44 protein-coding genes and 10 pseudogenes (1 of these 54 cut by a window edge) are annotated in these 56,539 nt (G+C 73.9%); 27 read left to right on the forward strand and 27 right to left on the reverse strand.

What is annotated here, in order from left to right:
- On the forward strand, positions 1–742 hold a 742-nt coding region (locus FHX32_RS00005; protein ID WP_486480848.1), incomplete at its 5' end, for a DNA polymerase.
- 114 nt (positions 743–856) lie between these two features.
- Here the strand turns inward: FHX32_RS00005 and FHX32_RS00010 are convergent.
- From FHX32_RS00010 to FHX32_RS00020, 3 genes and pseudogenes are all read right to left on the reverse strand, one after another.
- On the reverse strand, positions 857–1,285 hold the full coding sequence (locus FHX32_RS00010; RefSeq protein ID WP_167178327.1) for a DUF3140 domain-containing protein: 429 nt from the start codon (positions 1,283–1,285) through the stop codon (positions 857–859).
- Complete coding sequence (locus tag FHX32_RS00015; protein WP_167178329.1) at positions 1,275–1,493, reverse strand: hypervirulence associated TUDOR domain-containing protein; 219 nt, start codon at positions 1,491–1,493, stop codon at positions 1,275–1,277. Before FHX32_RS00015 ends, FHX32_RS00010 begins: the two co-directional genes overlap by 11 nt.
- Before the next feature lie 40 nt (positions 1,494–1,533).
- Positions 1,534–2,326 (reverse strand): annotated as a pseudogene (locus FHX32_RS00020) (class I SAM-dependent methyltransferase); the annotation flags it as partial.
- A gap of 528 nt (positions 2,327–2,854) precedes the next feature.
- Between FHX32_RS00020 and rpsA (FHX32_RS00025) the strand changes: the two are divergent.
- Both rpsA (FHX32_RS00025) and coaE (FHX32_RS00030) read left to right on the forward strand, forming a co-directional pair.
- Positions 2,855–4,347: pseudogene (gene rpsA, locus FHX32_RS00025) on the forward strand (30S ribosomal protein S1).
- Positions 4,348–4,666: 319 nt separating this feature from the next.
- Complete coding sequence (gene coaE, locus FHX32_RS00030; protein ID WP_167178331.1) at positions 4,667–5,848, forward strand: dephospho-CoA kinase; 1,182 nt, start codon at positions 4,667–4,669, stop codon at positions 5,846–5,848.
- A gap of 56 nt (positions 5,849–5,904) precedes the next feature.
- Here coaE (FHX32_RS00030) and FHX32_RS00035 read toward each other — a convergent pair whose 3' ends face one another.
- Positions 5,905–7,437: a hypothetical protein gene (locus FHX32_RS00035; RefSeq protein WP_167178333.1), complete on the reverse strand. Its 1,533-nt coding sequence runs from the start codon at positions 7,435–7,437 to the stop codon at positions 5,905–5,907.
- A 594-nt stretch (positions 7,438–8,031) separates the two neighbouring features.
- On the opposite strand from FHX32_RS00035, the gene uvrB (FHX32_RS00040) reads away from it, so the two are divergent.
- From uvrB (FHX32_RS00040) to FHX32_RS00055, 4 genes are all read left to right on the forward strand, one after another.
- Positions 8,032–10,143 carry an excinuclease ABC subunit UvrB gene (gene uvrB / locus FHX32_RS00040; RefSeq protein ID WP_167178335.1) on the forward strand — a complete coding sequence of 704 codons (2,112 nt, stop codon included), beginning with the start codon at positions 8,032–8,034 and terminating at the stop codon, positions 10,141–10,143.
- Positions 10,144–10,178: 35 nt separating this feature from the next.
- Positions 10,179–11,162, forward strand: a complete 984-nt coding sequence (locus FHX32_RS34755) for a helix-turn-helix domain-containing protein (RefSeq protein ID WP_486480849.1) — start codon at positions 10,179–10,181, stop codon at positions 11,160–11,162.
- Positions 11,163–11,186: 24 nt separating this feature from the next.
- A complete protein-coding gene (locus tag FHX32_RS00050; RefSeq protein WP_167178337.1) occupies positions 11,187–11,555 on the forward strand; it encodes a VOC family protein in 369 nt (122 codons plus the stop codon).
- Between the two features lie 141 nt (positions 11,556–11,696).
- Positions 11,697–12,554 (forward strand): Scr1 family TA system antitoxin-like transcriptional regulator, encoded by an 858-nt coding sequence (locus FHX32_RS00055; RefSeq protein WP_167178339.1) that lies wholly within the window; start codon positions 11,697–11,699, stop codon positions 12,552–12,554.
- A gap of 34 nt (positions 12,555–12,588) precedes the next feature.
- On the opposite strand, the gene FHX32_RS00060 is transcribed toward FHX32_RS00055, so the two are convergent.
- Both FHX32_RS00060 and FHX32_RS00065 read right to left on the reverse strand, forming a co-directional pair.
- Positions 12,589–13,350 (reverse strand): SDR family oxidoreductase, encoded by a 762-nt coding sequence (locus tag FHX32_RS00060; RefSeq protein ID WP_167178341.1) that lies wholly within the window; start codon positions 13,348–13,350, stop codon positions 12,589–12,591.
- Positions 13,351–13,487: 137 nt separating this feature from the next.
- Positions 13,488–13,781 carry an antibiotic biosynthesis monooxygenase family protein gene (locus FHX32_RS00065; protein ID WP_167178342.1) on the reverse strand — a complete coding sequence of 98 codons (294 nt, stop codon included), beginning with the start codon at positions 13,779–13,781 and terminating at the stop codon, positions 13,488–13,490.
- A 102-nt stretch (positions 13,782–13,883) separates the two neighbouring features.
- Here FHX32_RS00065 and FHX32_RS34335 point away from each other — a divergent pair, with 102 nt between their 5' ends.
- Both FHX32_RS34335 and FHX32_RS00075 read left to right on the forward strand, forming a co-directional pair.
- A complete protein-coding gene (locus FHX32_RS34335) occupies positions 13,884–14,033 on the forward strand; it encodes a hypothetical protein (protein ID WP_208417880.1) in 150 nt (49 codons plus the stop codon).
- Between the two features lie 488 nt (positions 14,034–14,521).
- Complete coding sequence (locus tag FHX32_RS00075) at positions 14,522–15,520, forward strand: TerC family protein (RefSeq protein ID WP_167178344.1); 999 nt, start codon at positions 14,522–14,524, stop codon at positions 15,518–15,520.
- A gap of 81 nt (positions 15,521–15,601) precedes the next feature.
- On the opposite strand, the gene FHX32_RS00080 is transcribed toward FHX32_RS00075, so the two are convergent.
- Both FHX32_RS00080 and FHX32_RS00085 read right to left on the reverse strand, forming a co-directional pair.
- Entirely contained in the window at positions 15,602–16,519 is a 918-nt protein-coding gene (locus tag FHX32_RS00080) for an NlpC/P60 family protein (RefSeq protein ID WP_167178346.1), read from the reverse strand.
- A gap of 59 nt (positions 16,520–16,578) precedes the next feature.
- The gene (locus tag FHX32_RS00085; protein WP_167178348.1) at positions 16,579–17,676 is read right to left on the reverse strand and encodes a dipeptide epimerase; all 1,098 of its coding nucleotides are present in this window, start codon (positions 17,674–17,676) and stop codon (positions 16,579–16,581) included.
- Between the two features lie 121 nt (positions 17,677–17,797).
- Here FHX32_RS00085 and FHX32_RS00090 point away from each other — a divergent pair, with 121 nt between their 5' ends.
- Entirely contained in the window at positions 17,798–18,595 is a 798-nt protein-coding gene (locus FHX32_RS00090) for a tyrosine-protein phosphatase (RefSeq protein WP_167178350.1), read from the forward strand.
- On the opposite strand, the gene FHX32_RS00095 is transcribed toward FHX32_RS00090, so the two are convergent.
- The 3 genes from FHX32_RS00095 to FHX32_RS00105 form a co-directional block, all read right to left on the reverse strand.
- On the reverse strand, positions 18,561–19,262 hold the full coding sequence (locus FHX32_RS00095) for a lysoplasmalogenase (protein ID WP_167178362.1): 702 nt from the start codon (positions 19,260–19,262) through the stop codon (positions 18,561–18,563). The genes FHX32_RS00090 and FHX32_RS00095 overlap by 35 nt on opposite strands.
- A 164-nt stretch (positions 19,263–19,426) precedes the next feature.
- On the reverse strand, positions 19,427–20,299 hold the full coding sequence (locus FHX32_RS00100; RefSeq protein WP_167178354.1) for a serine hydrolase: 873 nt from the start codon (positions 20,297–20,299) through the stop codon (positions 19,427–19,429).
- Between the two features lie 109 nt (positions 20,300–20,408).
- Positions 20,409–21,377, reverse strand: coding sequence for a winged helix-turn-helix domain-containing protein (locus tag FHX32_RS00105; RefSeq protein ID WP_167178356.1), 969 nt, complete (start codon positions 21,375–21,377; stop codon positions 20,409–20,411).
- Between the two features lie 111 nt (positions 21,378–21,488).
- On the opposite strand from FHX32_RS00105, the gene FHX32_RS00110 reads away from it, so the two are divergent.
- Positions 21,489–21,995 carry a tetratricopeptide repeat protein gene (locus FHX32_RS00110; RefSeq protein WP_167178358.1) on the forward strand — a complete coding sequence of 169 codons (507 nt, stop codon included), beginning with the start codon at positions 21,489–21,491 and terminating at the stop codon, positions 21,993–21,995.
- 146 nt (positions 21,996–22,141) lie between these two features.
- Here FHX32_RS00110 and typA (FHX32_RS00115) read toward each other — a convergent pair whose 3' ends face one another.
- A complete protein-coding gene (gene typA, locus FHX32_RS00115) occupies positions 22,142–24,010 on the reverse strand; it encodes a translational GTPase TypA (RefSeq protein WP_088992874.1) in 1,869 nt (622 codons plus the stop codon).
- A 137-nt stretch (positions 24,011–24,147) separates the two neighbouring features.
- Between typA (FHX32_RS00115) and FHX32_RS00120 the strand changes: the two genes are divergently transcribed.
- Both FHX32_RS00120 and FHX32_RS00125 read left to right on the forward strand, forming a co-directional pair.
- Positions 24,148–25,539 carry a DedA family protein gene (locus FHX32_RS00120; protein WP_167178360.1) on the forward strand — a complete coding sequence of 464 codons (1,392 nt, stop codon included), beginning with the start codon at positions 24,148–24,150 and terminating at the stop codon, positions 25,537–25,539.
- Positions 25,540–25,968: 429 nt separating this feature from the next.
- Positions 25,969–26,446 (forward strand): annotated as a pseudogene (locus FHX32_RS00125) (transglycosylase SLT domain-containing protein).
- Between the two features lie 135 nt (positions 26,447–26,581).
- On the opposite strand, the pseudogene FHX32_RS34760 reads toward FHX32_RS00125, so the two are convergent.
- Positions 26,582–26,790, reverse strand: a pseudogene (locus FHX32_RS34760) (MMPL family transporter); the annotation flags it as partial.
- Positions 26,791–26,907: 117 nt separating this feature from the next.
- On the opposite strand from FHX32_RS34760, the pseudogene FHX32_RS34765 reads away from it, so the two are divergent.
- Positions 26,908–27,243: pseudogene (locus FHX32_RS34765) on the forward strand (MMPL family transporter); the annotation flags it as partial.
- 97 nt (positions 27,244–27,340) lie between these two features.
- Here FHX32_RS34765 and FHX32_RS34770 read toward each other — a convergent pair.
- Both FHX32_RS34770 and FHX32_RS00140 read right to left on the reverse strand, forming a co-directional pair.
- Positions 27,341–28,218 (reverse strand): annotated as a pseudogene (locus tag FHX32_RS34770) (transglycosylase SLT domain-containing protein).
- 86 nt (positions 28,219–28,304) lie between these two features.
- A pseudogene (locus tag FHX32_RS00140) lies at positions 28,305–29,631 on the reverse strand (DedA family protein); the annotation flags it as partial.
- Between the two features lie 148 nt (positions 29,632–29,779).
- On the opposite strand from FHX32_RS00140, the pseudogene typA (FHX32_RS00145) reads away from it, so the two are divergent.
- A pseudogene (typA, locus tag FHX32_RS00145) lies at positions 29,780–31,648 on the forward strand (translational GTPase TypA).
- A gap of 145 nt (positions 31,649–31,793) precedes the next feature.
- Here typA (FHX32_RS00145) and FHX32_RS00150 read toward each other — a convergent pair.
- A complete protein-coding gene (locus FHX32_RS00150) occupies positions 31,794–32,300 on the reverse strand; it encodes a tetratricopeptide repeat protein (RefSeq protein ID WP_167178358.1) in 507 nt (168 codons plus the stop codon).
- Between the two features lie 380 nt (positions 32,301–32,680).
- Here FHX32_RS00150 and FHX32_RS34340 point away from each other — a divergent pair, with 380 nt between their 5' ends.
- From FHX32_RS34340 to FHX32_RS00165, 4 genes are all read left to right on the forward strand, one after another.
- Positions 32,681–33,103, forward strand: a complete 423-nt coding sequence (locus FHX32_RS34340; protein ID WP_208417883.1) for a DUF5937 family protein — start codon at positions 32,681–32,683, stop codon at positions 33,101–33,103.
- Positions 33,087–33,380: a winged helix-turn-helix domain-containing protein gene (locus FHX32_RS34345; protein ID WP_208417884.1), complete on the forward strand. Its 294-nt coding sequence runs from the start codon at positions 33,087–33,089 to the stop codon at positions 33,378–33,380. Before FHX32_RS34340 ends, FHX32_RS34345 begins: the two co-directional genes overlap by 17 nt.
- 109 nt (positions 33,381–33,489) lie before the next feature.
- Positions 33,490–34,362 carry a serine hydrolase gene (locus FHX32_RS00160; protein WP_167178354.1) on the forward strand — a complete coding sequence of 291 codons (873 nt, stop codon included), beginning with the start codon at positions 33,490–33,492 and terminating at the stop codon, positions 34,360–34,362.
- Between the two features lie 163 nt (positions 34,363–34,525).
- The gene (locus tag FHX32_RS00165) at positions 34,526–35,227 is read left to right on the forward strand and encodes a lysoplasmalogenase (RefSeq protein WP_167178362.1); all 702 of its coding nucleotides are present in this window, start codon (positions 34,526–34,528) and stop codon (positions 35,225–35,227) included.
- On the opposite strand, the pseudogene FHX32_RS00170 reads toward FHX32_RS00165, so the two are convergent.
- Positions 35,193–35,989: pseudogene (locus FHX32_RS00170) on the reverse strand (tyrosine-protein phosphatase). The gene FHX32_RS00165 and the pseudogene FHX32_RS00170 sit on opposite strands and share 35 nt — an antisense overlap.
- Positions 35,990–36,110: 121 nt before the next feature.
- Between FHX32_RS00170 and FHX32_RS00175 the strand changes: the two are divergent.
- The gene (locus FHX32_RS00175) at positions 36,111–37,208 is read left to right on the forward strand and encodes a dipeptide epimerase (RefSeq protein ID WP_167178348.1); all 1,098 of its coding nucleotides are present in this window, start codon (positions 36,111–36,113) and stop codon (positions 37,206–37,208) included.
- Between the two features lie 194 nt (positions 37,209–37,402).
- Positions 37,403–38,047: pseudogene (locus FHX32_RS00180) on the forward strand (C40 family peptidase); the annotation flags it as partial.
- Between the two features lie 218 nt (positions 38,048–38,265).
- On the opposite strand, the gene FHX32_RS00185 reads toward FHX32_RS00180, so the two are convergent.
- Both FHX32_RS00185 and FHX32_RS34350 read right to left on the reverse strand, forming a co-directional pair.
- Entirely contained in the window at positions 38,266–39,264 is a 999-nt protein-coding gene (locus FHX32_RS00185) for a TerC family protein (protein ID WP_167178344.1), read from the reverse strand.
- Between the two features lie 488 nt (positions 39,265–39,752).
- Positions 39,753–39,902, reverse strand: a complete 150-nt coding sequence (locus tag FHX32_RS34350; RefSeq protein ID WP_208417885.1) for a hypothetical protein — start codon at positions 39,900–39,902, stop codon at positions 39,753–39,755.
- 102 nt (positions 39,903–40,004) lie between these two features.
- On the opposite strand from FHX32_RS34350, the gene FHX32_RS00195 reads away from it, so the two are divergent.
- Positions 40,005–40,298 (forward strand): antibiotic biosynthesis monooxygenase family protein, encoded by a 294-nt coding sequence (locus FHX32_RS00195; protein ID WP_167178342.1) that lies wholly within the window; start codon positions 40,005–40,007, stop codon positions 40,296–40,298.
- A 137-nt stretch (positions 40,299–40,435) separates the two neighbouring features.
- Entirely contained in the window at positions 40,436–41,197 is a 762-nt protein-coding gene (locus FHX32_RS00200; RefSeq protein WP_167178341.1) for an SDR family oxidoreductase, read from the forward strand.
- A 34-nt stretch (positions 41,198–41,231) separates the two neighbouring features.
- Here the strand turns inward: FHX32_RS00200 and FHX32_RS00205 are convergent, their stop codons facing one another.
- The 4 genes from FHX32_RS00205 to uvrB (FHX32_RS00220) all read right to left on the reverse strand — a co-directional run bounded on the left by FHX32_RS00205 (position 41,232) and on the right by uvrB (FHX32_RS00220) (position 45,754).
- Entirely contained in the window at positions 41,232–42,089 is an 858-nt protein-coding gene (locus FHX32_RS00205; RefSeq protein ID WP_167178339.1) for a Scr1 family TA system antitoxin-like transcriptional regulator, read from the reverse strand.
- A gap of 141 nt (positions 42,090–42,230) precedes the next feature.
- Positions 42,231–42,599: a VOC family protein gene (locus tag FHX32_RS00210; protein WP_167178337.1), complete on the reverse strand. Its 369-nt coding sequence runs from the start codon at positions 42,597–42,599 to the stop codon at positions 42,231–42,233.
- A 24-nt stretch (positions 42,600–42,623) separates the two neighbouring features.
- Positions 42,624–43,607 (reverse strand): helix-turn-helix domain-containing protein, encoded by a 984-nt coding sequence (locus FHX32_RS34775; protein WP_486480849.1) that lies wholly within the window; start codon positions 43,605–43,607, stop codon positions 42,624–42,626.
- A gap of 35 nt (positions 43,608–43,642) precedes the next feature.
- Entirely contained in the window at positions 43,643–45,754 is a 2,112-nt protein-coding gene (gene uvrB, locus FHX32_RS00220) for an excinuclease ABC subunit UvrB (protein ID WP_167178335.1), read from the reverse strand.
- Positions 45,755–46,348: 594 nt separating this feature from the next.
- Here uvrB (FHX32_RS00220) and FHX32_RS00225 point away from each other — a divergent pair.
- Positions 46,349–47,881 carry a hypothetical protein gene (locus FHX32_RS00225; RefSeq protein ID WP_167178333.1) on the forward strand — a complete coding sequence of 511 codons (1,533 nt, stop codon included), beginning with the start codon at positions 46,349–46,351 and terminating at the stop codon, positions 47,879–47,881.
- Between the two features lie 56 nt (positions 47,882–47,937).
- On the opposite strand, the gene coaE (FHX32_RS00230) is transcribed toward FHX32_RS00225, so the two are convergent.
- Positions 47,938–49,119: a dephospho-CoA kinase gene (gene coaE / locus FHX32_RS00230; protein ID WP_167178331.1), complete on the reverse strand. Its 1,182-nt coding sequence runs from the start codon at positions 49,117–49,119 to the stop codon at positions 47,938–47,940.
- 319 nt (positions 49,120–49,438) lie between these two features.
- Positions 49,439–50,929: a 30S ribosomal protein S1 gene (gene rpsA, locus FHX32_RS00235; protein WP_167178364.1), complete on the reverse strand. Its 1,491-nt coding sequence runs from the start codon at positions 50,927–50,929 to the stop codon at positions 49,439–49,441.
- A gap of 502 nt (positions 50,930–51,431) precedes the next feature.
- Between rpsA (FHX32_RS00235) and FHX32_RS00240 the strand changes: the two genes are divergently transcribed.
- The 3 genes from FHX32_RS00240 to FHX32_RS00250 are packed head-to-tail and all read left to right on the forward strand — an operon-like array spanning position 51,432 to position 52,918.
- Positions 51,432–52,241, forward strand: coding sequence for a methyltransferase domain-containing protein (locus FHX32_RS00240; RefSeq protein WP_167178366.1), 810 nt, complete (start codon positions 51,432–51,434; stop codon positions 52,239–52,241).
- A 40-nt stretch (positions 52,242–52,281) separates the two neighbouring features.
- Complete coding sequence (locus tag FHX32_RS00245; RefSeq protein WP_167178329.1) at positions 52,282–52,500, forward strand: hypervirulence associated TUDOR domain-containing protein; 219 nt, start codon at positions 52,282–52,284, stop codon at positions 52,498–52,500.
- Positions 52,490–52,918, forward strand: a complete 429-nt coding sequence (locus tag FHX32_RS00250) for a DUF3140 domain-containing protein (protein ID WP_167178327.1) — start codon at positions 52,490–52,492, stop codon at positions 52,916–52,918. The genes FHX32_RS00245 and FHX32_RS00250 overlap by 11 nt, the downstream gene beginning before the upstream one ends.
- Before the next feature lie 114 nt (positions 52,919–53,032).
- Here the strand turns inward: FHX32_RS00250 and polA are convergent, their stop codons facing one another.
- Together polA and FHX32_RS00260 are read right to left on the reverse strand one after the other, a co-directional pair.
- Entirely contained in the window at positions 53,033–55,732 is a 2,700-nt protein-coding gene (polA, locus tag FHX32_RS00255) for a DNA polymerase I (RefSeq protein WP_167178368.1), read from the reverse strand.
- Between the two features lie 119 nt (positions 55,733–55,851).
- Positions 55,852–56,539, reverse strand: partial view of an ABC transporter ATP-binding protein gene (locus tag FHX32_RS00260; RefSeq protein WP_088992853.1) — the 3' portion only. Its footprint extends 26 nt past the window's final position; 688 of the gene's 714 nt are visible here — the last part of the coding sequence; its start codon lies off the right edge, out of view — the gene reads right to left on this strand; its stop codon occupies positions 55,852–55,854.

Raw genomic sequence — 56,539 nt, forward strand, 5'->3', positions numbered from 1 at the left:
GGAGGGGCGGCGGATCCGCCGCGCCTTCGTGGTGGGCGAGGGATACGAGTGCCTGCTCACCGCCGACTACAGCCAGATCGAGATGCGGATCATGGCGCACCTGTCGTCGGACGAGGCGTTGATCGACGCGTTCAACTCCGGCGCCGACTTCCACGCCGCCACCGCCTCGTCGGTGTTCGGGGTGCCGGTCGCCGAGGTCACCGCCGACCAGCGGCGCAAGATCAAGGCGATGAACTACGGCCTGGCGTACGGGCTGAGCGCGTTCGGCCTCTCCCAGCAGCTCGGGATCAGCACCGAGGAGGCGCGCGGGCTGATGGAGAACTACTTCGCCGGGTTCGGCGGGGTACGCGACTACCTGCACGAGGTGGTGGCCCGGGCCCGGCACGACGGCTACACCTCCACCATCCTGGGCCGCCGGCGCTACCTGCCCGACCTGGTCAGCGACAACCGGCAGCGCCGGGAGATCGCCGAGCGGATGGCGCTCAACGCCCCGATCCAGGGCTCCGCGGCCGACATCATCAAGGTCGCCATGCTGCACGTCGAGACCGCGCTGCGCGAGGCGGGGCTGCGCTCCCGGATGCTGCTGCAGGTGCACGACGAGCTGGTCTTCGAGGTCGCCCCGGGCGAGCGGGCGGCGCTGGAGGCGCTGGTGCGGCGCGAGATGGGCGGGGCGTACCCGCTGTCGGTGCCGCTGGAGGTGTCGGTCGGCGAGGGCCGCGACTGGAACAGCGCCGACCACTGACCCGCCGCGCGTCCGCCGGGCACCCCACCCGGCGGACGCCCTGCCGGTGACCGAGCCGGCCGCGACGGGCGCTGGAAGCGTCGACGCCTCCCGGGCGCCGGCGCGACGGGTGGGTCAGCGGCCCGGTCCGCGGCGCGCCTTCGGTGGCTTGCCGTGCCGCTCCAGGGCCTGCCGGGACCGGCCACCCGGTGCCGGAAGCGACGCCTTGAGCGGGTCGTGCCCCCAGTTCATCAGCGAGTAGCGCCACCGGGTGTCGCGCACGTCGCCGCTCGGCCGCTGCGCCATGTGCCGCCGCACGTACCCGACGACCTTGCGCATGTGCCGGAAGTCGGTCTCGGAGAGTTCGCCGCGCTTGCGGCGCAGCAGGTCGATGATCCGGCGGCCCGACTCGTGGCCCACCGACTCGCCGCCCTTGGTGCCCTTGCGCCAACCGACGTGCTTCGACTCGTCGGTCTCCAGCCAGGACTTCAGCTCACCGGGCTTCATGTTCACCGCCTCGGTGAACTCCTGGTACGTCTGCTGCGGGTCCTCTCTACGGCTCATGGCGAAGCACCTCCGGTCGGTGGGCGACGTCCCGGCCCGAGTCGTCGTTGCGGATCCGGTACTGCGGGTGCTCCGGGGACGCGTTCACGGCGTGCCCGCGCACGTGCGTCCGGTCGATGAGTTTCTCCCTCACCACTCCGTACGCCCGGCCGCTGTGACTGGCCCAGGAGACGTGGTCGCCCTCGCGGAATTCCCTCTTCTCGGCCATACGCCCTGGCTACCCGGCGCCGGTGGCCGGAAACGGGCGGCTACCGGCGCGCGGGCTTCTCGGCGACGAAGATCGCGGTGCCGGGGAAGAGGCGGCCGCGCAGCGGGCTCCACTGCCCCCAGATCCCCTCGTGTCCCTCCGGCCACTCCGGTTCCACCAGGTCGACCAGGCGGAACCCGGCGCCGACCAGCTCGCGGATCCGGTCGCCGAGGGTGCGGTGCTGCTCGACGTAGGTGGCCGTGCCGGTCTCGTCCTTTGCGCCACGTACGGCGAGCGGTCGAAGTACGACGTGCACGGCGGTCAGCCCCGCCCTCGCACGGATCGTCGACGGAAGATCCACCCGCATCGGGTGGGTGACCGAGAACACCAGCGGCCGCCGGGCGCAGCACCCGGAACACCTCGCGCATCACCGCCGCGATGTCGGCCACGAACGGGCGATCGCGCCGAAGGCCGTGCAGCGGTGTCGAAAGCCTGGTCGGGCGAAGGGCAGGGCCAGCGCGTCGGCCTGCACCAGCGGCACCCTTACGCCGGTGCGGGCGGCGGCGAGGCGGCGTGCCGCAACATGCCGGCGGAGAGGTCCAGGGCGACCGGCGGGCGCCCCGGGTGGCCAGCCAGCGGGGCCGCGGCGGCCGCCCCGCAGCCCAGCTCCAGCACCCGCCGGCCGGGACAGCTCGCCGAGCAGCTCGACGTCGGCCTCGCGCACCCCCCTCCGGGCACCAGACGAAGTCGACGTCGCCGAGGAAGGCACCGTGCTCGGCCTGGTAGTCGTCGGCGTCCGTGTCCCACCAGCGGCGGTTGGCCCGGCGGGCCTCGGCGTCGCCGACCCGGCGGCGGGGTCACCCGGCTGTCGTCATCCACCCGCTCACGCTAGGCCCCGGCGGCAGCGCCCCGGCGCCCGGGCTCGTACCACCGACGCCCGCCGAGCACTGACCGCGACCGGGCCGCCGGACGGGTCGCGCGACCCGGCGGCCGGCGGGTGGCCGGAGGGTCGGGTCGGCCGGTCGGGGAGGATGAGGGGCAGGCTCCGGGCGGACGAGCCCCGATCGACCCGGAGGCCGATGGGGCTGCTGTGACGGACGAGACAGTCGTGGTGCTTTCCGGGCGATTTCTCGGCTTTCGCAGGGTCACCAGGCGGCGAGGAGACGGGAGGGCTTGCACGCTGTGGTAATGCGCACGGTAGGCTAGACGATGCGCTCGCGGATCGTGTGCCTCGGCAGGGAGCAGGTGCGCGGTCTCCGAAACCACATCAGGATCTCACTTGGCGATCGTTCGGTGTGCCCGGCGACGGATCCGCTGGCGCGAACAGGTCACCGCGACGCAAGCCTGCGATGACACACCATCCGACCGGAGCAACCGCCCACATGACGAGCAGCATCGAGGCCCCCTCGAGCGCCACCAAGGTCACCGTCGACGACCTCGGCTCCGAGGAAGCTTTCCTCGCCGCGATCGACGAGACCATCAAGTACTTCAACGACGGCGACATTGTCGAAGGCACCGTCGTCAAGGTCGATCGGGACGAGGTCCTGCTCGACATCGGCTACAAGACCGAGGGCGTCATCCCCTCTCGGGAGCTGTCGATCAAGCACGACGTGGACCCGGCCGAGGTGGTTTCGGTCGGCGACCACATCGAGGCCCTTGTCCTCCAGAAGGAGGACAAGGAGGGGCGTCTGATCCTCTCGAAGAAGCGGCGCGCAGTACGAGCGGGCGTGGGGCACCATCGAGAAGATCAAGGACGAGGACGGTGTCGTCCGCGGCTCGGTCATCGAGGTGGTCAAGGGTGGCCTCATCCTCGACATCGGCCTGCGCGGCTTCCTGCCCGCCTCCCTGGTCGAGATGCGGCGCGTGCGCGACCTGCAGCCGTACGTCGGCCGCGAGCTCGAGGCCAAGATCATCGAGCTGGACAAGAACCGCAACAACGTGGTCCTGTCCCGCCGGGCGTGGCTGGAGCAGACGCAGTCCGAGGTGCGCACCGAGTTCCTCAACAAGCTGCAGAAGGGCCAGGTCCGCAAGGGCGTCGTGTCCTCGATCGTCAACTTCGGCGCGTTCGTCGACCTCGGCGGCGTGGACGGTCTGGTGCACGTCTCCGAGCTCTCCTGGAAGCACATCGACCACCCGTCCGAGGTCGTCGAGGTGGGCCAGGAGGTCGAGGTCGAGGTCCTGGACGTCGACCTGGACCGCGAGCGGGTCTCGCTGTCGCTGAAGGCGACCCAGGAGGACCCGTGGCGGCAGTTCGCCCGCACCCACGCGATCCAGCAGATCGTGCCGGGTAAGGTCACCAAGCTGGTGCCGTTCGGCGCCTTCGTCCGGGTGGACGACGGCATCGAGGGCCTGGTCCACATCTCCGAGCTGGCCGAGCGTCACGTGGAGATCCCGGAGCAGGTCGTCCAGGTCGGCTCCGAGGTCATGGTCAAGGTCATCGACATCGACCTGGAGCGCCGCCGGATCTCGCTGTCGCTCAAGCAGGCCAACGAGGGCTTCGTCGAGGGCGAGGAGCACTTCGACCCGACCCTCTACGGCATGGCCGCTACCTACGACGCCGAGGGCAACTACATCTACCCGGAGGGCTTCGACCCGGAGACCGGCGAGTGGCTCGAGGGGTACGAGAAGCAGCGCGAGACCTGGGAGCAGCAGTACGCCGAGGCGCGTCAGCGCTGGGAGGCCCACACCAAGCAGGTGCAGACCTCCCGGGCCGCCGACGCCGAGGCCGCTGCCAACCCGGCCCCCGGCGGTCAGCGGTGGCGGCGCCACCTCGACCACCCCGGCCCCGAGCCGGCAGGCCGAGGAGCCGGCCGGCACCCTGGCCACCGACGAGGCGCTCGCCGCGCTGCGGGAGAAGCTCGCCGGCGGTAAGTGACCCGCTGAACGACGACGGGCCCCGTCCCCGCGATCCGTGAGATCGCCGGGGGCGGGGCCCTCGCCGTTCCCGCCCGGCTCGCCGGTCGCGGGCACGTCGGGTCGGCCTGTCGCTCGACGCCCTGGGTGATCGTGCTCGATCCCGGACGCAGTGGCATCCGGGACACTCCGAAGCCACTGCATCCAGGATGGTGCGCGACCCTGCGGGAGCCCCCAGGAGGCACGCCGCCCGGCCCTGAGCGTCGGCGTGGCCCGGCCCGGCCCCGGGCGGGCAGCTACCCGGACTTGGCGGCCTGATCGTGACCAGGTTGACTGGTGCCGTGCTGAGGGTGGGACTGACCGGAGGAATCGGCTCCGGCAAGAGCGCGGTGTCGGCCCGGCTGGCCGAGCGTGGCGCGGTGGTCATCGACTCCGACCGGATCGCCCGGGAGGTGGTCGCACCGGGCACCGAAGGGCTGGCCGAGATCGTCGCCGCGTTCTCCGAGCGGGTGCTCGGCGCCGACGGAGCGCTGGACCGGGCGGCCCTCGGGGCGGTGGTCTTCGCCGACGAGGCGGCCCGCCGCCGGCTGGAGGCGATCACCCACCCCCGGGTCCGGGCCCGGACCGTCGAACTGGCCGCCGCGGCGGGACCCGACGCGATCGTGGTCAACGACGTACCGCTGCTGGTCGAGGTGGGGCTCGCACCCACGTACCACCTGGTGGTCGTGGTGGAGACGGCGGTGGCGCTGCGGTTGGAGCGACTGGCCCGCGACCGGGGGATGGAGCGGGCGGAGGCGGAGCGGCGGATCGCCGCGCAGGCCGACGACGACCGCCGCCGGGCGGCGGCGGACGTGCTGCTGAGCAACGACGGCAGCCTGGCCGACCTGCACGCGGCGGTCGACGCGCTCTGGTACGACCGGCTGCTGCCGTTCGCGGCCAACCTGCGGGACCGGCGGGTGGTCCGGCCGGCGCGGGTCGAGCTGACCGAGGCCGATCCCACCTGGCCGCGGCAGTACGCCCGGCTGGCCGCCCGGATCCGGCACGCGCTCTCGCCCGCCGAGCCGCGGATCGACCACATCGGGTCCACGGCGGTGCCCGGACTCGCCGCCAAGGACGTGATCGACATCCAGCTCACCGTGCCGACCCTCGCCGACGCGGACGGCGCGTTCGCCGAGCGGCTGGCCGAGGCCGGCTTTCCGCGGCTGCCCGGCGAGTGGTGGGACAATCCGCGCCCGACCGGCAGCGGCCGGTGGCCCAAGCGGCTGCACGGCAGCGCCGATCCGGCCCGCCCGGTCTACCTGCACATCCGCGAGGTGGACTCGCCGGGCTGGCGGTACGCCCTGCTGATGCGTGATCACCTGCGTGCCGACCCCGACCAGCGGGCGGCGTACCTGCAGCTCAAGCGGGACCTGGCCACCGCCGCCCCGGACAGCGCCACCTACAGCACCGCCAAGGACCCCTGGTTCGACGAGGAGCACCTGCGGGCCGAGGCATGGGCCGCGCAGACCGGGTGGCGCCCCTGACGAGGGGCGCCGTCCCGGCCGGAGACCACCGCGCGTGCTTCAGCCGTCGGCCGTGCTCAGCCGTCGGCCGGGCGGGCACGGCCCGGTGCGGGAGCGGTCCACCGGGGCACCGAGCCGGGCGTCAGGTCGAGCTGGGCCCAGGCGCCCGGCCGGGTCCGCAGCTCCAGCCGGCGCAGCAGCCCGGACCGGTCGACCCAGTAGCGCAGCAGTGCCCGCGAGGTGCGCAGCTCGACGACGTCCACGGTCCGGCCGTCCAGGCTGTCGCCCCGGACCCGTACCGCGTCGCCGCGCTGACCGGCCGAGCCGCCGGCCCGCAGCGCCGCGCCGACCAACAGGTCGAGGTCGTCGGCCCGGGCCGGGCCGGCCCGCCAACCGTCACCCGGCCGGGGCAGCGGCGGCCGGCCGGGTGCCTCGGCGGGGCCGGGCACCGCGGTGGCCGGCAGGTCCGCCCGGGTGGTGCCGTCGGGACCGTGGTGCAGCAACGTACGGCGGTTCGGCCGGCCGAGGTCGGCGACCGTCAGGTACGCGGTGCGCCGGGTCCAGCTCAACCAGCCGGCGCCGCGCAGGTTCGTCTCGGTGCCCACCGGCGCGGTCAGGGTGACGGTGGCGCCACCGCGGGCGCGCAGCCGGCCCGGCAGGCGGTCCAGCCGGTCCTGCTCGGCGGCGGTGAGGGCCCGGGGCAGACCGGGCCGCCCGCCCAACGCGTCGACCGGGCGCAGGGTGGGCCGGTTGGTGCGGTTCAGTTGCACCGTCACCGGGCCCACCTCGGTCAGCCGGGTCTCCAGCCGGTGCAACCGGGCGGACCGGTCGAGCCAGTAGCGCGGGTGCTCGGCGGTGGTCAGGCCGCTCGGCGGCGGGGCCTGGAGGATGTCCACCGGCTCGGCTCCGACGGTGTCCCGTCCCAGCCAGCGGGCGGCGTCGGGGGCCGCGCCGGCCGGTTCGGGCCGGTCGGCGGCGAGGCGGAAGAGCAGGTCGAGCAGCCGGGCGAGGCCGTGTCCGGCGGGCAGGTCGTGCAGCCGCCAGCGGTCCGCCGGGGGCACCAGCGGCGGCGGGGCGGGCGTCGGCACGGCGGTGGGGTCGGGCCGCAGCAGCACCACCGTCGGCGTGGCCTGGAGCAGGCCCCGCTCCGCGCCGGCGCCCGGCCCGCCCACGTCCAGGTAGACCAGCGGCCGGGACCAGTCCACCCAGCCGATCAGTTCGGTGCGGGCCGCGCCGTCGCCGGTGGTCACGTGCAGGCCGGACCGCAGGTCCCGGTAGTTGGTGACCCGCATGGCGGCGAGCCGCTCGTGTTCCGTCGCGGTCAGCGTCCGGGGCTGTTCCGGCGGGTCGGGCGCCCAGCTCAGCAGCCCGGCGACCAGTGCGGCGGCGGAGACCGTGGCGACCACGGCGAGCGCCAGGAGGGTGGTCCGGCGGCGCCGGGCGAGCCCTCGGCGCAGGCCGCCCGGGCCGCGCCGGACCAGGTCCGGCCCGCCGTCCAGCACCCGGCGGATCGCCTCCTGGTCCCGGGTCAGGATCCGGCGGGCGGCGCCCGGCGTCACGGCCGCGGTGGGTTCGACCGAATGGCGGCGGCGGGCCCTGCGTCCGGTCACGGCCGTGGCGGGCTCGGTGGGGGCGGGGTCGTGCGGTTGGGTCGCGTCCGAGGTCACGGCCCCGGTGGCGGTGGTTGCCGAATGGCGGCGGCGGGCCACGGCACGGCGCAGGAGCCCGGTCCACCGGCTGGCCGGTGCGGCGTTCGCGGGGCGTTGACCGGGAGGCGGATGCTGGTGGCTGTCGTCGGGCCTGCCGTCGGCGTCGCGGCTGCGCGCCGGTCGTGAGGTCTCCACAGGTAGTTGAACGGGTCGGAGCGGGCCGGGGTGACGAGCATGGCGGGGCCGACATCCGGGTTCGGGCTGTGCCGCCGATCAGGGGCCGGGAGGTGGGGCAGGGGCGCTCGCGGCGGCCGGTCTGCGCGTCACGCGCGACCACACGGGTGCGCACGCCGGACGGACCGGGTGCTGCGACCCCGGTGCCGGGGGCGGGCCCGGCCGTTGACGGCCTGGCCACCGGCCCGGTCGGCCGCCGCGAGCGGCCTACACGGAGAGCGTAGCCGGGTGAGATGGGCCACACAATGGGAATATCGAAGCCGATCAGGGACCGACCGTAGTCGCCGCGGAGTGTCGGACCCCCGGCGTACCGTTGGGGTCATGGCGCTCGACATTCCCCGTCTCGACGGCCGGTTCCAGGTCGTCAGCGAGTTCCAGCCCGCCGGCGACCAGCCGGCCGCGATCGACGATCTGGAGCGTCGGGTCCGCGGCGGCGACCGCGCCACGGTGCTGCTCGGCGCGACCGGCACCGGCAAGAGCGCCACCACCGCGTGGCTGATCGAGCGGTTGCAGCGGCCGACGCTGGTGCTCGCGCCGAACAAGACGCTCTGCGCGCAGCTGGCCAAGGAGTTCAGCGAGCTGCTGCCGCACAACGCGGTCGAATACTTCGTCTCGTACTACGACTACTACCAGCCCGAGGCGTACATCCCGCAGACCGACACCTACATCGAGAAGGACTCCTCGATCAACGAGGAGGTCGAGCGGCTGCGGCACTCGGCGACCATGTCGCTGCTCACCCGGCGCGACGTGATCGTGGTGGCCACCGTCTCGGCGATCTACGGCCTGGGCACCCCGGAGGAGTACCTCGACCGGGCCGTGCGGGTCGCCGTCGGCCAGGAGCTCGACCGCGACCAGCTGCTGCGCCGCCTGGTCGACATCCAGTACACCCGCAACGACATGGCCTTCAACCGCGGCACCTTCCGGGTCCGCGGCGACACCCTGGAGATCATCCCGGCGTACGAGGAGCTCGCCGTCCGGATCGAGCTGTTCGGCGACGAGGTGGAGAAGCTCTACTACCTCAACCCGCTCACCGGCGACGTGGTCCGCGAGGTCGATCACCTGCTGATCTTCCCCGCCACGCACTACGCGGCCGGGCCGGAGCGGATGGAGCGGGCGATCCGCGACATCGAGACCGAGCTGGGTGAACGGCTGGCCGAGCTGGAGCGGCAGGGCAAGCTGCTGGAGGCGCAGCGGCTGCGGATGCGCACCACGTACGACATCGAGATGATGCGGCAGGTCGGCTTCTGCTCCGGCATCGAGAACTACTCGATGCACATCGACGGCCGGCTGCCCGGCAGCCCGCCGCACTGCCTGCTCGACTACTTCCCCGACGACTTCCTCACAGTGGTCGACGAGTCGCACGTGACCATCCCGCAGATCGGCGGCATGTACGAGGGCGACGCGTCCCGCAAGCGGATGCTCATCGACCACGGCTTCCGGCTGCCCAGCGCGGCCGACAACCGCCCGCTGCGCTTCGACGAGTTCCTGGAGCGGGTCGGCCAGATGGTCTTCCTCTCCGCCACCCCGGGCCCGTGGGAGCTGGAGCAGTCCCAGGGCGAGTTCGTGGAGCAGGTGATCCGCCCGACCGGCCTGATCGACCCGGAGGTCATCGTCAAGCCGACCAAGGGGCAGATCGACGACCTCATGCACGAGATCAAGCTGCGTACCGAGCGGGACGAGCGGGTGCTGGTCACCACGCTCACCAAGAAGATGGCCGAGGATCTCTCCGACTACCTGCTCGAGAACGGCATCCGGGTGCGCTACCTGCACTCCGAGGTGGACACCCTGCGCCGGGTCGAGCTGCTGCGCGAGTTGCGCAAGGGCGACTACGACGTGCTGGTCGGCATCAACCTGCTCCGGGAGGGCCTCGACCTGCCCGAGGTGTCGCTGGTGGCGATCCTGGACGCCGACAAGGAGGGCTTCCTGCGCAGCGGCCGGTCGCTGATCCAGACCATCGGCCGGGCGGCCCGGAACGTCTCCGGCCAGGTGCACATGTACGCCGACAAGATCACCCCGTCGATGGCGGACGCGATCGAGGAGACCAACCGCCGGCGGGCCAAGCAGATCGCGCACAACGAGGCGCACGGGATCAGCCCGGAGCCGCTGCGCAAGAAGATCCACGACATCCTCGACGACATCTACCGCGAGGCGGAGGACACCGAGCAGAACACCCGCGTCGGCGGCGCGGTGCGGCAGCTCTCCCGGGGCAAGGCCCCGGTCAAGGAAACCCGCAGCCGGGGCCGGGCCGGCGCCACCGCGCCCGCTCGCGAGGGCATGGCCCGGGCCGAGCTGGCCCAGCTCATCCAGGAGTTGAACGACCAGATGCTGGCCGCCGCCCGGGAGCTGCAGTTCGAACTGGCCGCCCGGATCCGTGACGAGGTGGCCGACCTGAAGAAGGAACTGCGGGGGATGGACGCCGCCGGCGTGAAGTGACACCGGCGGTCGACGGGACGGACGGTCGGTCGGGGATGAGCGCGGTCGAGGCAGCGGTCGACGAGGTCGTCCTCGGGGCGCCCGCCACCCGGCTGCGGCCCTTCGTCGACCGCTACATCGGCTATCGGGAGCGGGCGGCGCTGCCGCTGGTCCGCCGCGAGGTGGCCGGGGCCTTCGTGGTGGTGATCCTCGGCTGGGGCGCCCCCCTCGACGTGGTCGACCCGCGGGACGCCGCCCGGGGCGCACACCGGGTGGACTCCTTCGTCGCCGGCATGTTCGACGGCCCCTGCACCACCCGCCTGGTCGGCGTCGGCGAGGGGGTGCAGCTGCTGCTGGCCCCGCTGGCCGCCCGCCGGATCCTCGGCCTGCCGCTGGTCGAGCTGACCAACCGGGCGGTGGGGGTGGCGGCGCTGCCGGGCGGCTGGCTCGACCGGCTCCGGGTCCGGCTGGCCACCGCCGCCGACTGGTCGGCCCGGTTCGCGCTGCTCGACGCCGCGTTGACGGCCCGGCTGGCGGACACCGAGCCGGTCGACGCGCGGCTGGCGTGGGCGTGGCGGCGGCTCGCCGAAACCGGGGGCCAGGTCGCCGTCGGCGCCCTCGCCGGCGAGCTGGGTTGGAGCCGCCGGCATCTGGCCGCCCGGTTCCGCGACGAGGTCGGGCTGACGCCGAAGACCACCGCCCGGTTGCTCCGCTTCCAGCGGGCGTACGCGACCCTGACGGCCGGGCCGGCCCTCGCCGTCGACCCGGCGCCGCCCACCGCGGGCGGCGGAAGCGGCGCGACCGGCCGGCGCGGCTCAGGCGACCCGGGCGGCGCGACCGGCCAGAGCGGCCCAGGGGGTCCGGCCGGACAGCGCGGCCCGGCGGGTCCGGGCGGGTCCGGCGGCCCGCTGGCGGGCGGTTGGGCTCAGATCGCCGCCCGGTGCGGCTACTACGACCAGTCCCACCTGATCCGCGACTTCCGGGAGTTCGCCGGCGAAACCCCGACCGCGCTCGGGTCACATTCGTCCAATCCGGGGTGACCGGGCCGGCGGCAGACTCGGGGCATGCGAACCATCTATCCGATCTTCCGCTACCCGGACGCCCGAGCGGCCATCGACTGGCTCTGCACCGCCTTCGGCTTCACCGTGCACGCCCGGCACGACGCGCCCGACGGTTCGGTGGCGCACGCCGAACTCAGCCTGGACACCGGCATGATCATGGTGGGCGAGCTGCCCCACCCGCGACCCCGGCCGGGCGACGAGGACTGGACGGTCTACGTGGCGGTCGACGACGTCGACGCACACTGCGCCCAGGCCCGGTCGGCCGGCGCCGAGATCGTCCGGGAGCCGTTCGACACCGACTACGGCTCCCGCGACTACGCCGCCCGTGACCTGGCCGGCAACGTCTGGTCCTTCGGCACGTACCGGCCCTGACCCGGTGGCGGCCGGCCGCCACACGATGTGCGGCGTGGCGGGCCGCGAGATCGGTTACGCGCGAGCGACGATTGCGGTGAGCGAGCGTGGTATTGCGCTGGGTGATCGTCCTGCGTACTCTCCCTCGGTGGGGAGGCGGGGATGCCGTTGCCAACGAGTCCGGTCATTCGACGTGCGCGGCTCGGAGCCGAGTTGCGCCAACTGCGCCGGCGGGAGGCGCTCACTCTGGAACAGGTCTGCGACCGGCTGGGCTGGGCCTCGACCTCCAAGCTGTCCCGCATCGAGCTGGGGCAGAGCCGGCCGGACCTCGCCGACGTGCTCGACCTGCTGGACGTCTACCAGGTGCCGGCGCCGCAGCGGGACGCGCTGATCGTCATCGCCCGGGACGCGGCCACCAGCCGGGGCTGGTGGAAGGCGCTCGGCGAGATGAGCGAGCGGCAGCGCACGTACGCGGAGCTGGAGGCGGGCGCAGCGAGCATCGTGGACTACCAACCCGCGGTGGTGCCCGGGCTGTTGCAGACCCCGGCGTACGCGCGGTTGCGCATCGCCGCCGGCCGGTTGCTGGACAGCGGCCTGGACGTCGAGGCCGATGTACGGGCCCGGGTCGCCCGGCACGACGTGCTCCGCCGGCCCGAACCACCCCGGTACACAGCGCTGCTCGCCGAGGCCGCCTGTGACCCCGCCGACGCCCCGCCGGAGGTGTGGCGGGAGCAGCTGCGGCACCTGGTGGACCTGGCCGAGCTGCCGAACGTGACGGTCCGGTTGCTGCCCCGGGGGGTCGCCGCGCGGGGCGTGCAGCCGCTCACCCCGTACTCGTGCTACTCGTTCCCGGACCCGGCCGATCCGCGCACCGTGATGCTGGAGGCGCTGACCACCGACGTGCGCCTGGTGACGCCGCCGGACGTCGACCGGTACGAGCGGATCACCGGGTGGCTGCTCGGCGTGGCCCTGCCGGCGGAGGAGAGCGCCGCGGAGCTGGCCCGCCGCGCCGCCGGCTGAGCGGGCGGTCAGCGGGCAGAGGTCGGGCCGCTGGTCACGCGTGGCGGCGGAAGCCGCCCTCGGAGTCGATCACCTGGCCGGTGATCCATTCGGCATCCGGGGAGCAGAGGAACCGCACCAGCCGGGCGGCGTCCCGCGGGGTGCCCCAGCGCCCGCCGGGGAAGAGCCGCGCCACCGCCTCGTGGACCTCCGGCGGGGCGTAGCCGGTGTCGGTGGGCCCGGGATTGACGCAGTTGACAGTGATGCCGGCGGGCATCAGCAGCGGGGCGAGCTGAACGGTCAGGTTCTCCACCGCCGCCTTGCTGGCCGCGTACGCCAGCTCGCCGGGCATCGGGCCGAGGCGCTGCCCGCTGGAGAAGAGCACCAGCCGGCCGCCCGACCCGGCGCTGAACGCCGCCGCGAACGCCTCGGCCAGCAGCAGCGTGGCCCGAACGTTGACCAGCAGGTGCCGGTCGATCTCGGTGGCGTCCAGCGCTCCGAGCGGGGTGTGCGTGGAGTACGCGTGCACCGCCACCACCGCGTCGAGCCGGCCGTGCCGGCGTACCGCCTCGCCGACCAGCGCGGCCGGCACCGCCGGGTCGAGCAGGTCCGCCCGCTGGTAGGCCGCCACGTCACCCAACTCGCCCAGCAGGGCCGGCACGCCGTCGGGGTCGCCACCGTAGGGCTGCGCCTCGTCGAACTCCGGCAGGCCGGTGAGCAGCAGCCGCCAACCGTCCGTGGCGAGTGTGCGGGCGACCGCCGCGCCGATGCCGATCCGCCGGCTCACGCCGGTCACCAGAGCCACCCGCTGCGTCATGGCCGCCAGTCAACCGGCACCGGTGGTCGAAGATCAACCGATATCGCCGCGCGAGTCACCGGGCCCGGCGCCCCCGAGCCCGTCGGGACCGGCGACCCGCGCGTGCAGGCGGACGATAGGACAGGGGTACGACAGCCTCAGGCCGGCACGTCCACGAAGTGCTCGACCAGCGGCGGGTTGGCGAAGTACGGGCCGATCAGCTCCCGCCACCGGGCGAACCGGTCACTGCCCCGGAAGTTCTCGTTGTGCGCCTCGACGGAGTCCCACTCGACCAGCAGCACGAACCGGGACGGCGACTCGACGCCCCGGGTCATCCGCACCGACCGGCAGCCGGGGGTGCCGGCGAGCACCGGGTGCCCCTTGGCGTACGCGGCGGCGAACTCGTCCTCGTGTCCCGGTAGTACGTCGATGAGCGCGACCTCAAGCACCATGCCGGGAAGCCTTTCACGGTGCCGGGGCGGGACAGCGTCGCGGGGGTCCGTTTTCCGGGGTGTCGGGCGCGCCCAGGGCGGGCGCGCGGAAGGTGGAGCGGCATGATCGACCGGCTCGCCGGCACGGCGTTCAGCGTGGCGGGCACCGGCACCACCCGGGCCGGTCTGCTGGGTTTCGCCACTGGCGCGCTCACCGTCCGACTGGGTCGCTGGCCGACCCGCTGGTCGCACCGCCTCTCCCAGAGCACCTAGCCTCCTAGGATGCCTTTCGGGTGTGCGCTCCGACGCCCGGCCGCAGGCCGACGCCCCGTCCGGTGGCTGACGGATCTCACCGGGCGCCGGCGACAAACGACATCAGCCACGGCCGCAGCGGCAGGCGCGCCTCAGACCCCGGGCCGATCGCCGTGGTCGTCGCGGCGCTACGACCGGATCCGCGGCGATTCGTAGGGTTGGCGGGGCCGGGGGTGGGGGAGGACACCGAGCGCCCAGGGTGCGGTCACTGGTCGCAGTGGTGAAGAATGGTGCGTGAGGAGGGGAGTATTCCCCCGCGACGGAGTCGTCAGCACGGTCGAGCGCCGGCCCCCCGGTGGCGCGACCCGGCCCCGTCGGTCACCGCCCCGCTCCCGGGACGGTGACGGAAGAGACCTCCGACAGTCACCAGAGTCAGCGTCACCGGCACGCCGCGCCCCTGTGGGGCGTACGGTGTGCCGGACGTTGCGTGTCTGCCGGAGGAATGAACGTTGGACGTGTCCGGACTGGTGTGGGCGGGAACCCTCGTCGCACTGACCGCGATCCTGCTCGTCGACCTGCTGATCATCGGCCGGCGGCCGCACGAGCCGAGCGTGCGCGAGTCCAGCCTGTGGGTGGGCTTCTACGTCGCCCTGGCCCTGGTCTTCGGCGCCGGGGTGTGGCTCGCCTCCGGCCCGAGCGCGGCCGGCCAGTTCTACACCGGCTGGCTCACCGAGTACAGCCTCTCGGTGGACAACCTCTTCGTCTTCGTGATCATCATGGCCCGCTTCGCGGTGCCCCGGCAGTACCAGCAGAAGGTGCTGCTCATCGGCATCGTCCTGGCGCTGGTCATGCGCGGTGGGTTCATCGCCGCCGGCGCGGCGCTGATCTCCCAGTTCTCCTGGGTCTTCTACATCTTCGGCGCGTTCCTCATCTACACCGCTGTCAACCTGGCCCGCCAGGGTGAGCCGGACGAGGACGAGTTCACCGAGAACGTGCTGATCCGCTGGAGCCGCAAGGCGTTGCCGATCTCCAGGGAGTACGACGAAGCGAAGCTCACCACCCGCGAGAACGGCCGCCGGTTGTTCACCCCGATGCTGATCGTCATGATCGCAATCGGCACCACCGACCTGATCTTCGCGCTCGACTCGATCCCGGCCATCTTCGGCATCACCCAGGAGCCGTACCTGGTCTTCACCGCCAACGTGTTCGCGCTGATGGGGCTGCGGCAGCTCTACTTCCTGCTGGGTGGCCTGCTGGACCGGCTGATCTACCTCAGCTACGGGCTGGCCGTGGTGCTCGGCTTCATCGGCGTCAAGCTCGTGCTGGAGGCGCTGGCCGACAACAACCTGCCGTTCATCAACAACGGCGAGCACGTGGCCTGGGCCCCGCACATCCCGATCTGGCTCTCCCTCACGGTCATCCTCGGCACCCTGCTGGTGGCGACGATCGCCAGCCTGGTGAAGTCGTCCCGGGACCGGCGGCGGGTGTTGGCCGAGGCGCGCCGCTGACCGCGCGTCGCTGAGGCGCGGTCGAGACGTGGCCGAGGGGCGCTCCCACCCGGGAGCGCCCCTCGGGGCGTACGGGGTGGGTCAGACCCGGTGCGCGCCGACCAGGGTGGCGGTGCGGTCCGCCGGCAACTGCTCCTCCAGCACCCGCCGGCGCAGGTAGCAGGCGTGCAGCATGCGGCGGTCGTCACCGGGACGCGGCGTGGCGGTGACGATGCCGATGTGGTGGATCTTGCGGCCGGGGCGGGCGAAGAAGTAGAGGTCGCCGGGGCGTTCCGCGCCGAGCGGGACCGGGGTGGTCGCCTCGGCCTGGTCGTCGGCGTCGCGGGGCAGCACCACGCCGAACCGCCGCCAGGCCAGGTGCACCAGGCCGGAGCAGTCGATGCCGTACGCCGACACCCCGCCCCAGATGTAGACGACGTCGAGCAGCCGGGCGGCGACGGCGAGCACGTCGCCGGCGGTCGGCGGCGTGGTGGGCACCGGGACCGCGTGCGCGGCCGGCAGCCAGAGCGGGCGGGCGTGCCCGGGGGCGTGCACCGGGCGCCACCCGTCGACGGGCGGCCCGGCCGGCGTCAGCCGGGTGCCGAGGATGACGTCGGGGAGGACCACCTCGCCGCCCGGCGTGGCGCGCAGCGCGGTGACCGTGGCGTCGACCACCAGCGGGTCGGCGTCGGCCGGCGTGTCGGCCGGGGCGAGCTGGTCGGCCGGCAGCCAGCCGGGGTAGCCGCGCGGGTCGAGCTTGGCCGCCGGTTGCTGCACCGCGACCACGTGCGCCCAGCCGTCCGGGCGCAGTTCGGTGACCAGCACCCGCTCGCCGAGCAGCAGCTGGCTCAGCACGCAGTCGCCGACCTGCTGGTCGGTGTTCATGCCGGAGATCCAGGCCGGGATGTCGGTGCGCGCGGCGAGGGCGGGCCGGTCGACGGGGCGTACCGCCTCGGGGGAGGTCCACAGGGTCGCGACCGCGACCCGGACCACGGCCTCGCGGCCCGGTTGCAGCTCCACGGTCCACCCCCACCTCGCGCCGCCTGTCACCGCGACCCTATGAAAGATTCCAACGGTCATCAACTACGGGGTTGCACTTTTGCTTCAGTGACGGTGCTGATTCCGAGACCCGGCGCGTCCGGCAGCACCACGGTGGCGCCGTCGTACCGGATCCCGTCGCGCACCGGTGACCAGGCCAGCCACCAGGCGGCGTCCAGGTCGGAGACGGCGGTGGTGCGGTAGGCGGCGACCAGGCTCGCCGCGGCCCCGATGCCGACCTGGCTCTCCATCATGGACCCGACGATCGTGCCGAGGTCGTGCGCGGCGGCCAGGTCGAGCAGGGTCCGGGCCGGGTGCAGGCCGCCGCACTTGGCGAGCTTGACGTTGACCATGTCGGCCGCCCGGCGGCGGATCACCTCGACCAGGTCGCGGACGCCGAAGACCGCCTCGTCGGCGAGGATCGGCACCTGCACCCGGTCGCTGACCCAGGCCAGCCCGTCCAGGTCCCACCGGGGCACCGGCTGCTCGACCAGTTCCACGTCGAGGCCGGCGTCCTCGATGCCGCGGATCACCCGGACCGCCTCGCGGGGCGTCCAGCCCTGGTTGGCGTCCAGCCGGATGCGCACGCCGTTGCCGACGGCGGCCCGTACCGCCCGGACCCGCTCCAGGTCGCCGGCGGCGTCGGTGCCGACCTTCAGCTTGAGCACCCCGAACCCCTCGGCCCTGCGCTGCCGGGCCGCGGCCGCCAGGTCCACGGCGTCGCCGGCGGCGAGCGTGACGTCCGTGGGCACCCGCAGGGTGGTGCCGCCGAGCAGCCGCACCAGCGGTACGCCGAGCCGCCGGGCGGCCAGGTCGTGCAGGGCCACGTCGACGGCGGCCTTGGCGGCCTCGTTGCCGGCCACCGCCCGTTGCACCTCGGCACAGCGGGCCACCAGGTCGTCCGGGTCGCGGCCGGTGAGCATCGGCCCGAGCAGGTCCCGTACGCAGGCCTCGGCGCCGGCTACCGAGGCGCCGGTGACCTGCCAGACCTGCGGCGCCTCGCCGAACCCGGACCGGCCGTCGCCGTCGACCAGCTCGACGACCAGGGTCTCCACGGTGGTGGTGCGGCGCAGCGCGGTGACGAACGGGGTGTGTAAGGGGGCGCTGAGCCGGTGGGTGCGTACCGCGGCGATGGTCATGTGCGGCACCCTATATCCGGACGGGTGGCGACAGGGGAGGCCGGATGGGCGAGGGTCACCGAGCGGATCGTGCGGGTGCGGCGACGGCGCGCGCCGGCGCCGAGCGGAACGGAGCGGCGGCATGAGGGAACGGGACTGGGCACTGGTGGGCGCGCCGAACGCGCGTGACCTCGGTGGCATGGTCGGCGCGGGCGGTCGGCGGGTGCGGCCCGGGGTGCTGATCCGTACCCCGGCGCTGGGCCGGCTCACCGACGATGACCTGCCGGTGCTGGCCAAGCTCGGCCCGGCCTGCGTTATCGACCTGCGGGACCACTCTGAGCAGGCGGTCGCCCCGCCGGACCGGCTGCCCGGTGAGCCGCGGGTGCTGCACCTGCCGGTGCACGACGCGGAGCACCCGGTCTTCACGTACGTCTCGGCGGTGCTGCTCGGCCACGACCTGGCCGCGTACGCGGAACTGGCCCGGCAGGGCACGCCGGCGGCGATGGCGGCCATCTACCGCTGGTTCGTCAGCGGGGCGGTGGCCCGGGCCAGGTTCGCCGAGGCGGTGCGGGCGGCGGCTCGGCCGGAGAACCTGCCGTTGCTCTACCACTGCTCGGCCGGGAAGGACCGCACCGGTTGGCTGACGGTGGTGCTGCTGCACGCGCTCGGCGTGGACGAGGCGGTGATCCGGGCCGAGTACCTGGCGAACAACCCGCTGACCGCGAGTCTGCGGGAGGTGATCCTGGAGGCGATGCGGCAGCGGCAGCCGGCGCTGGACGAGGCGGCGGTGCGGCCGGTGCTGGAGGTGCGCCCCGAGTACCTGGACGCGGCGTACGGGGAGGTGCGCCGGGTGCACGGCTCGTTCGGGGCGTACCTGCGTGACGGGCTCGGGCTGACCGACGAGCTCATCGGGTCGCTGCGGGCGCACCTGCTGGAGTGACCGGCGCCGGGTCCGGGATGCCGCGGGTGGCCCAGCCGGTGACGATCAGGGCCTGCCCGGCGGCGTAGGTCGCCATCACCCAGATCGGCGGACCGGGCAGGGTGGCCACCTCGGCCACGCCGGTGGCGATGAGCAGGTCGGAGCCGAGGAAGAGGGCGCCGCCGAGGCCGACCCGCCAGCCGTGTGCCGCGGCGGTGGCGGCCATGGTGGCCAGGGCGACCGCGTAGCCGGCCACCGGCACGGCCAGCCCGGCGTCGGTGAGTCCGCCCCACATCCAGGCCAGCGCGGCGACGGTCAGCACCGCGTAGGCCACGCCGACGGCGACCAGCGGCGGGCGGCGCAGCGCGACCGCCGCGCCGGCGCGGGTGAAGGCCGCGATGTAGCAGAGGTGCGCGGCGAGGAAGAGCGCCATGCCGGTGAGGAAGGCGGCGGTGCCGTCGCCGAGCAGCGCGACGTCGCCGCCGGTGGAGAAGGCCAGCGCGGCGAGGACCAGCCGGGTCGCCGGCACGCCGCGGTCGGCGGCGGCCCGCCAGAGGTACGCGGCCAGCAGCGGCATCAGCAGCGGCTTGCTGAGCAGTACGCCGAGGTCGCTGCCGGTGGCGTTGGCGAGCAGGTTCGCCGCCGTCGCCACGACGAAGGCGGTGAGGATGGTGCGGCTGCTGGGCATCGGCGCTCCTCCGGGGTGGTGGCCAGCAGCGTAGGCGGTGCGGCGGCCGGAGGCCATCGGCCGGTGCGCGGTCGCCCGGTGGCTGTCCGTGCCGGACGGCGGCTGCGGTCTGCCGCACCGGGTCGTCCGCCGTCGGCGGATCCGCCCGGGCGGCGGACCGGCGGCTATCCGTCGCTGCACAGGTCGTGGCGGGCGGCCCAGACGGCGGCGGAGATGTCGGCGATCAGCTGGCAGGCGTCGTCCTCGGCCTCGTCGCCGGTGGGGCCACCGTCGGCGAGGTCGGTGGTGGTGCAGACGACCACCGCGTACGGGGGCGCGTCGGCGGGGAAGACCACGCCCGCGCCGTGGCGCACCCCGCGGACCCAGCCGTTCTTGTGCGCGATGCGGGTGCCCGGGGGCAGCCCGGCGGCGAGGTCCTCGCGGTGTTCCTGGGCGAAGAGCACGTCGAGCATGGCGGCGCAGCCGGCGGGGGAGGCCAGCGGGCCGGGCCGGGTGGCGCCGGTGGCCAGCGCGGCGAGCAGCGCGGCCAGGTCGGCGGCGGTGACCAGGTTGGTGATGCCGGCGTCGCGGGCGGCGAAGTCCTCGATGCCGCGGCCGGTGACGGCGTGCCGGGCCCCGGCCAGCGTCCAGACCTCGGCGACGGCGGGCAGGCCGACGTGGCCGATGACCAGGTTGGTGGCGAGGTTGCTGGAGCGCACGATCATCCGGTGGGCGAGCCAGCGCAGGGTGGCGGTGCCGCCGACCCGCTCCCAGACGGCGTCGTCGTTGTCGTAGTGGCGGGCGCAGGCGAAGCGGGGGGCGCCCGGCAGCGCCGAGTCGAACGAGTTGCGCACCGGGACCGGGGCGTCCAGGTCGAGGGTGCCGGCCTCGGCGGCCCGGTGCAGGGCGGCGAGCACGCCGACCTTCATGGTGCTGGCCGCGTAGTGGGTGGCGTCGGGCAGCCGGGTCCAGGTCGGCGTCGCGGCGAGCCGGCCGGCGTACGCCGAGACGGTGCCGGGCACGCGGTCCAGCCGGGCGTCGAGGTCATCCCAGGTCATGCCGGTGACCGTAGCCGATCATCCGGGCGGTGCCGGCGGCGGACGGCCCGTCACCGCGGTGGAGGCGGCCGGGCGGTCGCCGGGTGGTCGCGCGACCCGCGGTTGCGCCTCAGCGCAGCGCGGCGTCGCCGAGCGGCGTACGTCGGTAGCGGATCTCGTGCCGGTGTCGTTCCCCGGTGACGAACCCGGCGTCGCGTAGCACCGACAGGTGCTCCGAGACCGTGCCGGCGGCCAGCGCGTGGCGGTGGGCCAGCGTCGTCGTGCTGGCCGGCTCGTCGAGGCTGACCAGCAGCGCCGCCCGGGTCCGCCCGATCAGCCGACCCAGCGCCGCGTGCCGGCCGGTGGGCTGGGGCTGCCAGAGCGTGCCGAGCCCACGCGCCGGATAGATCACCGTGGGCTGCCACGGCGGGTCCACGATGACGACGACCTGATCCCACTTGAAGGCGCTGGGCACCAGCACGAGCCCCTCGCCGCGCAGCTCGCGGTGCTCGTCGTCGCCGTACTCGCGGGTCAGCAAGCCGTTGTGCCAGCGCAGTCGGGGATGCAGCTCGGCGAAGAGCCGGTCCAGGCCGCCCTCGGCGAGGCGTCGGGTCTGGAAGCCGACGTCGGCGTCGAGCAGCCCGCGTACGGTCGGCCAGCTCGGTTCGACCAGCACCTCCCAGGCCCGCCGGACGAGGGAGACCAGTCTCCGGAGCACCACGGCCGGGTCGCCCAGCAGCAGCCGGCCGGTCGCCGACTCGGCCGCCCCGGGGGTGTCCGCCAGTGATCGTCGTACCTCGGCGCGTACCCGGGCGTGGTCGGTGGCGGCCACGGCGGCGAGTTCGTCGGCGAACCGGGCGTGCGGGCTGATCGGTGGCGGCGAGAGGAAGTCGGGGGTGTAGCCGCGCCGCGGCTGGAGCAGGGTGATCGGTCGCAGGTCGAGTTCGTCCGTGTCGACGGTGCCGAGCCACCGGCGGTGCGGGCCGGCGCCCTCGCGGGGGGAGAGCAGGCGCACCGCGGACAGCGTTTCGAGGATGGGTGAGATGGCGAAGCGGCAGCGCAGCAGATCGGCTGGGCTGAACCGCAGGGTCACCGCCATCCGCCCCACCCTCCACCGGAAGATTCGGCGGTCGCCGAATCACTGGCGGCGACGGTACCAGCGCTCGCAGAGTGCCTTCCGCCTGGACCGACGAGCACGAGGAGAACGACGATGAACCCGAGCGCCGACTGGGAGCAGCGCAGCGCGGAGCTGTGGGCGGCCTTCAACGCGGCACCGGACGACTGGGACGCGAAGGAGTTCCGCGGGCGGGTCGGGGCCCTCGCCGACGAGTTGGGCCCGGATCATCCGGTGGCCGCGTTCGAGCGGGCCTGCGCCTGGGACTCGACCGGTCACTCGGACAAGGCGGTCCCGCTCTACCGTGCGGCGCTGGAGCGGGGCATCGACGGCATCCGCCGGCGCCGCTCGGTGATCCAGATGGCCAGCTCGCTGCGGAACGTCGGGCAGGCCGAGGAGAGCGTCCGGCTGCTGACCGAGGAGCGCGAGCGCGGCTCCGACGAGCTCGACGACGCGGTCAGCGCGACGCTCGCGCTGGCGTTGACCAGCGTCGGCCGGGAGCGGGAGGCGGTGTCGATCGCGGTCGGGGCGCTCGCCCGGCACCTGCCGCGCTACCAGCGGTCGATGGCCAACTACGCCCGGCTCCTGGTCGAGCCCAGCTGACCGGCCACCGGCTCGGTCCCGCGCCCCGGGCCGGCCGGCCCGGCCGTGGTACTGCCGTCCCGCCGGGGCCGGTCGAGGGGCGCCGACGAGGCCGGGGCCGGTCCGCGAGTGGCGGACCGGCCCCGGCCGGGCGGTGCGGCGGCTGGTCAGCCGGCGTGCTTGCGGCGGGCGGCGGCCCGGGCGCGGGCGGTCTGGTCGAGCACCACCTTGCGGATGCGGACCGCGGCCGGGGTCACCTCGACGCACTCGTCCTCGCGGCAGAACTCGAGGGCCTGCTCCAGCGACAGCTTGCGCGGCGGGATCAGCTTCTCGGTCTCGTCGGCGGTCGACGAGCGCATGTTCGTGAGCTTCTTCTCCTTGGTGATGTTGACGTCCATGTCGTCGGAGCGGGAGTTCTCTCCGACGATCATGCCCTCGTACACCTCGGTGCCCGGCTCGACGAAGAGCTGGCCGCGTTCCTGCAGGTTGGTCATCGCGAAGGCGGTGACCGCGCCGGATCGGTCGGCTACCAGCGAGCCGTTGTTGCGGGTCCGCAGCTCGCCGAACCACGGCTCGTAGGACTCGAAGACGTGGTGCAGGATGCCGGTGCCGCGGGTCTCGGTGAGGAACTCGGTGCGGAAGCCGATCAGCCCGCGGGCGGGCACCAGCCACTCCATCCGGATCCAGCCGGTGCCGTGGTTGACCAGCTGCTCCATCCGGCCCTTGCGGCTGGCCAGCAGCTGCGTGATCGCGCCCAGGTACTCCTCGGGGGCGTCGATGGTCAGCCGCTCGACCGGCTCGCAGGTCTTGCCGTCGATCTCCTTGGTAACCACCTGCGGCTTGCCGACGGTCAGCTCGTAGGACTCCCGGCGCATCTGCTCGACCAGGATGGCCAGCGCCAGCTCGCCGCGGCCCTGCACCTCCCAGGCGTCCGGACGCTCGGTGGGCAGCACCCGCAGCGACACGTTGCCGACGAGCTCCTTGTCGAGGCGGTCCTTGACCATCCGGGCGGTGACCTTGGCGCCCTTGACCCGGCCCACCAGCGGCGAGGTGTTGGTGCCGATGGTCATCGAGATGGCCGGCTCGTCGACGGTGATCAGCGGCAGCGGCTGCGGGTTCTCCGCGTCCGCGAGGGTCTCGCCGATCATGATCTCGGGGATGCCGGCGACGGCGATGATGTCGCCCGGGCCGGCCGAGTCGGCGGGCTTGCGCTCCAGGCCCTCGGTCATCAGCAGTTCGGAGATGCGCACCCGCTGGGTGCTGCCGTCGGTGCGGCACCAGGCCACGGTCTGGCCCTTGCTGATGGTGCCCTGGCGCACCCGGCACAGCGCGAGCCGGCCGAGGAACGGGGAGGCGTCGAGGTTGGTGACGTGCGCCTGCAGCGGCGCGTCCTGCTCGTACGCGGGCGGCGGGATGGTGTCCAGCAGGGTGCGGAACAGCGGTTCGAGGTTGTGGCTGTCGTCGGGCACCGCGCCGTCGGCGGGCTGGGTCAGCGAGGCGATGCCGTCGCGGGCGCAGGCGTAGACGATCGGGAAGTCGATCTGCTCCTCGTCGGCGTCCAGGTCGAGGAAGAGCTCGTAGGTGTCGTCCACGACCTCCTTGATCCGGGCGTCCGGGCGGTCCACCTTGTTGATCACCAGGATGATCGGCAGGCGGGCCTTGAGCGCCTTGCGCAGCACGAACCGGGTCTGCGGCAGCGGGCCCTCGCTGGCGTCGACCAGCAGCACCACGCCGTCGACCATGGTCAGGCCGCGCTCCACCTCGCCGCCGAAGTCGGCGTGGCCGGGGGTGTCGATGATGTTGATGGTGACCGGGTCCGAGCCGTCGGCCGGCAGGTAGCGCACGCCGGTGTTCTTGGCCAGGATGGTGATGCCCTTTTCCCGTTCCAGGTCCATGGAGTCCATCACCCGGTCGGCCATCTCGGCCCGGGCGCTGAACGCGCCGGCCTGCCGCAACATGGCGTCGACCAGGGTCGTCTTGCCGTGGTCGACGTGGGCGATGATGGCGACGTTGCGGAGGTCGGTGCGAAGCTGCATACCCTCCATACTCTCCTGTCTGCGGTTGCCGGGGTCGGGTCGGGGTCATCCCCCAGATGGCCCCCGGTCTGGGGCGAAACTCCTGTCCCAGCCGTTGCGACGGCTGGCATGCTGACCCTCGTGTTCATGGGGGCCGAGTGCACGACCTGCTGACGTCTCTGCAGGGCCTGCCGGCCCTGCTGATCTACCTGGTCGCCGCGCTGATCGTCGCGGCGGAGACCGCCGTGATCTTCGGGCTGCTGGTGCCGGGCGAGGCGACCCTGCTGCTGGTCGGCTTCCTAGCGTACGCGGGGACGTTACGGCTCGCCCCGGCGCTGCTGGTGATGGTGGGCGCCGCCGTGATCGGCGACACACTCGCGTTCCGCGCCGGCCGGCGGTACGGGTCGCGGCTGCGCGCCAGCCGGCTCGGCGCCCGGGTCGGCCCGCACCGGTGGCGGCGGGCGGAGACGATGCTCGGCCGTCTCGGCGGGCGGGGGGTGTTCACCGCCCGCTGGGTGGCCTTCGTCCGCACCCTGGTGCCCCGGCTGGCCGGCGCGGCGGGCATGCCGTACCGGCGGTTCGCGCCGTGGAACGCGGCCGGGGTGGCCAGCTGGGTGGGCGGGTCGGTGCTGGTCGGCTACCTGGCCGGGGAGTCGTACGAGACGGTGTCCCGGCTGCTCGGCCGGGCCACCGGCGCGGTGCTGGTGCTGCTGGCCGCGCTGGTCGCGGTGGTGCTGGCCGGGCGGTGGCTGGGCCGCAACCCGGACCCGGCCCGGGCGCTGCTGTCCCGGGCGGCCGGGCTGCCGCCGGTGCGCTGGCTCGGCGCCCGGTACGGCATCCTGTTCTTCCTGCTCGCCATGCGGATCGGGCCGGCCTGGACGCTGCTGATCAATCTGGCCGCCGGGCTGCTGCTGCTCTTCGTCGCCGGGCTGGCCATCGCCTGGCTGCTCGGGGCGGTGGTGCGGCACAGCGGGCTGGCCGTCGTCGACGGGGCGATAGCCGGCTGGTTCGCCGACCGGCGTACCCCCGGCACGGTCGACGCCACCCTCGCGGTGGTCTCGGTGCTGCGCGGCTCGGCCCTGATCGTGGTGGTGGCGGTACTGGCCGCGGTGCTGGCCTGGCGGCACCGGCCCTGGCAGGCCGACCTGCTCAGCGTGGTCGGCACGGCCGGGGCGTTCATGCCGCTGGTGGTGCTGGCCGTGGTGACCGACCTGACCGGTCCCGGCGGCGGAGCTGTCGTCTTCCCGACGCAGACCGCGGTGGTGACGGCGAGCCTGTGCACCCTCGCCTGGCTGGTGTCCCGGCACGCCCGCTGGCCGGTGGCGGTGGCCGCCTGGACGGCCGCCGCGGCCGGGGTGGTGGGGCTCGGCGGCGCCCGCCTCTACCTGGGGTTCAGCACCGCCAGCGGCACCGCCGGCTCGGTGCTGCTCGGGATCGCCTGGACGACCGTGTTCATGGTGGCCTGGGCCACCCGGGACCGGGCGGTGGGCAGCGCCGGGCAGCCGGCGGAGGTGTCGTCGGGGCCCCGGCGGCCGGTCCGGCCCTGCTAGGGTGCGCCACGACACGGGGGAGGTGTCGAGATGCGTCGACGCATGGACCGGCTCGCCGCGGTGCTGCTGGTCGGGATGCTGCTGGCCGGCACGTCGGCGGGCTGCGCCGGGCAGCGGGCCGGGTCGGGCGACCTGACCGCGCCGGTGGCCGCGCCCACCGCGCTGCCGGGTGACCCGCTCGACGGCGGGCCCGACGGGGAACCGTCGGCGCAAGCCGAGCGCGGTCGAGGCGCTGGGCGCGGCGCCGACCCGCGCCGCGTCGCCGAGCGCCGCCCCGAGCCGTACGCCGAGCCGGGCGCCCCGGCCCCCGCCGGTCGCCAAGCCGCCCACCGAGACGAAGGTGCACCGGCGCCGCCGAAGTCGCCGTCGAGCGGCTGCGAGCCCAGCTATCAGGGCAGCCAGGCGAGCCGGGCCCAGGCGAAGGCGGCGCTGACCGACGCGGCGGCGAAGAACCTACTGGCCGACCTCCGCGCCGAGCATCACGATCCCGCTGAACCTGGTCAAGGCCACGGCGTGGCAGGAGAGCGGCTGGCAGTCCAACATCGTCGCGTGTGACGGCGGCATCGGGCTGATGCAGGTGATGCGGCCACCCGCGGACTGGATGAACCAGCGGTTCGGGCAGAGCTACGACGTGCGCGACTACCGCGACAACGCCTACCTCGGGGCCAACTACCTGGCCTGGTTGACCAAGTACATCGGCGACATGTACTTCGAGGCGGACTACCGCCTCGACGCCGGCCTGTGCACCGCCGAGCTGGACTCCTGCATGCTCAACGCGGTCATCGCGGCCTACAACTACGGCCACGGCGCGGTCGCGGTGGAGGGCCGGCCGCTGGCCGTGCCCAACCCGGGCTACGTGCGCAACGTGCGGGCGCTGATGACCGAGTGCGTCTGCCTCGGCTACTGAGCCCGAGCGCGGGGCCGGCACCACGTCGGCCGCCGGGGCGGCGGGGCCGGGAGGACCGACCCCGCCGCGGTCGAGGGCGACGTCGCCGGCGCGCCGCTCCGGCCGCAGAACGGTCGCCGGAGGACGCGAGCGCCGCACCAGCACCGTACGGACGCAGGGTGTGAGCAGGACGCCGATGCAGACGATGACCCCGACTGGTGAGCAGATCCGCAGTACGCCCAGCACGGCGAGACCGCGCGGCGCCCCCGGCGCTGGTGATCACCCGCCGGTGACCCGCAGCGCGGAGCGCATTGCGGCGCGGGTGCGGCGGGGCGGGCGTCTCGCGGGCGGGTGACCAGGAAGAGTTGTGTCACCCCACGCCCCAGGAACACGAGCGAGCAGCAGCACTGACTGTCCCCCTTAGTCCCCGGCACTGGGACAGCAGGTGGCGTGCTCGCCTTCGTGGTCCGCTCGGGGTGGGATTTCGGGTCACACGGGCCCGCGGAGGAGCCCGCCCCGCCGGAGCACCCGCGCCGGCGCGCTCCGCGTGCGGGTCAACCCGGGGTGATCACCAGCGCCGGGGTGCTGCTCGCCGCGGTCTTCGCCGTGCTGGGCGTACTGCCGCTGATCCTGCTCACCCAGATCGGGGTCATCGTCTGCATCGGCGTCCTGCTTCGACAACCCTGCTGGTCCGTACGGTGCTGGTGCCGGCGCTCGCGTTCCTGCCTCGGCGACCGGTTCTGGTGGCCGGGGCCGGATCGAGCGGACCGCGGCGGAGCAGCCGGACGCCGACGCCGGTCGCCGCCGCCAGGCGGTGAGCGGCGCGCGGCGACGTCGCCCTCGACCGCGGCGGGGTCGGGTCCTCCCGGCCCCCGCCGCCCCGGCGGCCGACGTGGTGCCGGCCCCGCGCCGGGCTCAGTAGCCGAGGCAGACGCACTCGGTCATCAGCGCCCGCACGTTGCGCACGTAGCCCGGGTTGGGCACGGCCAGCGGCCGGCCCTCCACCGCGACCGCGCCCGTGGCCGTAGTTGTAGGCCGCGATGGACCGCGTTGAGCAGGCAGGAGTCCAGCTCGGCGGTGCACAGGCCGGCGTCGAGGCGGTAGTCCGCCTCGAAGTACATGTCGCCGATGTACTTGGTCAACCAGGCCAGGTAGTTGCCCGAGGTAGGCGTTGTCGCGGTAGTCGCGCACGTCGTAGCTCTGCCCGAACCGCTGGTTCATCCAGTCCGCGGTGGCCGGCATCACCTGCATCAGCCCGATGCCGCCGTCACACGCGACGATGTTGGACTGCCAGCCGCTCTCCTGCCACGCCGTGGCCTTGACCAGGTTCAGCGGGATCGTGATGCTCGGCGCGGAGGTCGGCCAGGTAGGTCTTCGCCGCCGCGTCGGTCAGCGCCGCCTTCGCCTGGGCCCGGCTCGCCTGGCTGCCCTGATAGCTGGGCTCGCAGCCGCTCGACGGCGACTTCGGCGGCGCCGGGTGGCACCTTCGTCTCGGTGGGCGGCTTGGCGACAGGGGCGGGGCCGGGGCGCCCGGCTCGGCGTACGGCTCGGGGCGGCGCTCGGCGACGCGGCGCGGGTCGGCGCCGCGCCCAGCGCCTCGACCGCGCTCGGCTGCGCCGACGGTCCCCGTCGGGCCCGCCGTCGAGCGGTCACCCGGCAGCGCGGTGGGCGCGGCCACCGGCGCGGTCAGGTCGCCCGACCCGGCCCGCTGCCCGGCGCAGGCCCGCCGACGTGCCGGCCAGCAGCATCCCGACCAGCAGCACCGCGGCGAGCCGGTCCATGCGTCGACGCATCTCGACACCTCCCCCGGTGTCGTGGCGCACCCTAGCAGGGCCGGACCGGCCGCCGGGGCCCCGACGACACCCTCCGCCGGCTGCCCGGCGCTGCCCACCGCCCGGTCCCGGGTGGCCCAGGCCACCATGAACACGGTCGTCCAGGCGATCCCGAGCAGCACCGAGCCGGCGGTGCCGCTGGCGGTGCTGAACCCCAGGTAGAGGCGGGCGCCGCCGAGCCCCACCACCCCGGCCGCGGCGGCCGTCCAGGCGGCCACCGCCACCGGCCAGCGGGCGTGCCGGGACACCAGCCAGGCGAGGGTGCACAGGCTCGCCCGTCACCACCGCGGTCTGCGTCGGGAAGACGACAGCTCCGCCGCCGGGACCGGTCAGGTCGGTCACCACGGCCAGCACCACCAGCGGCATGAACGCCCCGGCCGTGCCGACCACGCTGAGCAGGTCGGCCTGCCAGGGCCGGTGCCGCCAGGCCAGCACACGGCCAGTACCGCCACCACCACGATCAGGGCCGAGCCGCGCAGCACCCGAGACCCACCGCGAGGGTGGCGTCGACCGTGCCGGGGGTACGCCGGTCGGCGAACCAGCCGGCTATCGCCCCGTCGACGACGGCCAGCCCGCTGTGCCGCACACCGCCCCGAGCAGCAGGCGATGGCCAGCCCGGCGACGAAGAGCAGCAGCAGCCCGGCGGCCAGATTGATCAGCAGCGTCCAGGCCGGCCCGATCCGCATGGCGAGCAGGAAGAACAGGATGCCGTACCGGGCGCCGAGCCAGCGCACCGGCGGCAGCCCGGCCGCCCGGGGACAGCAGCGCCCGGGCCGGGTCCGGGTTGCGGCCCCAGCCACCGCCCGGCCAGCACCACCGCGACCAGCGCGGCCAGCAGCACCAGCACCGCGCGGTGGCCGGCCGAGCAGCCGGGACACCGTCTCGTACGACTCCCCGGCCAGGTAGCCGACCAGCACCGACCCGCCCACCAAGCTGGCCACCCCGGCCGCGTTCCACGGCGCGAACCGCCGGTACGGCATGCCCGCCGCGCCGGCCAGCCGGGGGCACCAGGGTGCGGACGAAGGCCACCCAGCGGGCGGTGAACACCCCCCGCCCGCCGAGACGGCCCGAGCATCGTCTCCGCCCGCCGCCACCGGTGCGGGCCGACCCGGGCGCCGAGCCGGCTGGCGCGCAGCCGCGACCCGTACCGCCGGCCGGCGCGGAACGCGAGTGTGTCGCCGATCACGGCGGCGCCCACCATCACCAGCAGCGCCGGGGCGAGCCGTAACGTCCCCGCGTACGCTAGGAAGCCGACCAGCAGCAGGGTCGCCTCGCCCGGCACCAGCAGCCCGAAGATCACGGCGGTCTCCGCCGCGACGATCAGCGCGGCGACCAGGTGATCAGCAGGGCCGGCAGGCCCTGCAGAGACGTCAGAGGTCGTGCACTCGGCCCCCATGAACACGAGGGTCAGCATGCCAGCCGTCGCAACGGCTGGGACAGGAGTTTCGCCCCAGACCGGGGGCCATCTGGGGGATGACCCCGACCCGACCCCGGCAACCGCAGACAGGAGAGTATGGAGGGTATGCAGCTTCGCACCGACCTCCGCAACGTCGCCATCATCGCCCACGTCGACCACGGCAAGACGACCCTGGTCGACGCCATGTTGCGGCAGGCCGGCGCGTTCAGCGCCCGGGCCGAGATGGCCGACCGGGTGATGGACTCCATGGACCTGGAACGGGGAAAAGGGCATCACCATCCTGGCCAAGAACACCGGCGTGCGCTACCTGCCGGCCGACGGCTCGGACCCGGTCACCATCAACATCATCGACACCCCCGGCCACGCCGACTTCGGCGGCGAGGTGGAGCGCGGCCTGACCATGGTCGACGGCGTGGTGCTGCTGGTCGACGCCAGCGAGGGCCCGCTGCCGCAGACCCGGTTCGTGCTGCGCAAGGCGCTCAAGGCCCGCCTGCCGATCATCCTGGTGATCAACAAGGTGGACCGCCCGGACGCCCGGATCAAGGAGGTCGTGGACGACACCTACGAGCTCTTCCTCGACCTGGACGCCGACGAGGAGCAGATCGACTTCCCGATCGTCTACGCCTGCGCCCGCGACGGCATCGCCTCGCTGACCCAGCCCGCCGACGGCGCGGTGCCCGACGACAGCCACAACCTCGAACCGCTGTTCCGCACCCTGCTGGACACCATCCCGCCGCCCGCGTACGAGCAGGACGCGCCGCTGCAGGCGCACGTCACCAACCTCGACGCCTCCCCGTTCCTCGGCCGGCTCGCGCTGTGCCGGGTGCGCCAGGGCACCATCAGCAAGGGCCAGACCGTGGCCTGGTGCCGCACCGACGGCAGCACCCAGCGGGTGCGCATCTCCGAACTGCTGATGACCGAGGGCCTGGAGCGCAAGCCCGCCGACTCGGCCGGCCCGGGCGACATCATCGCCGTCGCCGGCATCCCCGAGATCATGATCGGCGAGACCCTCGCGGACGCGGAGAACCCGCAGCCGCTGCCGCTGATCACCGTCGACGAGCCGGCCATCTCGATGACCATCGGCACCAACACCTCGCCGCTGGTGGGCCGGGTCAAGGGCGCCAAGGTCACCGCCGGATGGTCAGGACCGCCTCGACAAGGAGCTCGTCGGCAACGTGTCGCTGCGGGTGCTGCCCACCGAGCGTCCGGACGCCTGGGAGGTGCAGGGCCGCGGCGAGCTGGCGCTGGCCATCCTGGTCGAGCAGATGCGCCGGGAGTCCTACGAGCTGACCGTCGGCAAGCCGCAGGTGGTTACCAAGGAGATCGACGGCAAGACCTGCGAGCCGGTCGAGCGGCTGACCATCGACGCCCCCGAGGAGTTACCTGGGCGCGATCACGCAGCTGCTGGCCAGCCGCAAGGGCCGGATGGAGCAGCTGGTCAACCACGGCACCGGCTGGATCCGGATGGAGTGGCTGGTGCCCGCCCGCGGGCTGATCGGCTTCCGCACCGAGTTCCTCACCGAGACCCGCGGCACCGGCATCCTGCACCACGTCTTCGAGTCCTACGAGCCGTGGTTCGGCGAGCTGCGGACCCGCAACAACGGCTCGCTGGTAGCCGACCGATCCGGCGCGGTCACCGCCTTCGCGATGACCAACCTGCAGGAACGCGGCCAGCTCTTCGTCGAGCCGGGCACCGAGGTGTACGAGGGCATGATCGTCGGAGAGAACTCCCGCTCCGACGACATGGACGTCAACATCACCAAGGAGAAGAAGCTCACGAACATGCGCTCGTCGACCGCCGACGAGACCGAGAAGCTGATCCCGCCGCGCAAGCTGTCGCTGGAGCAGGCCCTCGAGTTCTGCCGCGAGGACGAGTGCGTCGAGGTGACCCCGGCCGCGGTCCGCATCCGCAAGGTGGTGCTCGACCAGACCGCCCGCGCCCGGGCCGCCGCCCGCCGCAAGCACGCCGGCTGACCAGCCGCCGCACCGCCCGGCCGGGGCCGGTCCGCCACTCGCGGACCGGCCCGGCCTCGTCGGCGCCCCTCGACCGGCCCCGGCGGGACGGCAGTACCACGGCCGGGCCGGCCGGCCCGGGGCGCGGGACCGAGCCGGTGGCCGGTCAGCTGGGCTCGACCAGGAGCCGGGCGTAGTTGGCCATCGACCGCTGGTAGCGCGGCAGGTGCCGGGCGAGCGCCCCGACCGCGATCGACACCGCCTCCCGCTCCCGGCCGACGCTGGTCAACGCCAGCGCGAGCGTCGCGCTGACCGCGTCGTCGAGCTCGTCGGAGCCGCGCTCGCGCTCCTCGGTCAGCAGCCGGACGCTCTCCTCGGCCTGCCCGACGTTCCGCAGCGAGCTGGCCATCTGGATCACCGAGCGGCGCCGGCGGATGCCGTCGATGCCCCGCTCCAGCGCCGCACGGTAGAGCGGGACCGCCTTGTCCGAGTGACCGGTCGAGTCCCAGGCGCAGGCCCGCTCGAACGCGGCCACCGGATGATCCGGGCCCAACTCGTCGGCGAGGGCCCCGACCCGCCCGCGGAACTCCTTCGCGTCCCAGTCGTCCGGTGCCGCGTTGAAGGCCGCCCACAGCTCCGCGCTGCGCTGCTCCCAGTCGGCGCTCGGGTTCATCGTCGTTCTCCTCGTGCTCGTCGGTCCAGGCGGAAGGCACTCTGCGAGCGCTGGTACCGTCGCCGCCAGTGATTCGGCGACCGCCGAATCTTCCGGTGGAGGGTGGGGCGGATGGCGGTGACCCTGCGGTTCAGCCCAGCCGATCTGCTGCGCTGCCGCTTCGCCATCTCACCCATCCTCGAAACGCTGTCCGCGGTGCGCCTGCTCTCCCCCCGCGAGGGGCGCCGGCCCGCACCGCCGGTGGCTCGGCACCGTCGACACGGACGAACTCGACCTGCGACCGATCACCCTGCTCCAGCCGCGGCGCGGCTACACCCCCCGACTTCCTCTCGCCGCCACCGATCAGCCCGCACGCCCGGTTCGCCGACGAACTCGCCGCCGTGGCCGCCACCGACCACGCCCGGGTACGCGCCGAGGTACGACGATCACTGGCGGACACCCCCGGGGCGGCCGAGTCGGCGACCGGCCGGCTGCTGCTGGGCGACCCGGCCGTGGTGCTCCGGAGACTGGTCTCCCTCGTCCGGCGGGCCTGGGAGGTGCTGGTCGAACCGAGCTGGCCGACCGTACGCGGGCTGCTCGACGCCGACGTCGGCTTCCAGACCCGACGCCTCGCCGAGGGCGGCCTGGACCGGCTCTTCGCCGAGCTGCATCCCCGACTGCGCTGGCACAACGGCTTGCTGACCCGCGAGTACGGCGACGACGAGCACCGCGAGCTGCGCGGCGAGGGGCTCGTGCTGGTGCCCAGCGCCTTCAAGTGGGATCAGTCGTCGTCATCGTGGACCCGCCGTGGCAGCCCACGGTGATCTATCCGGCGCGTGGGCTCGGCACGCTCTGGCAGCCCCAGCCCACGGCCGGCACGCGGCGCTGGGTCGGCTGATCGGGCGGACCCGGGCGGCGCTGCTGGTCAGCCTCGACGAGCCGGCCAGCACGACGACGCTGGCCCACCGCCACGCGCTGGCCGCCGGCACGGTCTCGGAGCACCTGTCGGTGCTACGCGACGCCGGGTTCGTCACCGGGGAACGACACCGGCACGAGATCCGCTACCGACGTACGCCGCTCGGCGACGCCGCGCTGCGCTGAGGCGCAACCGCGGGTCGCGCGACCACCCGGCGACCGCCCGGCCGCCTCCACCGCGGTGACGGGCCGTCCGCCGCCGGCACCGCCCGGATGATCGGCTACGGTCACCGGCATGACCTGGGATGACCTCGACGCCCGGCTGGACCGCGTGCCCGGCACCGTCTCGGCGTACGCCGGCCGGCTCGCCGCGACGCCGACCTGGACCCGGCTGCCCGACGCCACCCACTACGCGGCCAGCACCATGAAGGTCGGCGTGCTCGCCGCCCTGCACCGGGCCGCCGAGGCCGGCACCCTCGACCTGGACGCCCCGGTCCCGGTGCGCAACTCGTTCGACTCGGCGCTGCCGGGCGCCCCCCGCTTCGCCTGCGCCCGCCACTACGACAACGACGACGCCGTCTGGGAGCGGGTCGGCGGCACCGCCACCCTGCGCTGGCTCGCCCACCGGATGATCGTGCGCTCCAGCAACCTCGCCACCAACCTGGTCATCGGCCACGTCGGCCTGCCCGCCGTCGCCGAGGTCTGGACGCTGGCCGGGGCCCGGCACGCCGTCACCGGCCGCGGCATCGAGGACTTCGCCGCCCGCGACGCCGGCATCACCAACCTGGTCACCGCCGCCGACCTGGCCGCGCTGCTCGCCGCGCTGGCCACCGGCGCCACCCGGCCCGGCCCGCTGGCCTCCCCCGCCGGCTGCGCCGCCATGCTCGACGTGCTCTTCGCCCAGGAACACCGCGAGGACCTCGCCGCCGGGCTGCCCCCGGGCACCCGCATCGCGCACAAGAACGGCTGGGTCCGCGGGGTGCGCCACGGCGCGGGCGTGGTCTTCCCCGCCGACGCGCCCCCGTACGCGGTGGTCGTCTGCACCACCACCGACCTCGCCGACGGTGGCCCCACCGGCGACGAGGCCGAGGACGACGCCTGCCAGCTGATCGCCGACATCTCCGCCGCCGTCTGGGCCGCCCGCCACGACCTGTGCAGCGACGGATAGCCGCCGGTCCGCCGCCCGGGCGGATCCGCCGACGGCGGACGACCCGGTGCGGCAGACCGCAGCCGCCGTCCGGCACGGACAGCCACCGGGCGACCGCGCACCGGCCGATGGCCTCCGGCCGCCGCACCGCCTACGCTGCTGGCCACCACCCGGAGGAGCGCCGATGCCCAGCAGCCGCACCATCCTCACCGCCTTCGTCGTGGCGACGGCGGCGAACCTGCTCGCCAACGCCACCGGCAGCGACCTCGGCGTACTGCTCAGCAAGCCGCTGCTGATGCCGCTGCTGGCCGCGTACCTCTGGCGGGCCGCCGCCGACCGCGGCGTGCCGGCGACCCGGCTGGTCCTCGCCGCGCTGGCCTTCTCCACCGGCGGCGACGTCGCGCTGCTCGGCGACGGCACCGCCGCCTTCCTCACCGGCATGGCGCTCTTCCTCGCCGCGCACCTCTGCTACATCGCGGCCTTCACCCGCGCCGGCGCGGCGGTCGCGCTGCGCCGCCCGCCGCTGGTCGCCGTCGGCGTGGCCTACGCGGTGCTGACCGTCGCCGCGCTGGCCTGGATGTGGGGCGGACTCACCGACGCCGGGCTGGCCGTGCCGGTGGCCGGCTACGCGGTCGCCCTGGCCACCATGGCCGCCACCGCCGCGGCACACGGCTGGCGGGTCGGCCTCGGCGGCGCCCTCTTCCTCGGCTCCGACCTGCTCATCGCCACCGGCGTGGCCGAGGTGGCCACCCTGCCCGGTCCGCCGATCTGGGTGATGGCGACCTACGCCGCCGGGCAGGCCCTGATCGTCACCGGCTGGGCCACCCGCGGCATCCCGGACCCGGCGCCGGTCACTCCAGCAGGTGCGCCCGCAGCGACCCGATGAGCTCGTCGGTCAGCCCGAGCCCGTCACGCAGGTACGCCCCGAACGAGCCGTGCACCCGGCGCACCTCCCCGTACGCCGCGTCCAGGTACTCGGGGCGCACCTCCAGCACCGGCCGCACCGCCGCCTCGTCCAGCGCCGGCTGCCGCTGCCGCATCGCCTCCAGGATCACCTCCGCAGACTCGCGGTCAGCGGGTTGTTCGCCAGGTACTCGGCCCGGATCACCGCCTCGTCCACGCCGAGCGCGTGCAGCAGCACCACCGTCAGCCAACCGGTGCGGTCCTTCCCGGCCGAGCAGTGGTAGAGCAACGGCAGGTTCTCCGGCCGAGCCGCCGCCCGCACCGCCTCGGCGAACCTGGCCCGGGCCACCGCCCCGCTGACGAACCAGCGGTAGATGGCCGCCATCGCCGCCGGCGTGCCCTGCCGGGCCAGTTCCGCGTACGCGGCCAGGTCGTGGCCGAGCAGCACCGCCGAGACGTACGTGAAGACCGGGTGCTCCGCGTCGTGCACCGGCAGGTGCAGCACCCGCGGCTCACCGGGCAGCCGGTCCGGCGGGGCGACCGCCTGCTCAGAGTGGTCCCGCAGGTCGATAACGCAGGCCGGGCCGAGCTTGGCCAGCACCGGCAGGTCATCGTCGGTGAGCCGGCCCAGCGCCGGGGTACGGATCAGCACCCCGGGCCGCACCCGCCGACCGCCCGCGCCGACCATGCCACCGAGGTCACGCGCGTTCGGCGCGCCCACCAGTGCCCAGTCCCGTTCCCTCATGCCGCCGCTCCGTTCCGCTCGGCGCCGGCGCGCGCCGTCGCCGCACCCGCACGATCCGCTCGGTGACCCTCGCCCATCCGGCCTCCCCTGTCGCCACCCGTCCGGATATAGGGTGCCGCACATGACCATCGCCGCGGTACGCACCCACCGGCTCAGCGCCCCCTTACACACCCCGTTCGTCACCGCGCTGCGCCGCACCACCACCGTGGAGACCCTGGTCGTCGAGCTGGTCGACGGCGACGGCCGGTCCGGGTTCGGCGAGGCGCCGCAGGTCTGGCAGGTCACCGGCGCCTCGGTAGCCGGCGCCGAGGCCTGCGTACGGGACCTGCTCGGGCCGATGCTCACCGGCCGCGACCCGGACGACCTGGTGGCCCGCTGTGCCGAGGTGCAACGGGCGGTGGCCGGCAACGAGGCCGCCAAGGCCGCCGTCGACGTGGCCCTGCACGACCTGGCCGCCCGGCGGCTCGGCGTACCGCTGGTGCGGCTGCTCGGCGGCACCACCCTGCGGGTGCCCACGGACGTCACGCTCGCCGCCGGCGACGCCGTGGACCTGGCGGCCGCGGCCCGGCAGCGCAGGGCCGAGGGGTTCGGGGTGCTCAAGCTGAAGGTCGGCACCGACGCCGCCGGCGACCTGGAGCGGGTCCGGGCGGTACGGGCCGCCGTCGGCAACGGCGTGCGCATCCGGCTGGACGCCAACCAGGGCTGGACGCCCCGCGAGGCGGTCCGGGTGATCCGCGGCATCGAGGACGCCGGCCTCGACGTGGAACTGGTCGAGCAGCCGGTGCCCCGGTGGGACCTGGACGGGCTGGCCTGGGTCAGCGACCGGGTGCAGGTGCCGATCCTCGCCGACGAGGCGGTCTTCGGCGTCCGCGACCTGGTCGAGGTGATCCGCCGCCGGGCGGCCGACATGGTCAACGTCAAGCTCGCCAAGTGCGGCGGCCTGCACCCGGCCCGGACCCTGCTCGACCTGGCCGCCGCGCACGACCTCGGCACGATCGTCGGGTCCATGATGGAGAGCCAGGTCGGCATCGGGGCCGCGGCGAGCCTGGTCGCCGCCTACCGCACCACCGCCGTCTCCGACCTGGACGCCGCCTGGTGGCTGGCCTGGTCACCGGTGCGCGACGGGATCCGGTACGACGGCGCCACCGTGGTGCTGCCGGACGCGCCGGGTCTCGGAATCAGCACCGTCACTGAAGCAAAAGTGCAACCCCGTAGTTGATGACCGTTGGAATCTTTCATAGGGTCGCGGTGACAGGCGGCGCGAGGTGGGGGTGGACCGTGGAGCTGCAACCGGGCCGCGAGGCCGTGGTCCGGGTCGCGGTCGCGACCCTGTGGACCTCCCCCGAGGCGGTACGCCCCGTCGACCGGCCCGCCCTCGCCGCGCGCACCGACATCCCGGCCTGGATCTCCGGCATGAACACCGACCAGCAGGTCGGCGACTGCGTGCTGAGCCAGCTGCTGCTCGGCGAGCGGGTGCTGGTCACCGAACTGCGCCCGGACGGCTGGGCGCACGTGGTCGCGGTGCAGCAACCGGCGGCCAAGCTCGACCCGCGCGGCTACCCCGGCTGGCTGCCGGCCGACCAGCTCGCCCCGGCCGACACGCCGGCCGACGCCGACCCGCTGGTGGTCGACGCCACGGTCACCGCGCTGCGCGCCACGCCGGGCGGCGAGGTGGTCCTCCCCGACGTCATCCTCGGCACCCGGCTGACGCCGGCCGGGCCGCCCGTCGACGGGTGGCGCCCGGTGCACGCCCCCGGGCACGCCCGCCCGCTCTGGCTGCCGGCCGCGCACGCGGTCCCGGTGCCCACCACGCCGCCGACCGCCGGCGACGTGCTCGCCGTCGCCGCCCGGCTGCTCGACGTCGTCTACATCTGGGGCGGGGTGTCGGCGTACGGCATCGACTGCTCCGGCCTGGTGCACCTGGCCTGGCGGCGGTTCGGCGTGGTGCTGCCCCGCGACGCCGACGACCAGGCCGAGGCGACCACCCCGGTCCCGCTCGGCGCGGAACGCCCCGGCGACCTCTACTTCTTCGCCCGCCCCGGCCGCAAGATCCACCACATCGGCATCGTCACCGCCACGCCGCGTCCCGGTGACGACCGCCGCATGCTGCACGCCTGCTACCTGCGCCGGCGGGTGCTGGAGGAGCAGTTGCCGGCGGACCGCACCGCCACCTGGTCGGCGCGCACCGGGTCTGACCCACCCCGTACGCCCCGAGGGGCGCTCCCGGGTGGGAGCGCCCCTCGGCCACGTCTCGACCGCGCCTCAGCGACGCGCGGTCAGCGGCGCGCCTCGGCCAACACCCGCCGCCGGTCCCGGGACGACTTCACCAGGCTGGCGATCGTCGCCACCAGCAGGGTGCCGAGGATGACCGTGAGGGAGAGCCAGATCGGGATGTGCGGGGCCCAGGCCACGTGCTCGCCGTTGTTGATGAACGGCAGGTTGTTGTCGGCCAGCGCCTCCAGCACGAGCTTGACGCCGATGAAGCCGAGCACCACGGCCAGCCCGTAGCTGAGGTAGATCAGCCGGTCCAGCAGGCCACCCAGCAGGAAGTAGAGCTGCCGCAGCCCCATCAGCGCGAACACGTTGGCGGTGAAGACCAGGTACGGCTCCTGGGTGATGCCGAAGATGGCCGGGATCGAGTCGAGCGCGAAGATCAGGTCGGTGGTGCCGATTGCGATCATGACGATCAGCATCGGGGTGAACAACCGGCGGCCGTTCTCGCGGGTGGTGAGCTTCGCTTCGTCGTACTCCCTGGAGATCGGCAACGCCTTGCGGCTCCAGCGGATCAGCACGTTCTCGGTGAACTCGTCCTCGTCCGGCTCACCCTGGCGGGCCAGGTTGACAGCGGTGTAGATGAGGAACGCGCCGAAGATGTAGAAGACCCAGGAGAACTGGGAGATCAGCGCCGCGCCGGCGGCGATGAACCCACCGCGCATGACCAGCGCCAGGACGATGCCGATGAGCAGCACCTTCTGCTGGTACTGCCGGGGCACCGCGAAGCGGGCCATGATGATCACGAAGACGAAGAGGTTGTCCACCGAGAGGCTGTACTCGGTGAGCCAGCCGGTGTAGAACTGGCCGGCCGCGCTCGGGCCGGAGGCGAGCCACACCCCGGCGCCGAAGACCAGGGCCAGGGCGACGTAGAAGCCCACCCACAGGCTGGACTCGCGCACGCTCGGCTCGTGCGGCCGCCGGCCGATGATCAGCAGGTCGACGAGCAGGATCGCGGTCAGTGCGACGAGGGTTCCCGCCCACACCAGTCCGGACACGTCCAACGTTCATTCCTCCGGCAGACACGCAACGTCCGGCACACCGTACGCCCCACAGGGGCGCGGCGTGCCGGTGACGCTGACTCTGGTGACTGTCGGAGGTCTCTTCCGTCACCGTCCCGGGAGCGGGGCGGTGACCGACGGGGCCGGGTCGCGCCACCGGGGGGCCGGCGCTCGACCGTGCTGACGACTCCGTCGCGGGGGAATACTCCCCTCCTCACGCACCATTCTTCACCACTGCGACCAGTGACCGCACCCTGGGCGCTCGGTGTCCTCCCCCACCCCCGGCCCCGCCAACCCTACGAATCGCCGCGGATCCGGTCGTAGCGCCGCGACGACCACGGCGATCGGCCCGGGGTCTGAGGCGCGCCTGCCGCTGCGGCCGTGGCTGATGTCGTTTGTCGCCGGCGCCCGGTGAGATCCGTCAGCCACCGGACGGGGCGTCGGCCTGCGGCCGGGCGTCGGAGCGCACACCCGAAAGGCATCCTAGGAGGCTAGGTGCTCTGGGAGAGGCGGTGCGACCAGCGGGTCGGCCAGCGACCCAGTCGGACGGTGAGCGCGCCAGTGGCGAAAACCAGCAGACCGGCCCGGGTGGTGCCGGTGCCCGCCACGCTGAACGCCGTGCCGGCGAGCCGGTCGATCATGCCGCTCCACCTTCCGCGCGCCCGCCCTGGGCGCGCCCGACACCCCGGAAAACGGACCCCCGCGACGCTGTCCCGCCCCGGCACCGTGAAAGGCTTCCCGGCATGGTGCTTGAGGTCGCGCTCATCGACGTACTACCGGGACACGAGGACGAGTTCGCCGCCGCGTACGCCAAGGGGCACCCGGTGCTCGCCGGCACCCCCGGCTGCCGGTCGGTGCGGATGACCCGGGGCGTCGAGTCGCCGTCCCGGTTCGTGCTGCTGGTCGAGTGGGACTCCGTCGAGGCGCACAACGAGAACTTCCGGGGCAGTGACCGGTTCGCCCGGTGGCGGGAGCTGATCGGCCCGTACTTCGCCAACCCGCCGCTGGTCGAGCACTTCGTGGACGTGCCGGCCTGAGGCTGTCGTACCCCTGTCCTATCGTCCGCCTGCACGCGCGGGTCGCCGGTCCCGACGGGCTCGGGGGCGCCGGGCCCGGTGACTCGCGCGGCGATATCGGTTGATCTTCGACCACCGGTGCCGGTTGACTGGCGGCCATGACGCAGCGGGTGGCTCTGGTGACCGGCGTGAGCCGGCGGATCGGCATCGGCGCGGCGGTCGCCCGCACACTCGCCACGGACGGTTGGCGGCTGCTGCTCACCGGCCTGCCGGAGTTCGACGAGGCGCAGCCCTACGGTGGCGACCCCGACGGCGTGCCGGCCCTGCTGGGCGAGTTGGGTGACGTGGCGGCCTACCAGCGGGCGGACCTGCTCGACCCGGCGGTGCCGGCCGCGCTGGTCGGCGAGGCGGTACGCCGGCACGGCCGGCTCGACGCGGTGGTGGCGGTGCACGCGTACTCCACGCACACCCCGCTCGGAGCGCTGGACGCCACCGAGATCGACCGGCACCTGCTGGTCAACGTTCGGGCCACGCTGCTGCTGGCCGAGGCGTTCGCGGCGGCGTTCAGCGCCGGGTCGGGCGGCCGGCTGGTGCTCTTCTCCAGCGGGCAGCGCCTCGGCCCGATGCCCGGCGAGCTGGCGTACGCGGCCAGCAAGGCGGCGGTGGAGAACCTGACCGTTCAGCTCGCCCCGCTGCTGATGCCCGCCGGCATCACTGTCAACTGCGTCAATCCCGGGCCCACCGACACCGGCTACGCCCCGCCGGAGGTCCACGAGGCGGTGGCGCGGCTCTTCCCCGGCGGGCGCTGGGGCACCCCGCGGGACGCCGCCCGGCTGGTGCGGTTCCTCTGCTCCCCGGATGCCGAATGGATCACCGGCCAGGTGATCGACTCCGAGGGCGGCTTCCGCCGCCACGCGTGACCAGCGGCCCGACCTCTGCCCGCTGACCGCCCGCTCAGCCGGCGGCGCGGCGGGCCAGCTCCGCGGCGCTCTCCTCCGCCGGCAGGGCCACGCCGAGCAGCCACCCGGTGATCCGCTCGTACCGGTCGACGTCCGGCGGCGTCACCAGGCGCACGTCGGTGGTCAGCGCCTCCAGCATCACGGTGCGCGGATCGGCCGGGTCCGGGAACGAGTAGCACGAGTACGGGGTGAGCGGCTGCACGCCCCGCGCGGCGACCCCCCGGGGCAGCAACCGGACCGTCACGTTCGGCAGCTCGGCCAGGTCCACCAGGTGCCGCAGCTGCTCCCGCCACACCTCCGGCGGGGCGTCGGCGGGGTCACAGGCGGCCTCGGCGAGCAGCGCTGTGTACCGGGGTGGTTCGGGCCGGCGGAGCACGTCGTGCCGGGCGACCCGGGCCCGTACATCGGCCTCGACGTCCAGGCCGCTGTCCAGCAACCGGCCGGCGGCGATGCGCAACCGCGCGTACGCCGGGGTCTGCAACAGCCCGGGCACCACCGCGGGTTGGTAGTCCACGATGCTCGCTGCGCCCGCCTCCAGCTCCGCGTACGTGCGCTGCCGCTCGCTCATCTCGCCGAGCGCCTTCCACCAGCCCCGGCTGGTGGCCGCGTCCCGGGCGATGACGATCAGCGCGTCCCGCTGCGGCGCCGGCACCTGGTAGACGTCCAGCAGGTCGAGCACGTCGGCGAGGTCCGGCCGGCTCTGCCCCAGCTCGATGCGGGACAGCTTGGAGGTCGAGGCCCAGCCCAGCCGGTCGCAGACCTGTTCCAGAGTGAGCGCCTCCCGCCGGCGCAGTTGGCGCAACTCGGCTCCGAGCCGCGCACGTCGAATGACCGGACTCGTTGGCAACGGCATCCCCGCCTCCCCACCGAGGGAGAGTACGCAGGACGATCACCCAGCGCAATACCACGCTCGCTCACCGCAATCGTCGCTCGCGCGTAACCGATCTCGCGGCCCGCCACGCCGCACATCGTGTGGCGGCCGGCCGCCACCGGGTCAGGGCCGGTACGTGCCGAAGGACCAGACGTTGCCGGCCAGGTCACGGGCGGCGTAGTCGCGGGAGCCGTAGTCGGTGTCGAACGGCTCCCGGACGATCTCGGCGCCGGCCGACCGGGCCTGGGCGCAGTGTGCGTCGACGTCGTCGACCGCCACGTAGACCGTCCAGTCCTCGTCGCCCGGCCGGGGTCGCGGGTGGGGCAGCTCGCCCACCATGATCATGCCGGTGTCCAGGCTGAGTTCGGCGTGCGCCACCGAACCGTCGGGCGCGTCGTGCCGGGCGTGCACGGTGAAGCCGAAGGCGGTGCAGAGCCAGTCGATGGCCGCTCGGGCGTCCGGGTAGCGGAAGATCGGATAGATGGTTCGCATGCCCCGAGTCTGCCGCCGGCCCGGTCACCCCGGATTGGACGAATGTGACCCGAGCGCGGTCGGGGTTTCGCCGGCGAACTCCCGGAAGTCGCGGATCAGGTGGGACTGGTCGTAGTAGCCGCACCGGGCGGCGATCTGAGCCCAACCGCCCGCCAGCGGGCCGCCGGACCCGCCCGGACCCGCCGGGCCGCGCTGTCCGGCCGGACCCCCTGGGCCGCTCTGGCCGGTCGCGCCGCCCGGGTCGCCTGAGCCGCGCCGGCCGGTCGCGCCGCTTCCGCCGCCCGCGGTGGGCGGCGCCGGGTCGACGGCGAGGGCCGGCCCGGCCGTCAGGGTCGCGTACGCCCGCTGGAAGCGGAGCAACCGGGCGGTGGTCTTCGGCGTCAGCCCGACCTCGTCGCGGAACCGGGCGGCCAGATGCCGGCGGCTCCAACCCAGCTCGCCGGCGAGGGCGCCGACGGCGACCTGGCCCCCGGTTTCGGCGAGCCGCCGCCACGCCCACGCCAGCCGCGCGTCGACCGGCTCGGTGTCCGCCAGCCGGGCCGTCAACGCGGCGTCGAGCAGCGCGAACCGGGCCGACCAGTCGGCGGCGGTGGCCAGCCGGACCCGGAGCCGGTCGAGCCAGCCGCCCGGCAGCGCCGCCACCCCCACCGCCCGGTTGGTCAGCTCGACCAGCGGCAGGCCGAGGATCCGGCGGGCGGCCAGCGGGGCCAGCAGCAGCTGCACCCCCTCGCCGACGCCGACCAGGCGGGTGGTGCAGGGGCCGTCGAACATGCCGGCGACGAAGGAGTCCACCCGGTGTGCGCCCCGGGCGGCGTCCCGCGGGTCGACCACGTCGAGGGGGGCGCCCCAGCCGAGGATCACCACCACGAAGGCCCCGGCCACCTCGCGGCGGACCAGCGGCAGCGCCGCCCGCTCCCGATAGCCGATGTAGCGGTCGACGAAGGGCCGCAGCCGGGTGGCGGGCGCCCCGAGGACGACCTCGTCGACCGCTGCCTCGACCGCGCTCATCCCCGACCGACCGTCCGTCCCGTCGACCGCCGGTGTCACTTCACGCCGGCGGCGTCCATCCCCCGCAGTTCCTTCTTCAGGTCGGCCACCTCGTCACGGATCCGGGCGGCCAGTTCGAACTGCAGCTCCCGGGCGGCGGCCAGCATCTGGTCGTTCAACTCCTGGATGAGCTGGGCCAGCTCGGCCCGGGCCATGCCCTCGCGAGCGGGCGCGGTGGCGCCGGCCCGGCCCCGGCTGCGGGTTTCCTTGACCGGGGCCTTGCCCCGGGAGAGCTGCCGCACCGCGCCGCCGACGCGGGTGTTCTGCTCGGTGTCCTCCGCCTCGCGGTAGATGTCGTCGAGGATGTCGTGGATCTTCTTGCGCAGCGGCTCCGGGCTGATCCCGTGCGCCTCGTTGTGCGCGATCTGCTTGGCCCGCCGGCGGTTGGTCTCCTCGATCGCGTCCGCCATCGACGGGGTGATCTTGTCGGCGTACATGTGCACCTGGCCGGAGACGTTCCGGGCCGCCCGGCCGATGGTCTGGATCAGCGACCGGCCGCTGCGCAGGAAGCCCTCCTTGTCGGCGTCCAGGATCGCCACCAGCGACACCTCGGGCAGGTCGAGGCCCTCCCGGAGCAGGTTGATGCCGACCAGCACGTCGTAGTCGCCCTTGCGCAACTCGCGCAGCAGCTCGACCCGGCGCAGGGTGTCCACCTCGGAGTGCAGGTAGCGCACCCGGATGCCGTTCTCGAGCAGGTAGTCGGAGAGATCCTCGGCCATCTTCTTGGTGAGCGTGGTGACCAGCACCCGCTCGTCCCGCTCGGTACGCAGCTTGATCTCGTGCATGAGGTCGTCGATCTGCCCCTTGGTCGGCTTGACGATGACCTCCGGGTCGATCAGGCCGGTCGGGCGGATCACCTGCTCCACGAACTCGCCCTGGGACTGCTCCAGCTCCCACGGGCCCGGGGTGGCGGAGAGGAAGACCATCTGGCCGACCCGCTCCAGGAACTCGTCGAAGCGCAGCGGGCGGTTGTCGGCCGCGCTGGGCAGCCGGAAGCCGTGGTCGATGAGCATCCGCTTGCGGGACGCGTCGCCCTCGTACATGCCGCCGATCTGCGGGATGGTCACGTGCGACTCGTCGACCACTGTGAGGAAGTCGTCGGGGAAGTAGTCGAGCAGGCAGTGCGGCGGGCTGCCGGGCAGCCGGCCGTCGATGTGCATCGAGTAGTTCTCGATGCCGGAGCAGAAGCCGACCTGCCGCATCATCTCGATGTCGTACGTGGTGCGCATCCGCAGCCGCTGCGCCTCCAGCAGCTTGCCCTGCCGCTCCAGCTCGGCCAGCCGTTCACCCAGCTCGGTCTCGATGTCGCGGATCGCCCGCTCCATCCGCTCCGGCCCGGCCGCGTAGTGCGTGGCGGGGAAGATCAGCAGGTGATCGACCTCGCGGACCACGTCGCCGGTGAGCGGGTTGAGGTAGTAGAGCTTCTCCACCTCGTCGCCGAACAGCTCGATCCGGACGGCGAGCTCCTCGTACGCCGGGATGATCTCCAGGGTGTCGCCGCGGACCCGGAAGGTGCCGCGGTTGAAGGCCATGTCGTTGCGGGTGTACTGGATGTCGACCAGGCGGCGCAGCAGCTGGTCGCGGTCGAGCTCCTGGCCGACGGCGACCCGCACGGCCCGGTCGAGGTACTCCTCCGGGGTGCCCAGGCCGTAGATCGCCGAGACGGTGGCCACCACGATCACGTCGCGCCGGGTGAGCAGCGACATGGTCGCCGAGTGCCGCAGCCGCTCGACCTCCTCGTTGATCGAGGAGTCCTTCTCGATGTAGGTGTCGGTCTGCGGGATGTACGCCTCGGGCTGGTAGTAGTCGTAGTACGAGACGAAGTATTCGACCGCGTTGTGCGGCAGCAGCTCGCTGAACTCCTTGGCCAGCTGCGCGCAGAGCGTCTTGTTCGGCGCGAGCACCAGCGTCGGCCGCTGCAACCGCTCGATCAGCCACGCGGTGGTGGCGCTCTTGCCGGTGCCGGTCGCGCCGAGCAGCACCGTGGCGCGGTCGCCGCCGCGGACCCGACGCTCCAGATCGTCGATCGCGGCCGGCTGGTCGCCGGCGGGCTGGAACTCGCTGACGACCTGGAACCGGCCGTCGAGACGGGGAATGTCGAGCGCCATGACCCCAACGGTACGCCGGGGGTCCGACACTCCGCGGCGACTACGGTCGGTCCCTGATCGGCTTCGATATTCCCATTGTGTGGCCCATCTCACCCGGCTACGCTCTCCGTGTAGGCCGCTCGCGGCGGCCGACCGGGCCGGTGGCCAGGCCGTCAACGGCCGGGCCCGCCCCCGGCACCGGGGTCGCAGCACCCGGTCCGTCCGGCGTGCGCACCCGTGTGGTCGCGCGTGACGCGCAGACCGGCCGCCGCGAGCGCCCCTGCCCCACCTCCCGGCCCCTGATCGGCGGCACAGCCCGAACCCGGATGTCGGCCCCGCCATGCTCGTCACCCCGGCCCGCTCCGACCCGTTCAACTACCTGTGGAGACCTCACGACCGGCGCGCAGCCGCGACGCCGACGGCAGGCCCGACGACAGCCACCAGCATCCGCCTCCCGGTCAACGCCCCGCGAACGCCGCACCGGCCAGCCGGTGGACCGGGCTCCTGCGCCGTGCCGTGGCCCGCCGCCGCCATTCGGCAACCACCGCCACCGGGGCCGTGACCTCGGACGCGACCCAACCGCACGACCCCGCCCCCACCGAGCCCGCCACGGCCGTGACCGGACGCAGGGCCCGCCGCCGCCATTCGGTCGAACCCACCGCGGCCGTGACGCCGGGCGCCGCCCGCCGGATCCTGACCCGGGACCAGGAGGCGATCCGCCGGGTGCTGGACGGCGGGCCGGACCTGGTCCGGCGCGGCCCGGGCGGCCTGCGCCGAGGGCTCGCCCGGCGCCGCCGGACCACCCTCCTGGCGCTCGCCGTGGTCGCCACGGTCTCCGCCGCCGCACTGGTCGCCGGGCTGCTGAGCTGGGCGCCCGACCCGCCGGAACAGCCCCGGACGCTGACCGCGACGGAACACGAGCGGCTCGCCGCCATGCGGGTCACCAACTACCGGGACCTGCGGTCCGGCCTGCACGTGACCACCGGCGACGGCGCGGCCCGCACCGAACTGATCGGCTGGGTGGACTGGTCCCGGCCGCTGGTCTACCTGGACGTGGGCGGGCCGGGCGCCGGCGCGGAGCGGGGCCTGCTCCAGGCCACGCCGACGGTGGTGCTGCTGCGGCCCGACCCCACCGCCGTGCCGACGCCCGCCCCGCCGCCGCTGGTGCCCCCGGCGGACCGCTGGCGGCTGCACGACCTGCCCGCCGGACACGGCCTCGCCCGGCTGCTCGACCTGCTCTTCCGCCTCGCCGCCGACCGGCCCGAACCGGCCGGCGCGGCCCCCGACGCCGCCCGCTGGCTGGGACGGGACACCGTCGGAGCCGAGCCGGTGGACATCCTCCAGGCCCCGCCGCCGAGCGGCCTGACCACCGCCGAGCACCCGCGCTACTGGCTCGACCGGTCCGCCCGGTTGCACCGGCTGGAGACCCGGCTGACCGAGGTGGGCCCGGTGACGGTGCAACTGAACCGCACCAACCGGCCCACCCTGCGCCCGGTCGACGCGTTGGGCGGGCGGCCCGGTCTGCCCCGGGCCCTCACCGCCGCCGAGCAGGACCGGCTGGACCGCCTGCCGGGCCGGCTGCGCGCCCGCGGTGGCGCCACCGTCACCCTGACCGCGCCGGTGGGCACCGAGACGAACCTGCGCGGCGCCGGCTGGTTGAGCTGGACCCGGCGCACCGCGTACCTGACGGTCGCCGACCTCGGCCGGCCGAACCGCCGTACGTTGCTGCACCACGGTCCCGACGGCACCACCCGGGCGGACCTGCCGGCCACCGCGGTGCCCGGCCCCGCCGAGGCACCCGGCCGGCCGCCGCTGCCCCGGCCGGGTGACGGTTGGCGGGCCGGCCCGGCCCGGGCCGACGACCTCGACCTGTTGGTCGGCGCGGCGCTGCGGGCCGGCGGCTCGGCCGGTCAGCGCGGCGACGCGGTACGGGTCCGGGGCGACAGCCTGGACGGCCGGACCGTGGACGTCGTCGAGCTGCGCACCTCGCGGGCACTGCTGCGCTACTGGGTCGACCGGTCCGGGCTGCTGCGCCGGCTGGAGCTGCGGACCCGGCCGGGCGCCTGGGCCCAGCTCGACCTGACGCCCGGCTCGGTGCCCCGGTGGACCGCTCCCGCACCGGGCCGTGCCCGCCCGGCCGACGGCTGAGCACGGCCGACGGCTGAAGCACGCGCGGTGGTCTCCGGCCGGGACGGCGCCCCTCGTCAGGGGCGCCACCCGGTCTGCGCGGCCCATGCCTCGGCCCGCAGGTGCTCCTCGTCGAACCAGGGGTCCTTGGCGGTGCTGTAGGTGGCGCTGTCCGGGGCGGCGGTGGCCAGGTCCCGCTTGAGCTGCAGGTACGCCGCCCGCTGGTCGGGGTCGGCACGCAGGTGATCACGCATCAGCAGGGCGTACCGCCAGCCCGGCGAGTCCACCTCGCGGATGTGCAGGTAGACCGGGCGGGCCGGATCGGCGCTGCCGTGCAGCCGCTTGGGCCACCGGCCGCTGCCGGTCGGGCGCGGATTGTCCCACCACTCGCCGGGCAGCCGCGGAAAGCCGGCCTCGGCCAGCCGCTCGGCGAACGCGCCGTCCGCGTCGGCGAGGGTCGGCACGGTGAGCTGGATGTCGATCACGTCCTTGGCGGCGAGTCCGGGCACCGCCGTGGACCCGATGTGGTCGATCCGCGGCTCGGCGGGCGAGAGCGCGTGCCGGATCCGGGCGGCCAGCCGGGCGTACTGCCGCGGCCAGGTGGGATCGGCCTCGGTCAGCTCGACCCGCGCCGGCCGGACCACCCGCCGGTCCCGCAGGTTGGCCGCGAACGGCAGCAGCCGGTCGTACCAGAGCGCGTCGACCGCCGCGTGCAGGTCGGCCAGGCTGCCGTCGTTGCTCAGCAGCACGTCCGCCGCCGCCCGGCGGCGGTCGTCGTCGGCCTGCGCGGCGATCCGCCGCTCCGCCTCCGCCCGCTCCATCCCCCGGTCGCGGGCCAGTCGCTCCAACCGCAGCGCCACCGCCGTCTCCACCACGACCACCAGGTGGTACGTGGGTGCGAGCCCCACCTCGACCAGCAGCGGTACGTCGTTGACCACGATCGCGTCGGGTCCCGCCGCGGCGGCCAGTTCGACGGTCCGGGCCCGGACCCGGGGGTGGGTGATCGCCTCCAGCCGGCGGCGGGCCGCCTCGTCGGCGAAGACCACCGCCCCGAGGGCCGCCCGGTCCAGCGCTCCGTCGGCGCCGAGCACCCGCTCGGAGAACGCGGCGACGATCTCGGCCAGCCCTTCGGTGCCCGGTGCGACCACCTCCCGGGCGATCCGGTCGGAGTCGATGACCACCGCGCCACGCTCGGCCAGCCGGGCCGACACCGCGCTCTTGCCGGAGCCGATTCCTCCGGTCAGTCCCACCCTCAGCACGGCACCAGTCAACCTGGTCACGATCAGGCCGCCAAGTCCGGGTAGCTGCCCGCCCGGGGCCGGGCCGGGCCACGCCGACGCTCAGGGCCGGGCGGCGTGCCTCCTGGGGGCTCCCGCAGGGTCGCGCACCATCCTGGATGCAGTGGCTTCGGAGTGTCCCGGATGCCACTGCGTCCGGGATCGAGCACGATCACCCAGGGCGTCGAGCGACAGGCCGACCCGACGTGCCCGCGACCGGCGAGCCGGGCGGGAACGGCGAGGGCCCCGCCCCCGGCGATCTCACGGATCGCGGGGACGGGGCCCGTCGTCGTTCAGCGGGTCACTTACCGCCGGCGAGCTTCTCCCGCAGCGCGGCGAGCGCCTCGTCGGTGGCCAGGGTGCCGGCCGGCTCCTCGGCCTGCCGGCTCGGGGCCGGGGTGGTCGAGGTGGCGCCGCCACCGCTGACCGCCGGGGCCGGGTTGGCAGCGGCCTCGGCGTCGGCGGCCCGGGAGGTCTGCACCTGCTTGGTGTGGGCCTCCCAGCGCTGACGCGCCTCGGCGTACTGCTGCTCCCAGGTCTCGCGCTGCTTCTCGTACCCCTCGAGCCACTCGCCGGTCTCCGGGTCGAAGCCCTCCGGGTAGATGTAGTTGCCCTCGGCGTCGTAGGTAGCGGCCATGCCGTAGAGGGTCGGGTCGAAGTGCTCCTCGCCCTCGACGAAGCCCTCGTTGGCCTGCTTGAGCGACAGCGAGATCCGGCGGCGCTCCAGGTCGATGTCGATGACCTTGACCATGACCTCGGAGCCGACCTGGACGACCTGCTCCGGGATCTCCACGTGACGCTCGGCCAGCTCGGAGATGTGGACCAGGCCCTCGATGCCGTCGTCCACCCGGACGAAGGCGCCGAACGGCACCAGCTTGGTGACCTTACCCGGCACGATCTGCTGGATCGCGTGGGTGCGGGCGAACTGCCGCCACGGGTCCTCCTGGGTCGCCTTCAGCGACAGCGAGACCCGCTCGCGGTCCAGGTCGACGTCCAGGACCTCGACCTCGACCTCCTGGCCCACCTCGACGACCTCGGACGGGTGGTCGATGTGCTTCCAGGAGAGCTCGGAGACGTGCACCAGACCGTCCACGCCGCCGAGGTCGACGAACGCGCCGAAGTTGACGATCGAGGACACGACGCCCTTGCGGACCTGGCCCTTCTGCAGCTTGTTGAGGAACTCGGTGCGCACCTCGGACTGCGTCTGCTCCAGCCACGCCCGGCGGGACAGGACCACGTTGTTGCGGTTCTTGTCCAGCTCGATGATCTTGGCCTCGAGCTCGCGGCCGACGTACGGCTGCAGGTCGCGCACGCGCCGCATCTCGACCAGGGAGGCGGGCAGGAAGCCGCGCAGGCCGATGTCGAGGATGAGGCCACCCTTGACCACCTCGATGACCGAGCCGCGGACGACACCGTCCTCGTCCTTGATCTTCTCGATGGTGCCCCACGCCCGCTCGTACTGCGCGCGCTTCTTCGAGAGGATCAGACGCCCCTCCTTGTCCTCCTTCTGGAGGACAAGGGCCTCGATGTGGTCGCCGACCGAAACCACCTCGGCCGGGTCCACGTCGTGCTTGATCGACAGCTCCCGAGAGGGGATGACGCCCTCGGTCTTGTAGCCGATGTCGAGCAGGACCTCGTCCCGATCGACCTTGACGACGGTGCCTTCGACAATGTCGCCGTCGTTGAAGTACTTGATGGTCTCGTCGATCGCGGCGAGGAAAGCTTCCTCGGAGCCGAGGTCGTCGACGGTGACCTTGGTGGCGCTCGAGGGGGCCTCGATGCTGCTCGTCATGTGGGCGGTTGCTCCGGTCGGATGGTGTGTCATCGCAGGCTTGCGTCGCGGTGACCTGTTCGCGCCAGCGGATCCGTCGCCGGGCACACCGAACGATCGCCAAGTGAGATCCTGATGTGGTTTCGGAGACCGCGCACCTGCTCCCTGCCGAGGCACACGATCCGCGAGCGCATCGTCTAGCCTACCGTGCGCATTACCACAGCGTGCAAGCCCTCCCGTCTCCTCGCCGCCTGGTGACCTGCGAAAGCCGAGAAATCGCCCGGAAAGCACCACGACTGTCTCGTCCGTCACAGCAGCCCCATCGGCCTCCGGGTCGATCGGGGCTCGTCCGCCCGGAGCCTGCCCCTCATCCTCCCCGACCGGCCGACCCGACCCTCCGGCCACCCGCCGGCCGCCGGGTCGCGCGACCCGTCCGGCGGCCCGGTCGCGGTCAGTGCTCGGCGGGCGTCGGTGGTACGAGCCCGGGCGCCGGGGCGCTGCCGCCGGGGCCTAGCGTGAGCGGGTGGATGACGACAGCCGGGTGACCCGCCGCCGGGTCGGCGACGCCGAGGCCCGCCGGGCCAACCGCCGCTGGTGGGACACGGACGCCGACGACTACCAGGCCGAGCACGGTGCCTTCCTCGGCGACGTCGACTTCGTCTGGTGCCCGGAGGGGGTGCGCGAGGCCGACGTCGAGCTGCTCGGCGAGCTGCCCGGCCGGCGGGTGCTGGAGCTGGGCTGCGGGGCGGCCGCCGCGGCCCGCTGGCTGGCCACCCGGGGCGCCCGGCCGGTCGCCCTGGACCTCTCCGCCGGCATGTTGCGGCACGCCGCGCTCGCCGCCGCCCGCACCGGCGTACGGGTGCCGCTGGTGCAGGCCGACGCGCTGGCCCTGCCCTTCGCCGACCAGGCGTTCGACACCGCCTGCACGGCCTTCGGCGCGATCCCGTTCGTGGCCGACTCGGCGGCGGTGATGCGCGAGGTGTTCCGGGTGCTGCGCCCGGGCGGCCGCTGGGTGTTCTCGGTCACCCACCCGATGCGGTGGATCTTCCTCGACGATCCGGGCGAGGGCGGGCTGACCGCCGTGCACTCGTACTTCGACCGCTCGCCGTACGTGGAGCAGGACGAGACCGGCACGGCCACCTACGTCGAGCAGCACCGCACCCTCGGCGACCGGATCCGCGAGCTGGTCGGCGCCGGGTTCCGCCTGGTCGACCTGGTGGAACCGGAGTGGCCGGAGGGACACGAGGGGATCTGGGGGCAGTGGAGCCCGCTGCGCGGCCGCCTCTTCCCCGGCACCGCGATCTTCGTCGCCGAGAAGCCCGCGCGCCGGTAGCCGCCCGTTTCCGGCCACCGGCGCCGGGTAGCCAGGGCGTATGGCCGAGAAGAGGGAATTCCGCGAGGGCGACCACGTCTCCTGGGCCAGTCACAGCGGCCGGGCGTACGGAGTGGTGAGGGAGAAACTCATCGACCGGACGCACGTGCGCGGGCACGCCGTGAACGCGTCCCCGGAGCACCCGCAGTACCGGATCCGCAACGACGACTCGGGCCGGGACGTCGCCCACCGACCGGAGGTGCTTCGCCATGAGCCGTAGAGAGGACCCGCAGCAGACGTACCAGGAGTTCACCGAGGCGGTGAACATGAAGCCCGGTGAGCTGAAGTCCTGGCTGGAGACCGACGAGTCGAAGCACGTCGGTTGGCGCAAGGGCACCAAGGGCGGCGAGTCGGTGGGCCACGAGTCGGGCCGCCGGATCATCGACCTGCTGCGCCGCAAGCGCGGCGAACTCTCCGAGACCGACTTCCGGCACATGCGCAAGGTCGTCGGGTACGTGCGGCGGCACATGGCGCAGCGGCCGAGCGGCGACGTGCGCGACACCCGGTGGCGCTACTCGCTGATGAACTGGGGGCACGACCCGCTCAAGGCGTCGCTTCCGGCACCGGGTGGCCGGTCCCGGCAGGCCCTGGAGCGGCACGGCAAGCCACCGAAGGCGCGCCGCGGACCGGGCCGCTGACCCACCCGTCGCGCCGGCGCCCGGGAGGCGTCGACGCTTCCAGCGCCCGTCGCGGCCGGCTCGGTCACCGGCAGGGCGTCCGCCGGGTGGGGTGCCCGGCGGACGCGCGGCGGGTCAGTGGTCGGCGCTGTTCCAGTCGCGGCCCTCGCCGACCGACACCTCCAGCGGCACCGACAGCGGGTACGCCCCGCCCATCTCGCGCCGCACCAGCGCCTCCAGCGCCGCCCGCTCGCCCGGGGCGACCTCGAAGACCAGCTCGTCGTGCACCTGCAGCAGCATCCGGGAGCGCAGCCCCGCCTCGCGCAGCGCGGTCTCGACGTGCAGCATGGCGACCTTGATGATGTCGGCCGCGGAGCCCTGGATCGGGGCGTTGAGCGCCATCCGCTCGGCGATCTCCCGGCGCTGCCGGTTGTCGCTGACCAGGTCGGGCAGGTAGCGCCGGCGGCCCAGGATGGTGGAGGTGTAGCCGTCGTGCCGGGCCCGGGCCACCACCTCGTGCAGGTAGTCGCGTACCCCGCCGAACCCGGCGAAGTAGTTCTCCATCAGCCCGCGCGCCTCCTCGGTGCTGATCCCGAGCTGCTGGGAGAGGCCGAACGCGCTCAGCCCGTACGCCAGGCCGTAGTTCATCGCCTTGATCTTGCGCCGCTGGTCGGCGGTGACCTCGGCGACCGGCACCCCGAACACCGACGAGGCGGTGGCGGCGTGGAAGTCGGCGCCGGAGTTGAACGCGTCGATCAACGCCTCGTCCGACGACAGGTGCGCCATGATCCGCATCTCGATCTGGCTGTAGTCGGCGGTGAGCAGGCACTCGTATCCCTCGCCCACCACGAAGGCGCGGCGGATCCGCCGCCCCTCCTCGGTGCGGATCGGGATGTTCTGCAGGTTGGGCTCGGTCGAGGAGAGCCGGCCGGTGGCCGCCACCGTCTGGTTGAAGGTGGTGTGGATCCGGCCGTCCTCGGAGACCGACTTGAGCAGCCCGTCCACCGTGGACTTCAGCTTGGCCACGTCCCGGTGGCGCAGCAGGTGCGCCAGCACCGGGTGCGGGTTCTGCGCGTAGAGCCACTGCAGCGCGTCGGCGTCGGTGGTGTAGCCGGTCTTGATCTTCTTGGTCTTGGGCAGCCCCAGCTCGCCGAAGAGGATCTCCTGCAACTGCTTGGGCGAGCCCAGGTTGAACTCCCGCCCGACCGCCGCGTACGCGCCCTGCGCGGCGGCCTTCACCTCGGCCGCGAAGTGCGCCTCCAGCTCCGACAGGTAGTGCGTGTCGGCGGCGATGCCGGTGCGCTCCATGCCGGCCAGCACCCGCATCAGCGGCAGCTCCACCCCGGCCATCAGCCGGGCCGACTGCTCGCCGTCGCGGGACAGCTCGGCGTCGATCGCGTCGGCCAGGTCGAGGGTGGCCCGGGCCTGGAGCATCAGGTTCTGCTCGACCGCACCCTCGTCGCCCAGCCCGTCGAGGGTGAGCTGGCCGTCGTCCGGCGCGTCGACCCGCAGCTCGCGGTGCAGGTAGCGCAGCGCCAGGTCGGTCAGGTCGTAGGAGCGCTGGTCGGGGCGGGCCAGGTAGGCCGCGATCTGGGTGTCGCGGACGATGCCCTCCAGCGACCAGCCGTGCGCCGCGAAGGCGAGCACGGCCGGCTTGCTGTCGTGCAGCACCTTGGGCCGCTCGGCATCGGCCAGCCAGCCGGCGAGCGCCGCCTCGTCGACCGCGTCCAGCCGGGCCGGGTCCACCCAGGCCGCCGCCCCGCCGGCGGTGGCCAGCGCCAGAGCGGTCACCGTGGCGGTGTGCCGCCGGTTGGGACCGGTGTCGAGGGTGACCGCCACGCCGACGGGGGTGCCGGCCGGGGCGTGCGCGCCCAGCCAGCGGGCCAGCCCACCCGGTTCGGTGAGCACCTCGCCGGCCAGGTCGAACCCGGCCTCGGCCTCCGGCTCCACCGCCTCCAGGTACTGGTAGAGCCGGTCGCGCAGGATGCGGAACTCCAGGGTGTCGAAGACCTGGTGTACCGCCTCGCGGTCCCAGCCGGCCCAGCGGGCGTCCTCCGGGCGCAGCGGCAGCTCCAGGTCGGAGACCAGGCAGTTGATGTCGTAGTTGCGGATCACGTCGGCGAGCCGCTCGCGCAGGCTGTCGCCGGCCTTGCCCTTGATCTCGTCGGCCCGGGCGACGACGCCCTCCACCCCGCCGTACGTGGTGATCCACTTCGCCGCAGTCTTCGGGCCGACGCCGGGGATGCCGGGCAGGTTGTCGCTGGTCTCGCCGACCAGCGCGGCCAGGTCGCGGTAGCGCTGCGGGGGCACGCCGTACTTCGCCTCGACCGCTGCCGGATCCATCCGGGCCAGGTCGGAGACGCCCTTGCGCGGGTAGAGCACCGTGATGTTCTCGCCGACCAACTGGAACGCGTCCCGGTCGCCGGTGGTGATCAGCACCGACATGCCCTGGTCGCGGGCCTGGCAGGCGAGGGTGGCGATGACGTCGTCGGCCTCGTAGCCCTCCTTCTCGACCACCGGGATGCGCAGCGCCGCCAGCACCTCCTTGACCAGGCTGACCTGGCCCTTGAAGTCGGTCGGGGTCTCGCTGCGCCCGGCCTTGTACTCGGCGTACTTCTCGGTACGGAAGGAGCGGCGGGAGACGTCGAAGGCGACGACGATGTGGGTGGGCTGCTCGTCGCGCAGCACGTTGATCAGCATGGAGGTGAAGCCGTAGACCGCGTTGGTCGGCTGACCCGTCGTGGTGGAGAAGTTTTCCACCGGCAGGGCGAAGAAGGCCCGGTATGCCAGGGAGTGTCCGTCGACGAGGAGCAGGCGCGGCGTCGTAGCTGTCACGGAGGCGACTCTAGTCCGTACCACCGACAAGCCCGACCCGGCGGCACCACGCCCGGGCGGAAAACGCCGGCGGCCGCCCGCCCCCTCGGGGACGGACGGCCGCCGGCGTCATGACGCGGTCAGGCCACGCCGAGGTACGCCTCCTTGACCGCCGGGTCGTGCAGCAGGTCCTGGCCGGACCCCTCCTTCACGATCCGGCCGGTCTCCAGCACGTACCCCCGGTGCGCCCGGGACAGCGCCTGCTGGGCGTTCTGCTCCACCAGCAGGACAGTGGTGCCCTGCTGGTTGATCTCCACGATGATGTCGAAGATCTGCCGGATCACCATCGGGGCCAGACCCATCGACGGCTCGTCCAGCAGCAGCAGCTTCGGCCGGCTCATCAACGCCCGGCCGACCGCGAGCATCTGCTGCTCACCGCCGGAGAGCGTGCCGCCGGCCTGCTTGCGCCGCTCGGCCAGCCGCGGGAAGAGGGTCAGCACCCGGTCCAGGTCGGCGGCGATGCCGGCGGAGTCCCGCCGGGTGTACGCCCCCATGTCCAGGTTCTCCATCACCGTCATGCCGGGGAAGATCTGCCGGCCCTCCGGAGACTGGCACAACCCCCGGACCACCCGCAGGTCGGCCCGGAGCTTGCTGATGTCCTCCCCGTTGAAGGTGATCTTCCCGGCCGATAGCGACCGGGTGCCGGAGATGGCCCGCATGGTGGTGGTCTTGCCGGCACCGTTCGCGCCGATCAGGGCCACCACCTCACCCTCGTTGACGGTGAGGCTGATGCCGTGCAGCGCCTCGATCCGGCCGTAGGCGACGGTG

The sequence above is a fragment of the Micromonospora sp. CNZ280 genome (assembly GCF_011759515.1).

Excerpts from the sequence above, each read along its gene's own strand:
- FHX32_RS00010 (WP_167178327.1), bottom strand. The coding sequence starts at position 1,285 with ATGAGCCGTAGAGAGGACCCGCAGCAGACGTACCAGGAGTTCACCGAG.
- FHX32_RS00015 (WP_167178329.1), bottom strand. The coding sequence starts at position 1,493 with ATGGCCGAGAAGAGGGAATTCCGCGAGGGCGACCACGTCTCCTGGGCC.
- uvrB (WP_167178335.1), top strand. The coding sequence starts at position 8,032 with ATGGCGCTCGACATTCCCCGTCTCGACGGCCGGTTCCAGGTCGTCAGC.
- FHX32_RS34755 (WP_486480849.1), top strand. The coding sequence starts at position 10,179 with ATGAGCGCGGTCGAGGCAGCGGTCGACGAGGTCGTCCTCGGGGCGCCC.
- FHX32_RS00050 (WP_167178337.1), top strand. The coding sequence starts at position 11,187 with ATGCGAACCATCTATCCGATCTTCCGCTACCCGGACGCCCGAGCGGCC.
- FHX32_RS00055 (WP_167178339.1), top strand. The coding sequence starts at position 11,697 with ATGCCGTTGCCAACGAGTCCGGTCATTCGACGTGCGCGGCTCGGAGCC.
- FHX32_RS00060 (WP_167178341.1), bottom strand. The coding sequence starts at position 13,350 with ATGACGCAGCGGGTGGCTCTGGTGACCGGCGTGAGCCGGCGGATCGGC.
- FHX32_RS00065 (WP_167178342.1), bottom strand. The coding sequence starts at position 13,781 with ATGGTGCTTGAGGTCGCGCTCATCGACGTACTACCGGGACACGAGGAC.
- FHX32_RS34335 (WP_208417880.1), top strand. The coding sequence starts at position 13,884 with ATGATCGACCGGCTCGCCGGCACGGCGTTCAGCGTGGCGGGCACCGGC.
- FHX32_RS00085 (WP_167178348.1), bottom strand. The coding sequence starts at position 17,676 with ATGACCATCGCCGCGGTACGCACCCACCGGCTCAGCGCCCCCTTACAC.
- FHX32_RS00090 (WP_167178350.1), top strand. The coding sequence starts at position 17,798 with ATGAGGGAACGGGACTGGGCACTGGTGGGCGCGCCGAACGCGCGTGAC.
- FHX32_RS00095 (WP_167178362.1), bottom strand. The coding sequence starts at position 19,262 with ATGCCCAGCAGCCGCACCATCCTCACCGCCTTCGTCGTGGCGACGGCG.
- FHX32_RS00100 (WP_167178354.1), bottom strand. The coding sequence starts at position 20,299 with ATGACCTGGGATGACCTCGACGCCCGGCTGGACCGCGTGCCCGGCACC.
- FHX32_RS00105 (WP_167178356.1), bottom strand. The coding sequence starts at position 21,377 with ATGGCGGTGACCCTGCGGTTCAGCCCAGCCGATCTGCTGCGCTGCCGC.
- FHX32_RS00110 (WP_167178358.1), top strand. The coding sequence starts at position 21,489 with ATGAACCCGAGCGCCGACTGGGAGCAGCGCAGCGCGGAGCTGTGGGCG.
- typA (WP_088992874.1), bottom strand. The coding sequence starts at position 24,010 with ATGCAGCTTCGCACCGACCTCCGCAACGTCGCCATCATCGCCCACGTC.
- FHX32_RS00150 (WP_167178358.1), bottom strand. The coding sequence starts at position 32,300 with ATGAACCCGAGCGCCGACTGGGAGCAGCGCAGCGCGGAGCTGTGGGCG.
- FHX32_RS00160 (WP_167178354.1), top strand. The coding sequence starts at position 33,490 with ATGACCTGGGATGACCTCGACGCCCGGCTGGACCGCGTGCCCGGCACC.
- FHX32_RS00165 (WP_167178362.1), top strand. The coding sequence starts at position 34,526 with ATGCCCAGCAGCCGCACCATCCTCACCGCCTTCGTCGTGGCGACGGCG.
- FHX32_RS00175 (WP_167178348.1), top strand. The coding sequence starts at position 36,111 with ATGACCATCGCCGCGGTACGCACCCACCGGCTCAGCGCCCCCTTACAC.
- FHX32_RS34350 (WP_208417885.1), bottom strand. The coding sequence starts at position 39,902 with ATGATCGACCGGCTCGCCGGCACGGCGTTCAGCGTGGCGGGCACCGGC.
- FHX32_RS00195 (WP_167178342.1), top strand. The coding sequence starts at position 40,005 with ATGGTGCTTGAGGTCGCGCTCATCGACGTACTACCGGGACACGAGGAC.
- FHX32_RS00200 (WP_167178341.1), top strand. The coding sequence starts at position 40,436 with ATGACGCAGCGGGTGGCTCTGGTGACCGGCGTGAGCCGGCGGATCGGC.
- FHX32_RS00205 (WP_167178339.1), bottom strand. The coding sequence starts at position 42,089 with ATGCCGTTGCCAACGAGTCCGGTCATTCGACGTGCGCGGCTCGGAGCC.
- FHX32_RS00210 (WP_167178337.1), bottom strand. The coding sequence starts at position 42,599 with ATGCGAACCATCTATCCGATCTTCCGCTACCCGGACGCCCGAGCGGCC.
- FHX32_RS34775 (WP_486480849.1), bottom strand. The coding sequence starts at position 43,607 with ATGAGCGCGGTCGAGGCAGCGGTCGACGAGGTCGTCCTCGGGGCGCCC.
- uvrB (WP_167178335.1), bottom strand. The coding sequence starts at position 45,754 with ATGGCGCTCGACATTCCCCGTCTCGACGGCCGGTTCCAGGTCGTCAGC.
- rpsA (WP_167178364.1), bottom strand. The coding sequence starts at position 50,929 with ATGACGAGCAGCATCGAGGCCCCCTCGAGCGCCACCAAGGTCACCGTC.
- FHX32_RS00245 (WP_167178329.1), top strand. The coding sequence starts at position 52,282 with ATGGCCGAGAAGAGGGAATTCCGCGAGGGCGACCACGTCTCCTGGGCC.
- FHX32_RS00250 (WP_167178327.1), top strand. The coding sequence starts at position 52,490 with ATGAGCCGTAGAGAGGACCCGCAGCAGACGTACCAGGAGTTCACCGAG.